This is a genomic window from Neorhizobium sp. AL 9.2.2 (genome assembly GCF_013317225.1).
Classification (GTDB): domain Bacteria; phylum Pseudomonadota; class Alphaproteobacteria; order Rhizobiales; family Rhizobiaceae; genus Neorhizobium; species Neorhizobium soli.
In genome coordinates, this window is sequence record NZ_JAALXU010000003.1 from 1,236,450 (window position 1) to 1,293,555 (window position 57,106).

Consider the following 57,106-nt stretch of genomic DNA (forward strand, 5'->3'; position numbering starts at 1 on the left):
ACTGGACGGCTTCGAGAAAGACAGGATCAGGACGCTCGCGCATGGCCGTCAGGAAACGGTCGTAGGCGTCGCCTTCCTGCATCGATGGCGGTGCACGGTCTGCAAGCGCGAAACGGTCGGACCATTCCGGCTCGACTGGCGGAGCGGCCAGAAACAGCGGTCCGTCGAAATCACCGGACAAGCCGGCTTGGGCCAACGCTTCCGCCGTTGTCTCGCGGGCAAAGGCAAACGAGCGCTCGACCGAGTTTTCGGCTGGAACCTTGATGAAGTCCACCGTGCCGCTGATGCGGGTCGAAAGGCCTTCGGTCGGAAAACGGGTGATCTTGTGAATGCCCGACGTGCCAGAGGTCAGCGCTGACCAGTTGTCCTCAAGGCCCTGTCCGAGCGAGGTGATGACGCCCATGCCGGTGACCGCGACGATGGGCCGGCCGAGATGATCCGTGAAGCGGTTGTCACTCATGACTGTCTCCTTCACGCTTCAGCAGAGAGGACAGCAATCCCCTCGCCGCGCGTATATCCAACTGTAGTGACAATCGCCTGCTTTGCCGGGGACGCCATCGGCGTCTCGTTTGCGGCGTCGAAGGCCGGGACCTTGGCAGTCGATTCGAGCGTCAGCGCTGCAAGGGCGATGCCGAGCGGGAACTGCGCTTCCATCGCGTGGCCCGTAACGCCGCCAAAGCCGCGGATCGCGGAACCCGGGAAAGCCTGCTCGAGCGCTGTCTTTTCGCGCTTCGCGAGATCGACCATGCCGCTCGCGCCGGAGAACACGACAGTTTCCGCCCCTGGCGTGCCGTGGGCGGTGAGCCGCGACATGCGCTTCTCGAGCCCGCCATCGTCGCGGTTGCCGCGATCGCCTTCGACGGCATCGATCGTTGCATAGATCCGTGCACCACGCGCCTGCGCGTAGCCGCGGGATTCGAGAACGAGAAAGGCGCCGACCGAACCGGTGATCATTCCGCCGCCATTGTCCGGCGAGCGAGACCACAGCGGCTGCCAGCCGCCTGTCGCGTGGGCACGGATGCCCTCGACCAGCAGAAGAATATCAGCCCGTTCCGCCACGAAGGCGCCACCGACGAGACTGTGGCTCGACTGGCCCGCCTTGATGCGGTGGAAGGCGGTTTCGATGGCCGAGATACCGGCCGATTCTTCGCCCATGAAGGTGCGGGACGAGCCGGTGACCTTGTGGACGATCGAGATATTGCCCGCCATCAGGTTCGAAAGCTGGGCAAGGAACAATGTCGGACGGAGCTCCGTCGTCAGCTTCTCGTTCAAGACCATGTCGCGATCGTTGCGCTTCAGGGCTTCGTCGACAATCAGCGAGTCGACCTTGATGTCGCGCTCACCGCCGCCGGCTGCAACGATCATGTCCATCGAGGCGCAGGCATCCGCATCCGTCTTCAGGCCGGCGTCGTCGAGAGCGAGCCCTGCGGCGAAAACGCCGAGACGCTGCCAGTTCTCCATCTGGCGCTGATCGCCGCGCTTGGCGATCTGGGCCGACCAGTCGATCTCAGGCATGGGATGGACAGGATAGGGTTTGAAACGCTCCGTTTCGACCTTGGGCTCGTCGATGGACGATCCCGTCAGAAACGCGACATGCGGCTCAATGCCGACGCCGAGCGAGGTCACGATGCCGACCCCGGTAATCACCACATCATTGTCAGACTTCATAACTGTCCTCTTTGCGCGGCCATTGACCAGCGACGACATCAGGCACGACGGGACACTTTAGAACCGGTCCGTCCGGGCCGCATTATTCCCGAAGGCTTTGCGTCAGGTGCCGGCTTGCATCGCCGCAATGAGGCCGATCTCTTCGGCGCGCTTGCGCACGATCGGCGCCAGCGGAACTTCACTGAAAGGCATGGTCCGCAGCTTGAGCTGCGCATCGCACACCTTCTTGCCGCCCGACGTAATCTTTGCCTTTGTCACCATGTAGCCGGAACCCTCATGCTCCAGAAACGCCTCGATGTCGAGCACGGCGTTCGGCTCGACAAACGCACGCATCTTGGCACTGTCCACCGACATCAGAAATGGCATCGCGGCGAAATCGGTCGCCGCAAGTACCAGCATTCCGGATGCCTGCGCCATGGTTTCGATCAAAAGCACGCCCGGCACGAGCGGCATTCCCGGAAAGTGCCCTTCGAAAACAGGGCTCTTTTCAGGAACGACCGAGCGTGCAGTCAGCGTCTTTCCCGCGAGATCAAGCGTTTCCACCCGATCAATCATCTGGAAATATTCAAGCAGCATGAACTTGCGTCGGCTTTGGGCTTTAGCCCTTTGCCGCCTTCAGTTCGTCGATCTTGGCGCAGAGGTTCTTCAGAACGAAGTATTCCTCCGTCGAGACCTTGCCCTCGTTCACTTCCTGGGTCCACTGCTCGAGCGGGATCTTGATCCCGAATTCCTTGTCGATCGCGAAAACGATGTCGAGGAAGTCCAGGCTGTCGATGCCAAGATCGTCGATCGTGTGGCTCTCCGGCGTGATCGTCTCGCGGTCGATCTCGCTGGTTTCAGCGATGATGTCGGCAACTTTGTCGAATGTAGCAGTCACGCCCATGTCCTTTTAAAAAGTCTGTATTCGGTGTTCCACATAAGGAAACCAATCGAAAATGCCAATGGGTTCCAACAAGACGGCGCCAATTTGCCGCTACATTGTTGCCTAAACATCGATTGCCGATCGGTCAGAATGCCAAACCGCCCTCAAATTCGAAGAGGGCTAGGCCGGCCGACCTGCCGTCAGCGCGACACGGATAACGTCCAGGACCTTTTCGGGTTGGACACCGACCGCGACCTTCTGGCTTGGCTGACCATCCCAAGGACTATCGACGAACCGTCGGCCTGTGTCAGGCGCCTGGATCGTCTCGCCATCGGCAATGCCGCCGCAGACCACGCGGACAGGGCCGCTGCGGAGTTTGAACAGATCGGGCGCCACCAGATAGACGCAGGCACAGCTGTCGTGGATTGCCATTCCATCGAGACCCGCGCCCTGGCGGTAGAAATCGATATAGAACTGCGAAAGGTCGGACAGGAGTGTTAGCGCCTTATCGCCACCCTTGGCCAACTCAGCCATATCATCTGACGACATCATCGTCTTCATGGTAACGTCGAGGCCGAAAGCAATGACGTTCCACGGCGCGGTAAAGACGATATCGGCGGCATCCGGATCGCCGTGAATATTTGCTTCGGCTGCTGGCGTCACATTGCCATTGACGTCGAAAGCGCCGCCCATGATCACCACCTGCTTGGTCAGGCCTGCGATCTCCGGATCAGCCTGCAGCGCCAAAGCCAGGTTGGTCATGCGACCGACCGCGACAATGGTGATTTCGCCGGGATTGGCCCTGATCGTATCGATGATGAATTGCGATGCCTCGCGCGGATCGAGCGGCCAATCGATTTCGAGAGGCACGCCGATATTGCCGAGGCCGTCCTCGCCATGCACGATCGTCGGCGAGTGCTGCTCGACCCGCGACGGATCAAGCGTCTTGCCCGCCCCTTTGGCGATGGGCGCGTCGATGCCCCACTCCTTGTGCAGGAACTGAGCATTGCGCGTGGTCAGTTCGATCGAGGCATTTCCGAACACCGTTGTCACGCCGAGAAGATCGATATCCGGATGGCGATGCAGAAACAGCAGCGCCATGGCGTCGTCTACGCCGGGGTCAGTATCGAATATGACTTTTTGCATGCGAATACCTTGAAATGCTCGCCGCCAGCCAGCGGCCGTTCATCGCGCAACATAGCGCCGCAACGGTTTACTGCAATGCAGCCGCAATCTGCAACCGCTGCCAGCGCCCCTCCTATTGCCGGATCACCGATTCGGTGCCACAAGCCGGCGCGCATCCCTTCGCCATTTCCCCTCCTCTCCTTCACGCAGAGCGCCAGCCTTGAGCGACATTGCATTTCAGCTGCTTTTTCTTCTTTTCCTCGCAGCCATCTTCGCGGGGTTCGTTGATTCGATTGCGGGTGGCGGCGGGCTGATCACCATCCCCGTCTTGCTCATTGCCGGCATTCCGCCGCTGGAATCGATCGCGACGAACAAGCTGCAATCCCAGTTCGGCTCGGCATCGGCAACAATTGCCTATGCGCGCAAGGGCCATGTGAAGCTGAAAGAGCAGCTGCCAATGGCAGCCATGGCGGCGCTCGGGGGCGCCATCGGTGCGCTGCTTGCCTCCATCGTTCCAGCCGAATTCCTGACGACCGCGATCCCCTTTCTGCTCGTGGCAATCGCAATCTTCTTTGCGATCAAACCCAATCTCGGCGATCTGGAAAGTCACCGACGGGTGACGCCGTTCGTTTTCGGGCTGACCGCCGTGCCGATCGTCGGGCTCTACGATGGCGTCTTCGGGCCAGGCGCCGGATCATTCTACATGCTGGGCTTCGTTCTGCTCGCCGGCTACGGACTGCTCAAGGCGACCGCCCACACGAAGCTCATCAATCTCGGCTCCAACTTCGGGTCGTTTCTGGTGTTTGCAGCGTCGGGATCGGTGCTCTGGAAGATCGGCCTGATGATGGGCGTTGGCCAATTCATCGGTGCGCAGATCGGGTCGCGACTGGCGATGCGGAACGGTGCGAAGATCATCAAGCCGCTGCTGGTGATCTCCTGCATCGCGCTTGCGACGAAATTGATCGCCAATCCGGCTCATCCGGTTCGTATCTGGCTGGGGTTCTAGATTTTCTCTCGACCGGAACCAGTATCGCCCGTCACCCCTTCATCTTCAGCGGTAAGCCGGCGGCCACGAAAAATACGTCGTCTGCCACGGCTGCGATTGCCTGATGCAGGCGGCCGGCATGATCACGGAAGTCTCGCGCCATGCGATTGTCCGGCACGATACCAAGACCGACTTCATTCGACACGAGGATGACGGTCGAAGCAGTATCCCTCAGATAAGACAGAAGTCCTTCCGAGGCTGAGGCAATGTCTGCCTCCGCCATCATCAGGTTCGTCACCCACAGCGTGAGGCAGTCGACGAGGATGACGACATCATCAGAGTCTATGCTGCGAAGGTTGGCTGCGAGGTTCAACGGTGTTTCGTGGGTGATCCAGCCCGTGCCACGGTCGGCTTGATGGCGCAGAATGCGTTCTTCCATCTCGGCGTCATAGGCGCGGCCTGTGGCAATGTAGTGCCTGTTGAGACCGGTTTCGCCGCTAAGTTTTTCAGCGAAGGATGACTTGCCGGATCTGGCGCCGCCAAGGACAAGGACGACGCGCCCGGAGCGGGTCATGGCAGCAGGCCGATCGCAGAGAAAGGGACCGGACGATTCGTAGATGAGGAAGGCGTCCGGCCCTGCTGGTGTTTGCTCTGGATTTGCATTGCAGCGCCATGTTGACTCGTTGAAGGTCGCCCGTCAATCCCATGCGGGTTAGACATTTCGGGGCGCGATCTCACAACTTTCTCAATGGGCATTCTGTTTGCGACATGCGCTGCCGACTTGTTGCGTTGAAACGCGCTGGTTCGCCGCGTATCTGAGCGCATATGAAAACGACATGGCTTCGGTCTACGAAGCCTCTGAGGAAACACCGATGCTTTACATCTTCAAGAACAATGACGGCGTTCAGATTGCCAGGAATTCGAGCCTTCCGCGTCGTGATCGTCAGACCCGCGCCATGGAACTCGACACGCGCTTTTCGCTGCTCGGTTTCATCCGTACGTTCAGCGCTGGCTGATGTGAAATCAGAACCCAAAAGTCGACATGAACGCAACCATAGCGCGATCTTTCATTTCGAGATCGCTTGCGTCACTGCAAAATGGTTATGGCGGCCGGTATGCACTACCTGATCCGGCGCCAAGTCGTTCGAGGACGACCATGGCGGCAACATCTACGCGTACATTCTTACCGTATGGTTATTAGCGCGTTACCAATGCCTGCAGTTTCAATTTTTTCCCCACACTGCGTGAATTTTTCTTTGCGACAGCGAGGGCGCTAATCAGCCACTAAACGTCAAATATCGGTCGTGACAAAGTGCCGACTGCATGAACGGGCTGCTGCTGGTTGCAGAGTTTGCTTAGTTATTGCCGGCGATGGCGCTTTTGTCGTCACAAAAGACGCGAACACGATATCTTACAAGGGCTTGGTGATATGCCCGTTATTGTGCGGTTACTCGCGGACAGTTGATTTCTGCTTCGGAAAACGTAGGCTGATACTGCTGACACATTATTGCGCAACGCCTGTGACATCATTCGCTGGCGTATAAAAGACGCATGAGGCCAGCTGGCCGGTGCAATCACATCTACCGGTTGATCGCACAAAGCCGCAGTCATCGGGTGCCGGCTATCGGCGCCTCCAGAGTTGAACACTGTCACGAATAAGACTGGGAGGTCTTACACATGAAGAAACTCCTCACTTCCGCAGCCTTCGCCGCCGGTCTTTACGCTTTTGCCGGCACTGCCCATGCCGACTGCGGTTCGGTATCCATCGCAGAGATGAACTGGGCATCCGCAGGGGTTGCCGCTCATATCGACAAGATCATTCTCGAAAACGGGTATGGCTGCTCGGTGGAAATGGTGACCGGCGACACGATGCCGACCTTCACATCGATGAACGAAAAAGGTCAGCCTGACCTTGCACCCGAATTCTGGGTCAACGCCGTGCGTACCCCGCTCGACGCAGCTGTCAAGGAAGGACGCCTCGTCATCGCTGCGGAAATCCTTGCCGACGGCGCTGTCGAAGGATGGTGGATCCCGAAATTCCTTGCGGACGCGCACCCGGATATCAAGACCGTTCAGCAGGCGCTTGCTCATCCCGAACTCTTCCCGGCCCCGGAAGACAAATCCAAGGGCGCGGTCACCAACTGCCCGTCCGGCTGGAACTGCCAGACATCGACCGCCAACCTCTACAAGGCTCTCGGTGCAAGCGAAAAAGGCTTTGAACTGGTCGATACCGGCTCTGCTGCCGGGCTCGACGGCTCGATTGCCGGCGCATTCGAGAAGAAGACCGGCTGGCTCGGCTATTACTGGGCTCCGACCGCGATTCTCGGCAAGTACGAGATGGTGAAGCTGTCCTTCGATACGCCGCATGACAAGGCCAACTGGGATGCCTGCACGGCGGTTCCGGATTGCCCGAACCCAAAGGTCAACTCCTATCCGAGTTCGGAAGCCTTCACGGTCGTAACGAAGAAGTTCGCCGACAAGGCCGGCGTCGCGATGGATTACATCAAGGCCCGCAAATGGGGCAACGCCACGATCAACAGCGTTCTCGCCTGGCAGACCGACAACCAGGGCACCAATGAAGACGCAGCCAAGCACTTCCTTACAACCAGCCCGGAAATCTGGAGCAAGTGGGTCAGTGCCGACGTCGCTGAAAAGGTAAAGGCCGCTCTCTGAGCGTAACCTTGCCAATGAGGGAAGCCGATCTGCGGCTTCCCGCTCAAGGCGCGTGAGAAGTCGCGACAAGCCGTCCACCGCTGACGGTCGCGCGAACACGACGCCTTATCCATTGCAGACGTGCATGACGCTGATTTGGTCAGGAAGGCGCTCGGGCAGCCATGCCGGGTTACGCCAAAAATCCAACCTATAAAGGGGAACATCATGGCAACCTGCAACTTTCTGCCGAACGCTCTCTGTAGCTTTCCGGCGATCAGCGACGCTTCCATCCGTGAAGCGCGCAAGGTCATCGATGAGGGGTTCAAGAGCCTTGTTCGCGAATATACCGGCTTTATCGATACGATTGTCCAGCCCCTGCAATGGTTCCTGAACTTCCTGGAAAGGCTGTTCACCAACTCGCCGTGGATCATCGTTCTCGCCGTCATCCTCACCATCGTCTATCTCGGCAGCCGCAGCATCCGCATCACCATCGGTACCGCGCTCGGAATGTCGTTCATCGGCTTTATCGGCCTTTGGAACGATGCGATGATCACGCTCGCGATCACCACGGTCGCAACTCTCATCTCCATCATCGTCGGCATCCCTATCGGCATCCTGATGGCGCGGTCCGACCGGGCGCAGGCAAGCGTCAACCCGGTTCTCGACGTGATGCAGACCCTGCCGAGCTTCGTCTACCTCATTCCCGTGGTGATGATTTTCGGTATAGGCAAAGTTCCGGGACTGATTGCGGTGGTCATCTATGCGGTCCCGCCAATGATCCGCCTGACCAATCTCGGCATCCGGCTTGTCGACAAGGAAGTGCTCGAAGCCGCGGATGCGTTCGGTTCGTCGCCAAGCCAGAAGCTGAAGAACGTGCAGATGCCGCTGGCCCTGCCGACAATCATGGCCGGGATCAACCAGACGATCATGATGTCGCTGGCGATGGTCGTAGTCGCATCGATGGTCGGCGTCGGCGGGCTTGGCCGCAACACGCTGCAGGCGATCAACAACCAGTTCTTTACGTTCGGCATCATGAACGGTTTCGCGCTTGTTGCGATCGCCATCATTTTCGACCGAACAAGCCAGGCATTCGGCAAGCGCCTGCAAAAACATTCGGAGGTGGTCCATGGCTAGTCACGGCATCGAGATCAAAGGTCTCTACAAAATCTTCGGCGCGAACGGTCGCCAGTATATCGACGCCATCAAGGCGGGCATGACGAAGACCGAGCTCAACAAGAACCACGGTCATGTGCTCGGCCTCAAAGACATCAACATATCCATGCCGGCGGGAGGCATCACGGTCGTCATGGGTCTGTCTGGTTCCGGCAAATCGACCCTGATCCGCCATATCAACCGGCTGATCGACCCGACCTACGGCGAAGTCGTCTATGACGGCGTCGACGTGTGCACGATGAGCGAAAACGATCTTCGGGAATTCCGTCGGCACAAGACGGCGATGGTGTTTCAGAAATTCGCGCTTCTGCCGCATCGGACCGTGATCGAGAACACGGTCTATGGACTGGATATCCAGGGCGTGCCTCGCGCGGAAAGCTTCAAGAAAGGTCAGTACTGGATCGAGCGGGTCGGCCTCTCCGGCTTCGAGAACCACTACCCGAACCAGCTTTCCGGCGGCATGCAGCAACGCGTCGGCCTCGCACGGGCGCTGACCAACGATGCCGACATCCTTTTGATGGACGAGGCCTATTCCGCGCTCGATCCGCTGATCCGCGTCGACATGCAGACCGTGCTTCTCGATCTCCAGGCGGAGCTCAAGAAGACCGTCGTATTCATCACCCATGATCTCGACGAGGCCCTGAGGCTGGGCGACAAGATCGCCATTCTGCGCGATGGTGAGGTAGTGCAGCAGGGAACCGGCCAAGATATCGTCCTGTCACCGGCTGATGACTACATCACCGCCTTCGTCAAGGAGGTGAACCGAGGGCGTGTGTTGCAGGCAAAAACCGTGATGAAACCGTTCGACGGTCTGACTGACGGCATCAGGCTTGCGGGCAACACGACGATCGAAGCCGCTGCGAGAGCGATCTGCGAGGCGAGCCTGACACGGGCAACGGTGACAGATCCTACTGGAGCGCCTGTCGGGACGCTCGACCTGCACACCATCATTTCTGCCATGGTCAGCCCTGCATCATCCGAGGAGGCACGGATCGCTGCGGAATGACAGGGCTCGGCGTCGGACCGTTCTGACGCCAACCGGCCATATGCCGACGTCCTTATCGACAAGGTCGACATGTTGGGCGATAAGATCGACAAAGGTCAGGACGGCGCTCCCCACGGTGTGGAGGCGTGGATCTGGCGTGAAACGATCACGGTAAAGGATGAAGACGTGAGCAACATTTCGCCAATTGGCAGCCGCGAGACCGTTGCCGAGAGTTTCGAGAACCGGTCGGCCGAACAGCAGTCCTGGCTTGTTCTGTTGATGGAGAACCCGTCGAGCGATGACCTTCTCCTGTCGGGTCTGCATCTCTACCTGGATCAGGCGAGTGAAGGACGGTTTCTCAACTCTTTGAAACTGGAAAAATCTGGTGGATGGCTCGGCAATGCAGCGCCGGCGCGGCTTCAAATCCGCATTGCGGAAGCGGCGAAATCCAGCCAGCACCCAGCCTATCAGGCGTTCAAGAAGGGTCTTGATCAGTCAGGCGGCTTCGAGCGCGCCTATCCAAAGGCTCGAGTCTGATCAAGTCGAGCAAAGCGCATCGAAACTGGCCGTAGCTTGTACGCCAAGACCGCCCTGCCCCTCGCTGCGGGGCACCTCAGCAGCCTCGCTGCCGGCACGTGATGGCCGACAGCGGAGCTGGGGAGTAACTAATTACTGTGCAGCCTTGCCAACGCGGTGGCCGGCGTCCTGGGTGGCGTTCACGGTGTTCGCCGTGTCCTGGCCTACGCCGCGGATCGTGTTGCCACACGAGCTGAGCGAAGCTGCCGTTACGAAAAGTGCGGCGATAACCGTGACTGTCTTTGCCGTCATGTTAGAAAACTCCCTGGATGAAGATCAAATCGTTCGGAAAATCAATTTCCGGCACAGGAACGTTCCAGCTCGGAAAAAGTTCACGTGATCAAATGTGATGTGTCTCTTAGCTACCGCTGTGATGCTTTTTGGCAACAGCCCAATCGCGCCCGATGACTTCACCGCCGGTTCCAGCACAATGATACAGGACAAATCGGTTGTCGCAGCGCGCGAACCGAGAGGTCGGTGTGAATTTGCCAATCTTTCCCCGTTACTATGAGCGCGCACGCTACGCGATCAATTACGGGGCAGGCCCATGACGGAACATTCATCTTCTCGGGTTTTGATCATGACTGCTGGCGGCATAAACCCGCAGGTGATGATCAATGCCATCCATCGGGAGTTTTCTGATCTCCACGTTATCCAGGAGGAAGCGGAACCGAAATCGGTGCTTCTGAAGCGGCGCGCGAAGCGGTTTGGATGGATGCATGCACTTGGTCAGCTCGCCACGATGATTGCGTCGCGGCTTGGCAAAGGTATAGCAGCGCGACGGTCTGAAGAGATCATTCACGAGCACGGGTTGATAGCGGATCCCAACCCGGCAGTGCCTGTGACATCCGTATCGTCCCTGAATGACGCTTCGTGTCACGCTGCGGTAAGTGCAATCCGACCGGCAGTGGTCTTCACGATATCCTGCCGTATCCTGTCATCCCGAACGCTTGCCGCGATCCCCTGCCCCGTGATCAACTTCCACGCCGGCATCAACCCGATGTATCGTGGCCAGATGGGCGGGTACTGGGCTCTCGTGGAAGGCGATGCGCAGAATTTCGGGGCAACCGTCCATCTCGTTGACAACGGGGTCGATACCGGCGGAACGCTTTACGAAAAACGGATATCTCCGGCCCGTTCCGACACGATGGCAACCTATCCGCTCCTGATGACGGCATCCGCGACGGATATCGCAATCAAAGCAATCCAGGATGCGATCACGGGCAATCTGAAGCCGTATGAACCAGCCGGGCCATCAGCCCTGCGCTTTCCGCCGCCGATCTGGACGTGGCTTTATCACGGCATCACCAAGAAGATCTGGTGATGCTCACGGAAATGACCGAGTTCAGGCCGCCGTTGCCAGCGCGCCGAACGCTTCCCTCATGCTTTCCGCGACAGCCTTGGCCGGGGCCGAGAGATGGGGCGCGGTTAGGAGCCGAATGTCGAAGCTGATGAGTTCTGGCAGCCCTTCCTTGGCGCCCAGAACCTGCATGTCGCTCGTGACATAGGAAAGCGGGAATGGTGCGATCGCAAGGTCGGACACGACTGCTGCGCGCTGCGCCATCGTATGGGAGCTCGCATAGGCGATACGATAGGAGCGTTTGTGGCGATCGAGCTGAGAGATCGCATCCTGCCGCCACACGCACCCATCCTCCCAGACGGAGATCGGTAGCGGATCACGCAAGTAGGCATTGCCGCATTTAGCACCGGCCCAGACGAGCCGTTCGGAATGGATCACTTCACCGGTGGTCGGGAACGGCCTTGTCGCGCAGTTGATCAGGGTGAGATCCAGCCGCTGCTCATCCATCCGCCGGCGTAATTGCAGGCTCTGGTCGACGGTGACATCGACCATGATCCCCGGAAAGCTCTCTCCGAAATCCTTCAGGAGCTTTGGGAGTAACCGCTCGGCGATATCATCGGGAGCGCCCAGCCTCACGACGCCCGCTAGATCGGGCATGACGAATCGCGAGACCGCTTCGTTCGATAGAGCGAGCATCCGGCGCGCATAGGACAAAAGCATTTCGCCATTCTGCGTCAACGACACCGAGCGCGCGTCCCGCAGGAACAGCGTCGTCTTCAACTGTTCTTCGAGCTTCTTGATCTGCATGGACACGGCCGACGGTGTTCGCAGAACCGCTTCTGCGGCAGTCGAAAAGTTGCCCGTCTCGGCAATGGCAACAAAGGTTCTGAGGATGTCGATATCGAGCAATGGAAGAGGCGGTCGAAACGGAACGGTCATCGTCATCACCATCAATTAAATTGAACCTAAGCACCATATCATTTCGTTTGATTGAAAGTCAAACAGGTCGCACCCTTGGAAACACGACACGCCATCTCAAAACAAAACGAATCTTGATGGGATGGATCATTTTAATTCTCTTTTTTGATGACTGACCGCAGTTCACTTTGAATCGGCGTCCAGTGCTCGAACGAGAGCCCCAAGGAGAAAATCGATGAGCATCATGACCTATCGTGAGAGCGTACAGCCACGAACATCGCAGTCGTCGTTTGCGACATACTTCGGGCTTGCCCTGAGCACCGTTTCAAACCTGCGGGACGCATGGCGCCGCCGTCAAAATGAACAGGTCCTTGAGGGCCTGCCACCAGAAATCCGCAAGGATATCGGTTGGCCATCCACCGACAACGACCTCAAGCGCCATTGATGCCCAATACTCATGGCCTGCCTGCGACACGCAGGCAGGTCTTGAGGCTGCGTCTTTTTTGATCGCTTGTTAACGAGATTATAGTGTGTGCGACCTTTGGACGTCGCAAATTTGACATTTCGCCGTCGTCAAATGTCCTTCTCCGTCACCGCCTTCCGTGTCAATGTCGCTTTTAAAGAAACGACCGGATCAACGGCGGCCAGCGAAGGGAACAGCGACATGGATATAACAAACCGTGGGCACGCGAAGAAACGCGCGCTCGTTTTCTTTCTTGTGCCGCATTTTACGATGCTGCCCTTTGCAGCCGCCGTCGAAACCCTGCGGATCGCAAACCGCATGCTTGGCTACGCCGCCTATACCTGGCGCCTCTGTTCCGTCGATGGCGAGAAGGTTTACTCGTCCAGTGGTATCGGTCTCGAAGTCAATTCCTCTCTTGCAGACGAACGCCGTCACCTGAGCGGTGAGCATCGCCCCAGCATGGTGCTGATGTGTTCCGGCATCTATGTGGAGGAGTTCAACAACAAATCTGTCAACGCCTGGCTGCGCGAGACCTATAACCGCGGCACGGCTGTCGGAAGCCTTTGCACCGGCGCGCATATTCTGGCGCAGGCGGGGCTCCTGAACGGCAAGCGCTGCGCGATCCACTGGGAGAACCTCCCGGGTTTTGCAGAAGCGTTTCCACAGGCGGAAGTCTATGCGGATCTCTACGAGGTCGACTCCAACCTCTATACCTGCGCTGGCGGCACCGCGTCACTCGACATGATGCTGAACCTGATCGGCCAGGATTTCGGCGACAATCTCGTCAACCGTGTCTGCGAACAGCAGCTGACAGATCGCGTCCGCAACCCGCATGACCGCCAGCGTCTTCCCTTGCGCGCGAGGCTCGGGGTCCAGAACTCCAAGGTTCTGCAGATCATTGAGCTGATGGAAAACAATCTGGCCGAGCCGCTGTCACTGGTCGAAATCGCCGACGATGTCGGCCTGTCCCGCCGCCAGATTGAGCGGCTGTTCCGGCAGGAGATGGGGCGATCCCCTGCCCGCTACTATCTCGAGATCCGCCTTGACCGCGCCCGGCATCTGCTGGTGCAGTCCTCGATGCCGGTCGTCGAGGTTGCGGTCGCCTGCGGGTTCGTGTCGGCGTCTCATTTTTCCAAGTGTTACCGCGAGGTCTACAACCGCTCACCCCAGCAGGAACGCGCAGAGCGCAAGCTTTCGCTCAACACCGCACGCACCGGGGTCGTGGTGTAAGTTTTTTAAAGAGCGGCACCCCATCGATATGAGGTGCTGCTCGCTTTGCACACTCAGCAGCTCTCAAGAAATCAGGCAACGTTCCTGACGTCGGCTGCTGGAGCCTTCGAGCGCATCGTGCGGATCTGGATCAGCGTATCCAGGTTCTGGTTGACGCGGCAGTAGAACTCCTCGTCGATGAAGGGCCGCAACATGAAGTCATTGCCGCCGGCCTTCAAGAACCGGGCGGAAAGCAGCCGGTCCGACGACGAAGACACGCCGATCACGCGCAGTTCGTGGGAACCGCGAACCGAGCGGATGCGGCGCGTCAGTTCGAAACCATCGATATCGGGCATGTTGTAGTCGGTGACGACGAGACCGATATCGGGGCTCTTCTTCAGGATCTCGAGGGCCTTGGCGCCGTTCTCGGCGACACTGACCCTAAAGTTATAGCGCTTCAGACGACTCGACAGCAATGCGCGGGCGGTCATGCTATCATCGACGATCAGGACGTGATGGCGGTGGTTGGTCAGGAACCGGCAAACCGATTCCGCCAGCATGTCGACCGCAAAGACGTTGTCCTTCAGGATATAATCCACGATATCCTTGGCCAGTAGCCTATCGCGTGTTTCCTGCTGGAAGGTGCCGGTAAAGACGATGGTCGGGATCGACAGATCGATCAGGTATTCCAGCGCCTCTCCGTTTTCAGCACCCGGGAGGTTGATGTTGGAGATCGCAAGCGTGACAGGCTCGGTGGAGCGATCGTAAGCAAGCTGCAGATCTTCGAAGTTACGGCAGATCTCAATCTCGATGCCGAACAGTTCTTTCAGTCGGGTCCCGACCATCGACGTAAATACGTTAGAATCTTCCGCAAGCAATATGCGCGCATTCGCCAAAGATTCGCCGGAATATTGCATGCCGGAAATGCCGAGAAATGTCATGGTACCCTTTTAACCCCGATCCTTGCCCCATTTGTTTAACTCTATGCGAAGCAATTTTCAGAAGCGTTAATTAGGCAGTACTTTCACATCTTGAGCGCAGCGGTCATCGAGTTACCGCTGCCTAAAGTGAATGATGTATTATTCCGGTACCTTACCATTCTCGGCGTGTGGCTTTACGCGCCACCCGCCGTATCTCCCTCATCCGGCAGGACCGGCTTTCCGCGGTGGAAGACGATCTCCTGCTGCGGGAACGGAATCTCGATGCCCTCCGCGCGGAAGCGCTGCAGAATGGCGATCCTGAGGTTGTTCCGGATGCGAAGACCATCGCCCATGTCAGCGAGATGGAAACGAAGCTCGAAATTCAGCGACGACGGCCCAAATGTCAGGAACTCGACGTGAGGCTCCGGATTCCGCAGCACTTCGGGGATCTGGTCAACGAGTTCCAGCAGAATGTCCATCACCCGTTGCGGGTCAGCGTTGTAGCTGACAGCGATCGGAATTTCCGAACGGCCGATCTTGTTGCGATGCGTCCAGTTGCCGACCGCGGCGTTGATCAGGTCGGAGTTCGGCACGATGATAGATTGTTTGCGGAAGGTCTCGATCTCGGTCGCACGTACAGAAATCCGCTTGACGATGCCTTCGTTTGCACCCGTCACCACGTGGTCACCCACCTTGAACGGACGTTCCACCAGCAGAATCAGTCCCGAAACAAAGTTCGATACGATGTTCTGCAGGCCGAAACCGATACCGACCGACAGTGCAGACGCGACAAGAGCAAAGCTTGAAAGGTCAATGCCCGCAGCCGACACGCCGACAATGACGGCAAGCCCGACGCCGAGATAGCCGATGCCCGTCTTCACCGAGTTTCGGACACCGAGATCCACCTGGCTTCGGGCAAGAACGTTGTTGTCGATCCACTTCTGAACCCAGTGGGTGACGACAAAGCCCAATCCGAACAGAAGTATGCCGCCGAAAATGCCGACGATCGAGATTGAGACGTTACCGATCCGGATTTCGGTGAAGAAATTGTAGATCCATGCCTCGATATCCGTGGTCTGGAAGCCCCAGGTCAGAAGGATGAGCGGGATGCCGAGAAACAGGGCGAACGCATAGATGCCGAGGCCGGCAACAAGCCCTGTCTGGTCGAGCGCGACCTCGCCAAAATTGCGGCGCTCCGCCAGCTGCCGACCGGCGCCGGTGTTCTTGAACGCACCCTGCTTGGAGATCGCCTTGCCCGACAGGAAGCCCAGATAGACCAGGACGACAACCGCGCCGGTCAGCACGATCTGCGTCGCGACAAAACGGGCAAGACCAATGTAGCCCGTCAGGACAGCAAGCAGAAGCAGCCCGCCCATGATCTTCAACAGACCGGAGAAAAACCGCGGCCAGGGATGGCCGGTACTGCCGCCACGATCCTCGCCCTCGGCAACGCGCGGCCGAACAAAGGAAATGGCGATCAGGATGAGACCAACGATGACAGCGGCGAACAGGCTCTTGACGATCGTCAGAACCAGCGGCGAGTTCAATGCTTCGCTGATCGCGCCGAGAAGGTAATCCAGTCCGTTGACCACCGCCATAACGAGCACGGCCAATGTCAGCAGCCGCGCGCCCTTGTCGGTGATGCGCACCAGTCGCCATGCCGGCTCTCCCGGCGCCATTACGCCATAGGTGAGCTTCCAGACAAACGAGACGAACCAGATGAAGCCGAACAGCGAAGCAATGATCGGCGCCACATCGGGTCTGAGAACATTGAACCCATCGAGGAAGAGATAGGAGGTCACCAGAAAGGCCGCGATCGAGACCGTCTGGATCACGGTCGACCAGAAGGCGACCGAAAGACGCTTGATGTAGGATGGATCTTCCTGACCGTTGCGACGAATGAAGCGGCCGAAAATGCGGTAGCCGCCCCAGAGGAATAGGGCCGCAGCACCGATGGACAGCGCGATGGCGCTCAGAAGCTGAAGCAGCTTGAAGCGGATGACAAAGCCGATCCAACTGCCAAGCGTCGCGTTGAAGTTGTGCACTTCAGTTACGAAGGCATTGCCCGCCTCGATGAATAGATCGGCGTTCAATTCCGTATGACGAAACAGCGTCTGCGCGAACAGGGCACGGCGCAGGTTGGTGATCGTGTTGGCGAGATTTGTCGCGCTGTTGGCCAGGTTGTTGGCATCATCGACGATGAGGTTCAGCTCGGAACGCTCATTGACCAGCTTGCCGCGCTCCTCGGCGACGGCCGGCGCTTCCTGCGGCTGCCCTTCGGCCGGTGGTTCTCCGAGGCTCGTCAACCTGGACTGGATCTGCGTGACACGTGCCTTCAGCGTGTCAGACGCGCTGCGCATCTGTTCGACGATCTCTTCCGCCTGCAGGCGAAGCTCGGCCAGTCGGCCGTCGTCGGTCGTATCCTGCCTGACCTGATCGTTGAACGTGGTCAGCCGGCCGCGAAGGCTGTCCAATGTCTCCTTCATTTCATGATTGATCGAGTCGACCGTCACCATCGACTGTGGGTTTTGCTGAGCAGATGCCTGCGGTTGCCCGGCCTGCCCGGGGGCTGCCTGGCCCGGCGCGGTCTGGGCTGGTGCCGCTTGGGTCGGTGCAGCCGGGGTTGGCGCAGCCTGCGCCGGCGCAGCCGGGGTCGGTGCAGCCTGGGTTGACGTCGTACCGTTTTGCGGAGCCTGCGCATTGGCCGTAAACGCTGCTGCGGTCACAAGCAGGACGATCATGGATGCGCGGATCGTTCGCGTCATCAGCGACAAGGGATCGAAGGAGTTCACGCGCACCGGTCTCTACTCTTCTCAGGACAATCGGAATCGCAGGCACGAATAGAGGCACTTCAAGGCGAAGAAAAGGACGTCCTGCACAGCTTGAAAATTCCTTGGGAACTTTGGAACATTCTGCTGCGTTACCAATCGCAAATTCAAAACGTGAGGGTAAGACATGGAAGAAGCAGGCATCGGCTGGATCGCAGCCATCATCATCGGCGGCATTGCAGGCTGGCTGGCAGAACAGTTCATGAAGAGCAATATGGGCGTCTTCATGAACATCCTTCTCGGCATCGTCGGCGCGATCATCGCCAACGCCATTCTCGGCTTCTTCGGCGTTGTGCTGGGCGGCTGGATTGGCTACCTCATCGCCGGCTTTATCGGCGCCTGCATACTTATTGCAGTTGCGCGCGCCTTTAGACGCTAAGCGCTGATTAGATCAGGTCTGATCAAAAACCCGACCCCGGCAGAGCAAGATACTCGAGCTCTTCCGGGGTCGAATTGCGTCCGAGCAAAGCATTTCGATGCGGGAAGCGGCCGAACTGACGGATCACCTCCCGGTGCTTGACCGCGTAGTCGTGATATCGTTCGTCGCCGAGGAGAGCAAAAAGCTCGACTGCGCGATCCTGGTCTTCAAGCGCTTCCGAATGCTCGAAGGGCAGATACAGGAAGCACCGCTCATGCAGACCGGCGCCCGTATCGACACCTTCGTCGACTGCCAGCCTCGCCTCCCGCAACGCGATCCAATCTGTTGCGAACGCCAGCGGTGTGCCCCGATAGATATTGCGAGAAAACTGGTCAAGCACGATGATGGCCGCGAGATGCCCCTCGCGTAAACCTCGCCACGTATCCAGATCTCCATGCGCCAGAAACAAGTGAGTCGCCGCGAAATGCTTCGAGATTGCGACGTCCAGCGCAGGGTTCTTTTCGAACCATTTCTCCGGTCCCAGTTCGACGAACCAGAAATTCAGCACGTCTTCAGGGGTACGAACCGCTTCAGAACTCATGAAGCTTGCTCCAGTTGAACACCGTCGGACGACTTGCCCATTATTACCAGCAGAGCCTCCACGACGAGCCTGTGATCGTCTCGCTGCGGGAGACCCGATACGGTGACTGCGCCGATACAGCCTGCCCCGTCCACCTTTATCGGAAAACTGCCGCCATGCGGTGCATAGTCGGCAATAGGAAGCGAGAACTTTGCCTCGAGTGTTGTCTCCTGCCTGGTCATTTTCAGACCCATCCCATAGCTCGACTGAAAGAAGCGCAGGACGACATTGCTCTTGCGCCGAACCCAGTCTTCGTTGTCAGGCATCGACCCCGGCAACGCCGTGTAAAAGAGTGGCATCGAGTGAAGCCGGATACCGATCGCGACTGGCAGCCCCTTCTCGATCGCCATGTCGCGCAGCAAAGAACCGAGCTGCCAGGCTTCGTCCGGACCAAAGCGGTCGAAAATCAGGGCCGCTTCCTGCTCGGCGATCCTGTCGATATCCTGTTCAAGCGTCATGGTATTTCCCCGTTTGTAGCCTCATTGATGACGGTGGAATTGGAGAATGTAAATATCCTGCCCGCCAGCGCCGTTGCTGATCTTCCGGCAGACCATCCGTTCCACGGTTTGCGGAAAGACAATTGTAAATTGCTTGTGCGCAACCGCGAAGAAGCGGATAGAGGAAATTACCTCCAATCCTTCCCATTCAGGCCTCCCTATCATGGATCTATTTACCGCTGCTGGCTTGGCTGCCCTCGTCGAGGTCATTGCCATCAATCTCGTGCTGTCCGGCGACAACGCGATCGTTATCGGTCTTGCCGCTGCCGGCCTTCCGGCGGACATGCGCAAGAAGGCAATCCTGTTCGGCATCGCGGCCGCAACCGTGCTTCGTCTGATCTTTGCAGCGGTCACCTCATACCTTCTCGGCATCGTCGGGCTGCAGCTTGTCGGCGGCCTGTTGCTCGCCTGGGTGTGCTGGAAAATGTGGAGCGAACTGCGTGCCCACGATACGGCAGACGCCGACGCGCTCAACGCTGCGGCCGCCAACCAGCCGCAAAAGACGTTTTTTCAAGCGGCAATGCAGATCGTCGTCGCTGATGTGTCCATGTCACTGGACAACGTCCTTGCCGTTGCCGGAGCTGCTCAGGAGCATTCCGCAGTCCTGATCATCGGTCTCGTCGTGTCGATTGCGATGATGGGTATCGCTGCCAATTTCGTGGCGAACCTGCTCAACCGCTACCGCTGGATCGCCTATCTCGGCCTCGCCGTGATCGTCTATGTCGCTATCACCATGATCTATCACGGCACGATCGAAGTCTTGCCGCTGATCCAGTCTGCCTAGTCGTTTTGGTTCGTTTTGAAACAGCGGTTTAAACGCTTATTACCTTACGATCGAGATTGACCGTTGAATCAGAGCGTTGCCATTGAAGCAGCCCGGCTAGCAACGTTAGGTGGTCGCAGCCGGCAATAACCGGTCAGGGGCTCGCGGACCCCCAGCTCGAAAGTGCTGGTGAGCCCCGTCCAATCGCTGACCGAGGTCAATGGCGGTTCCCGCCTGACGCGAGGCGGGTCAAACTTCGGTTATCCCCTGCCCCGATGCGATTGACCGTACCAGCACTCTCCTTTAGAAGCGGCATTCTTCCGAAGCAGGCTCTTCGGTGTGACGAATATTCCGGAGTTGGAACGGATGGCGGTGTTTCCGGCAGGAACACGAGAGACGGCCCGGTGCGCGCAGGACAAGCTCCCGTCGCAATGGGCAGTCTTTGTCGCGGCACTGCTGATCGCCTTCGTCGCTCTTCTGTCTGGTGGCCTTCGTGACAGCCAGGCAATTTTGCGCATTGCGCATTCCAGCGAGAAGAGCTCGGAGACACCACAAGCCAGCAAACGCGATCCTATTCGCACGCTGGCGACTGCCGACCGCAGGGAGGCTGGTCCCAGCCAGTGGAGCGGCGCAGACGGCGCTTTGGCTTTCACCGCCTCGACACTGACGATTCCGGAATTTGCTCAGGCGATTGCATCCGCGCTCACCGATGCCAATCCTATCGGCACGCATTGGCCGGTTCCGCTGCCGCGCGCACCGCCCGTCGTCTCCTAAGCGCGATAGTCGAACCTCACACGCATACGGCCCCTTGCTGCGAAACGCGCAACCGGGGCGAAGCAGGATCTTAAAACATGAGAAATTCACCCTGGCTGGTGGCGAGCTATATCCTTGTCATCGTGTTCGGCTTCCTGGTGGCGATGCCGAACATTCTGCCGCAATCGGTCCTCGACCGCGTGCCTTCCTTCCTGCCTCACAGCCGTGTGTCGCTCGGTCTCGACCTTCGCGGCGGTTCGCATCTGGTGCTGGAAGTGGACCGCGCTGATCTCATCAACGAGCGTGTCCAGGGCCTGATCCAGGATGCACGCCGCGTTCTGCGCGAAAAGAACCTCGCAACATCGGCTATCCGTCGCTCGGGCGAGGCTGTGCTAGTTACGCTTCGCGATCCAGCGCAGCGCGATCAGGCCGTCACCGAGTTGCAGACGCTCGCGAACCCGATCGGGCTTGGCACGACGGTTGGTGGCAGCGACCTTTCCATCACCAGCCAGGGCGACAACACGATTTCCATCGCTCAGACGGATGCGGGGATCACCTCCCATATCAACGCTGCCGTTGAGCAAAGCCTTGAGATCATCCGCCAGCGCGTTGACCAGGTCGGCGTCGCCGAGCCGACGATCCAGCGTGTGGGTTCGGACCGCGTTCTCGTCCAGCTTCCAGGCGAACAGGACCCTTCGCGCCTGCGCCAGCTTCTCGGCTCGACCGCCAAGATGAGCTTCCACCTTCTCGGTGACCAGGGCCAGCCGGGCGTAACCATGATCGCAGACGAAAGCGGTCAGCAGTATCCGGTGCTCGACCGCGTCGAGCTCTCCGGTGACCGCCTGACCGATGCCCGCGCTGCCTTCGACCAGCAGAGCCGCCAGCCGATCGTCACCTTCCGGTTCGACAGTGCCGGTGCAGCCCGCTTTGCCCAGATCACACAGGCCAATGTGGGCCGTCCGTTTGCGATCGTGCTCGACAACAAGGTGCTCAGTGCACCCGTTATCCAGACGCCGATCACCGGCGGTTCCGGTCAGATTTCGGGCAGCTTCACGCCTGAGGACGCGACCACCCTTTCCGCGCTGCTGCGCGCCGGCTCCCTGCCCGCCAAGCTCACTGTCATCGAAGAACGCACCGTCGGCGCCGACCTTGGCTCCGATGCGATCGAAATGGGCATCTTCACCGGCCTCATCGGCTTCGTCCTCGTCGTCTGCTTTATCTTCTTCCTTTACGGAAGCTGGGGCATTCTGGCCAACGCTGCGCTTCTCATCAACGTCGTCCTGACCTTTGCCGGCCTCACCTTGATCGGGTCGACGCTCACCCTGCCCGGCATCGCCGGCGTGGTGCTCGGCATTGGTCTTGCAGTCGATGCGAACGTTCTGATCAACGAGCGCATCAAGGAAGAAACCCGCAAGGGCAAGAGCGCGTTTGCGGCAATCGACTCGGGCTTTGCCCGCGCCTACTCGACCATCGTCGACAGTAACGTCACGGCGCTGATCGCGACCGTCCTTCTGTTCTGGTTCGGCTCTGGGCCTGTCCGCGGCTTCGCGGTCACCATGGGCCTCGGCATCATGATCTCGATGTTCACCGCCGTGTCGGTCGTTCGCGTCGCGATGATCTACATTGCCGCACAGCGCAAGCTGAAGAAGATCGAGATCAAGCCGCTTCTACCGATCAATCTCGTTCCGGATGGTACGCGTATCCCGTTCATGAAGGGTCGCTTCATCGGTATCGGCGTGTCGGTTCTCCTGTCGATCGCCTCGCTCGTGCTGTTCGTGACGCCTGGCCTCAACTACGGCGTCGACTTCCGCGGCGGTATCCAGATGGAAGTGGTGACCGCCAACGAAGCCGATCTTGCATCCTTCCGTTCGGGCCTCAACGAACTCGGTCTCGGTGAAGTGGCACTGCAGGAATTCGGTGCCCATAACAGGCTCCTGGTCCGTGTCGAGCGCCAGCCAGGCGGCGAGATCGCCCAGACAGAGGCCGTCGAGAAGCTCAAGACGGAAGTACTGAAGATCGACCAGACTGCCAAGGTTGAGCGTACCGAAGTCGTCGGTCCGAAGGTATCGGGCGAACTTGCGACTGCCGGCTTCCTGTCGGTCCTGCTCGCCTCGATTGCCATGATGATCTACATCTGGGTGCGGTTCGAATGGCCCTTCGCCGTCGGTGCCATCGCGACACTCGTGCTCGATGTGACAAAGACGATCGGCTTCTTCGCAATCACCGGTCTCGACTTCAACCTGACAGCGATTGCCGCGCTGCTGACGCTGGTCGGTTACTCTGTCAACGACAAGGTCGTGGTCTATGACCGCATGCGCGAGAATATGCGCCTCTACAAGAAGATGCCGCTGCGCGACGTGATCGATCTGTCGATCAACGAAACGCTGGCTCGAAGCCTCTATACCTCGGCAACGGCGTTCCTCTCGCTTCTGCCAATGGCTATCTGGGGCGGCAGCGCCGTCTCCAGCTTCGCGATCCCGATGGTGTTCGGCATTCTCGTCGCTGCCCTCTCGTCGGTGTTCATCGCAGCGCCGATCCTGCTGTTCCTTGGCGACTGGCGTACCCGCCATCAGGCACAAAAGCCTGTTGCAGACGACACAGCCGTCGATTCCAAGCAGATCGGCAACGTCTGAGACGTTCTACCATCCAGACAAAAGGGCGGGTCGTTTCCCGCCCTTTTTCATTTCCACGTTTTAAACCCGGTTTTCCATGGTCGATCTTGCCGCCTATGCGGGCCTGTTCTTTGCTGCATTCATCGCTGCCACGATCTTTCCGATGCAGTCGGAAGCGGTCCTTGTCGGCCTCATCCTGTCGGATCGCTATGCGCTTGCGGCCCTTGTGCTCACGGCCTCCGTCGGCAATACGCTCGGCTCGGTGGTCAACTGGCTGATGGGAATGGGCGTGGAGCGGTTCCGGGACCGACGCTGGTTCCCCGTCAAGCCTGACAAGCTTGAGAAGGCAAAGACCTGGTATCGGAAATACGGAAAGTGGTCGTTGCTCCTGAGCTGGCTACCGATCGGCGGCGATGCCATCACCGTGGTCGCGGGTGTTCTGAAAGAACCGCTGCCAACGTTTCTTGTTTTGGTCTTCATCGGCAAGACGCTTCGCTATGGCGTCGTCGCGGCTGTGACGCTCGGCGTGATTGGTTAAACCATACGAAACATGGAACAATCGTGTGATGTTCCCATTAGTGTTGCCATGTAGGACCATGTTGGGAGGCAGTCATGGCAGAGGCGTTCGGCGCGAAAGAAGAAACACCTGAACTCAAGCGCGTGATGGGCCCCGGGCTGCTGCTGCTGTTCATCGTTGGCGATATTCTCGGAACGGGGATCTACGCGCTGACCGGACAAGTGGCCGCTGAAGTTGGAGGCGTTGTCTGGCTTCCATTCCTCATCGCTTTTCTTGTCGCCCTTCTCACCGCCTGCTCCTATCTCGAACTCGTCACCAAATATCCGCAGGCAGCTGGTGCTGCGCTCTACACCCATAAAGCCTTCGGCGTCCATTTCGTCACGTTCCTTGTCGCCTTCGCCGTGATGTCCTCAGGCATCACGTCTGCGGCGACCGCATCGCGGGCGTTTGCCGCCAACTTCTCGACGTCGCTCGGCCTGGATCTCGGGGTCTGGGGCGTACCGCTGATCGCCGTCGGCTTCATTGCGCTGGTGGCAGCGGTCAATTTCCGCGGTGTCGGTGAAAGCGTAAAGCTCAACGTCGTGCTGACCGTTGTGGAACTGACCGGCCTTCTCATCATCATCGGCATCGGCCTCTGGGCGATTGCTGGTGGCGAGGGCGATGTGTCGCGTGCCTGGACGTTCGCCACACCGGAAGGCAGCGGAACGTTCTGGCCAGTCGTCGCCGCAACCGGTCTCGCCTTCTTCGCGATGGTCGGGTTCGAGGACTCGGTCAACATGGCCGAAGAGTGCAAGGAGCCAAGCCGTCTCTTCCCGAAAGTGCTGCTGACCGGTCTCGCGATCACCGGCGTGATCTACATTCTCGTGGCAATCTCTGCGATTACTCTGGTGCCGGCGAACGAACTGGGCGAAGGGGAAACACCGCTTCTGAAAGTCATCCAGGCCGGAGCGCCCGCGTTCCCGATCAGCATCTTTGCGATCATCACGATGTTTGCTGTCGCCAATTCGGCGCTGATCAACATGATGATGGCAAGCCGGCTGATTTACGGCATGGCCCGCGAAAATGTGCTGCCCGCCATGCTCGGCAAGGTGCACGCAACGCGCCGCACGCCGTATATCGCAATCGTTTTCACATCGCTTCTCGCCGTCTGTCTGATTCTCTTTGCCGGCGGCGTGCCCGCTCTTGGCGGGACGACTGCACTACTGTTGCTTTGCGTCTTTGCGATCGTCAATGTCGCCGTGCTGGTGCTGCGCAAGGACAAGGTAGATCACAAGCACTTCCGGACACCAACGATCTTGCCGGTTCTTGGTGTGATCTCCTGCGTTTTTCTGGCGGGTCCCTGGGCCGGTCGCGATCCGGTCCAGTATGCCATTGCCGCCGCCCTGCTTGGCCTCGGCGTCATACTGTGGATCGCCACCGTCCAGTTCATGAAAACATCCAGCAGGGCTGCCTGACCGGTACTAGAAGACCGGCGTCAGCCTCTTAGGCTCTGGACTGAAAGGTGATGACGCCGTCGTTGGCGACGCTTACCGAAACACCGGTATAATCCGGGATCCGGAAGTGCCCGCCTTCGACGTCGTGGGTATGGGTGGCGGTGATCACCATGACATCGGCACCCGCCGCCTCGCCTGCCTTGATGCCGGCAGGGACGTCCTCGAACACCATCACGTTGGACGGGTCTGCGCCAAGCCGTTTCGCGCCGAGCCTGTAGCCCTGCGGGTCCGGTTTGCCGATCGTGACGTCCTCGGCAGTGACCAGCATGGACGGTATCGCAAGGCCAGCTGCGGCAAGTCTTGCCTTTGCGAGTTCCAGCGGCGACGACGTCACGACACCCCATTGCCCCGCGGGCAGGCTTGCCAAGAATTCAGCAGCGCCCGGAATCTGAACGATACCCTCGACATCGTCGATCTCGCCGCGCAGAACCTTCTCCGCTTCCACTGCCGGATCAAGACCCGGCAGGTTGAGGCTGGTGATCGTATCGATGCCGCGCTTGCCGTGCATGAAGGGCAGGAATTTCTCCACGTCGAGCCCCTGCTCTGCCGCCCAGCGTCCCCAGACACGTTCGGCAGAAGCAATCGAATTGAGGATCGTTCCGTCCATGTCGAAGAGAAAGCCGCGATAACCTCTGGTCGGCAGGACGATGACGTTTTGGGAGACTGACAATGCGGAATTCCTTTTGGAGAGACTGACGGGATTTGCAGGACCGGATACGCATCCGGACTACAGATAGGAGGGAGCCGGCGCAATTGACGGCGAGGTTCGAAGCGTTAGAACTGAGAATGGGAATGGAGAAAACCCTATGAATGAGGATTTGATGGGGCACGCGGATCTGCGCGACCGCGGCGTGCTGATTACGGGCGGCGGATCCGGCATTGGCGCGGCGCTTGTCGAGGGATTTGCAGCCCATGGCGCGAAGGTCGCGTTTATCGACATTGCCGACGAACCCAGCACAGCACTGGCGGACCGGCTTTCCGCGATCAACGATCATCCAGTCCGATATATAAGGGCGGATTTGCGCGATACCGACGCCATCAAACATGCGGTCGATCATGCGGCAGCGAGCCTTGGGTCACTCTCGGTGCTCGTGAACAATGCCGCCTGGGACGATCGCCGGGATCTCGACGATATCACCGAAGATTACTGGGACCTCAGCCAGGCGATCAATTTGAAGCAGGTGTTCTTCACATCGCAAGCCGCCGTGCCGCATATGCGGTTGGCGGGCGGTGGTGCGATCGTCAATTTCTCATCGATCGCCTGGATGCTCAACATGGGTGGCATGCCATCCTACACAACCGCCAAGGCCGGTATCGTCGGTCTGACCAAAAGCCTCGCCGGCAGGCTTGGGCCGGAAAATATCCGGGTCAATGCCATCCTGCCCGGCATGATCGTCACCGAGCGGCAAAAGGACCTGTGGCTGAAGGATGAGGACATCGCCGCGATGATTGGGCGCCAGTGCCTCAAACGCAGCTTGGTGGCGCAGGATGTCGTGGGCCCTTGTTTGTTTCTCGCATCGAGCGCCGCGGCTGCCATGACTGCGCAGACACTGGTGATCGATGGTGGCGCGATCTAGCGATAAAGAGAGTTGGTGCCCCTGCCGAGGAATTGAACCTGGATCGGCTGCAAACGAAGCAGCTGCTCTGGCTTTGAGCTACGAGGGGCGTGCGAACTGATTGCCACCGATTGGTAAGCAGCGCAATCACAGCCTTTACCAATGGTTACGGGGTAAGGTTAACCCTGGCCCATTATGGCTTGGCACAATTGAAAATGCCCTGCGGATCCTTCCAGAGGAAAAACCCGCAGGGCCTGGAGGCCAGCTACTCCGCTGGAGAGAGAGCGGGCGGCGCCTCCAAACCGTGCTGCCGCAGCGGCCGCATTCCGGTCATCAGGCGCGCCAGCATATAGAACACCGGCGTCATGAAGATGCCGAAGAAGGTCACCCCGATCATGCCGGAGAATACCGCGATGCCCATGGCGACGCGCATTTCCGCACCGGCGCCGGTGGACACGACCAGCGGCACGACGCCCATGATAAAGGCCATCGACGTCATAAGGATCGGGCGAAGGCGAAGCCGGCTGGATTCGACCGCGGCCTCGAACGGCGTTCGACCTTCGAACTCCAGCTCGCGGGCGAATTCCACGATCAGGATCGCGTTCTTCGCTGACAGTCCGACCAGCACCACCAACCCAATCTGGGTGAAGATGTTGTTGTCGCCTCCCGTCAGCCAGACACCCGTCAGTGCCGCCAGCACGCCCATCGGCACGATCATGATTATCGCAATCGGCAGCGTCAGGCTTTCGTACTGGGCCGCCAGCACGAGATAGACCAGCAGCAGGGCGAGCGGAAACACGATGATGCTCGAATTGCCGGCAAGGATCTGCTGGTAGGTGAGATCGGTCCACTCGAAGGCAACGCCTGACGGCAGTGTTTCGTCGAGGATCTTGGTGATCGCCGCTTCCGCCTGACCGGAGGAGAAGCCAGGTGCCGGCGCTCCGTTGATATCCGCGGCGAGGAAGCCGTTGTAGCGCGTCGTGCGTTCCGGACCCGTCTGGGCGTCCACCTTGAGGAGCGCCGAAAGCGGGATCATCTGGCCCGATTGCGAACGAACTTTCAATGCACCGATATCCTCGGGCTTGGCGCGGAACTGCGCATCCGCCTGCACCCTCACGCTGTAGGTACGGCCAAACGCGTTGAAGTCGTTGACGTAGAGTGAGCCGAGATAGATCTGCAGCGTCTCGAACACGTCGGTGACGGATACGCCCAGCTGTTCGGCCTTGGCGCGGTCGAGATCGGCGAACAGCTGCGGGACGTTGATCTGGAAGCTGGAGAAGATGCCTGCCAGTTCCGGCGCCTGCATGGCCTTGGCAATCACGGCCTTGGTTGCATCGTCCAGTGCCTGGTAACCGTAACCGGCGCGGTCTTCGAGTTGCAGCTTGAAGCCGCCCGTGGTGCCGAGACCGTTGACCGGCGGCGGCGGGAACATCGCGATGAACGCATCCTGGATACCGGCGAATTTCTGGTTCAGTGCCATGGCGATGGCGCCGCCCGAAAGCTCCGGCGTCGTGCGGTTCTCGAAGTCGTCAAGCACCGCGAAGACGATGCCGGAATTCGATCCGATCGTGAAACCATTGATCGACAGGCCCGGGAATGCAATCGCATGCTCGACGCCCGGCTGCTTCAGGGCGATGTCGCTCATGCGCTTCACCACATCTTCGGTACGGTCGAGCGTTGCCCCATCCGGCAGCTGTGCAAAGCCGATCAGATACTGCTTGTCCTGCGCCGGTACGAAGCCGCCCGGCACCGCGTTGAACACGCTGTAGGTTGCACCGATTAGGGCGAGATAGATCACCATGACGATACTCTTGCGCGACAAAAGCCCCCCCACCGTGCGGCCATAACCGTTCGAGGCGGAGCCGAAGACCCGGTTGAAGCCGCGGAAGAACCAGCCGAACAGCCAGTCCATGCCACGCGTCAGCCGGTCCTTCGGGGCATGATGCCCCTTGAGCAGAAGAGCTGCCAGTGCCGGCGACAGGGTCAGCGAGTTGATCGCCGAGATCACCGTCGAGATGGCGATGGTGAGCGCGAACTGGCGGTAGAACTGGCCGGACAAGCCCGAGATGAAGGCGAGCGGCACGAACACGGCGACGAGAACGAGCGCGATCGCGATGATCGGTCCGGAGACTTCGCGCATTGCCTTGTAGGTGGCGTCGCGCGGATTGAGACCGTTTTCGATATTGCGCTCGACATTCTCGACGACGACGATCGCGTCATCCACGACAATACCGATCGCCAGCACCAGGCCGAACAGCGTCAGCGCGTTGATCGAGAAGCCGAGTGCATACATCACGGCGAACGTGCCGATGATCGAGACCGGAACCGCGATCAGCGGAATGATCGATGCACGCCAGGTCTGCAGGAAGACGATGACGACGATGACGACCAGCGCAATGGCTTCGAGCAGCGTATCGACGACCTTTTCGATCGACGAGCGGACGAACTGCGTGGTGTCGTAGACGATCTCGTATTTGACACCTTCCGGCATCGCCAGCTGGAGCTGATCCATGGTCGCGCGGACCGTATCGGCGATCTCGATCGCATTCGAGCCAGGAGCCTGCAGGACGGGAATGGCAACGGCCGGGCGTCCGTCGAGAAGCGACCGCAGCGTATAGTCGGCGGCCCCCATCTCGACCCTTGCGACGTCGCGAAGCCTGGTGATCTCGCCGTTGGAGCCGCTCTTGACGATGATGTTGGCGAACTCTTCGGGCGACTGCAAACGTCCCTGGGCATTGACGTTGAGCTGGAGGTCGGTGCCCGGCAGGTTCGGCGAGGCGCCGATAATGCCGGCTGCGGCTTGGACGTTCTGCGCGCGGATCGCGTCCGTCACATCGCTTGCCGCGAGATTGTGCTCGGCAGCCTTTTGCGGATCGATCCAGACGCGCATGGAATAGTCGCCGGCACCGAAAACCTGCACCTGGCCGACGCCTTCGATCCGTGCCAGCCGATCCTTGACGTTCAGCGTCGCGTAGTTGCGAAGGTAGGTGAGGTCATAACGGTCACTATCCGAGACAAGGTTGACGACCATGATGAAGTCGGGCGAACTTTTGATCGTGGTGATGCCGAGCGCCCTCACCTCGGATGGCAAGCGCGGTTCAGCCTGGCTGACGCGGTTTTGCACCAGCTGCTGCGCCTTGTCCGGATCTGTGCCGAGCTTAAAGGTCACCGTCAGCGTCATGACGCCGTCCGATGTGGCCTGGCTCGACATGTAGAGCATGTCTTCGACGCCGTTGATCTGCTCTTCTAGCGGCGTCGCAACCGTCTCGGCAATCACGACCGGATTGGCGCCGGGATAGGTCGCTTTCACCACGACCGAAGGCGGAACCACGTTCGGATATTCGGAAATCGGAAGTGCGCGCATGCCAAGCAGGCCGGCGACCACGATCAGGATCGACAGGACGCCAGCAAAAACCGGTCTGTCGATGAAAAATCTTGAAATATTCATTGTCTAAGCCCTCTCTCCAGGGTCGAACAGAAACAACAGGCTCCCCTCTCGCGGCCTGTGCAGGCCGCGAGTGCTTACCGTGTCTCGCAATTGTAGTTGTGGTTGCGGCCCGCCCCTCCAGTTAGGGAGAAGCAGACCGCATCAAGTCACTTGGTGGCGACTTCGTCCTGCGGCGCCACGATCGCGCCCGGGCGGATGCGCTGTAGCCCGCTGACGACGACACGATCGCCGGCAGAAAGGCCCTTTTCGACGATCCGCTGACCATCGATCACCGATCCGAGCTGAACCTGCCGGTAGCCGACCTTGTCGCCCGCCTCGACAACCAGCACGAACTTCTTGTCCTGATCGGTGCCGATCGCCTTTTCGCTGACGAGAAGGCGATCTTCGGCCTTGGGTTCACCCATGCGGACCCGCACGAACTGACCGGGGATCAAGCGCCCGCCCGGATTGTCGAAGACCGCGCGGACGCGGATCGTGCCGCTTGCCGCGTTGACCTCGTTGTCGATCAGCTGCAGCTTGCCACGGACAGGCGTCGTTGACGCGAGCGTGCTGGCCTCAACCGGAACGTCTCCAATCGCCGGCACGCCGTCCTTGACGTCGACCTGGGCCAGTGTGCGGGCCACCAGTTCTTCGGCTGCATCAAAGCTTGCGTAGATCGGGCTGCTCGACACGAGCGTCGTCAGCACCGCCGAGGCAGAGCCTGCCGCCACGAGATTGCCGACGGTGACTTCAATGCGACCTGCACGCCCGGAGATCGGGGCACGGATCTGGGTATAATCCAGATTGATCTGCGCCGATTTCAGCGTTGCCCTCGCTGCCTGTACATTGGCGATCGCTTCGGCGCGGGCGCTCTGACGCTGCGAAAGATCGCTCTGCGATATGGTGTTGCGCGAGGCGAGCGTCTTGCCCCGTTCGAGCTCGGTCTCGGCATAATCAAGCCTTGCCTGGGCGGATGCCATCTGTCCCTCCGCCTGAGCGACGGCTGCCTTGTAGGGCTCGGGATCGATCGAGACCAGAAGATCGCCTTCCTTTACGAGACCGCCTTCACGGAAATGCACGGACAGGATTGCGCCGGCCACCCTTGGGCGAACCTCGACGCGATCAACAGCTTCCAGACGGCCGGAAAACTCCTGCCAGGTGGTGACGTTCTTCGGCTGCACGGCGGCAACCGTGACCGGCACCGCCGGCTGAGCCGCCGCTTCCGCGGGGGCCGCATGGGCGCCTGTCGGCGTATCGATAGAGAGCGAAGCGCCTGCAATGAGCGCAGCAACACTTATTCCGGCGCCCCACGGGGCCCAGTTTTTGATCTTCAACATAATCATAATCTCCTGACGGTCCTGCCCCAGGGAGGAGGAGAAAACCGTTGTCAAACGCTATAAATCGACGTCTGCTTATTCACTCAACGTTTCGACGAAGCCTTTGAACTCGGCGGATAGACCCGCCATCCAGTTCCCCTGCCCGCCCTTGTAAACACCCGTCCAGCCTGCGCCTTTCGGGAATATTTTCTGCCTGACCGAGACGCCCGAGGCTTCGAGCCGGTCCGCATAGTTGACAACCTCGTCATGCAGCGGATCGTCTTCTGACGTGACGACCAGAGCCGGCGCAAGACCGGATAGCCGCGAACAGAGACAGGGCGCAGCATAGGGATGCTGAAACCCGCAGGCTGCACGCAGGTAATGGCTCCAACCGTCGGACCATTTTTCGCGCATGCCGATATCATCGGCTCGACGAAACGATTTCGAGGCCATCATCGGATCGATCATCGGCGACAGAAGGATCTGTCCCCGAAGCTCGCCCGGCAATTGATCTCGCGCCTTCAAAGCCACGCCCGCCGCGACGTTGCCGCCGGCCTCATCGCCCGCAACGAAAAGCGGGGAACGGGCGGACCCGAAGCGCTTGCGGTTGCTGCTGAGATAGGTCAGCGCCGCGAAGGCGCATTCCATTGCCTGCGGAAACAGGTTGCCCGAGGCGGCACCATAATCCGCCTCGACAACGATCGAACCCGCCTCCGAGAAGACTTTTCCGATCGGCACTTCACGGTCCCGCAGGCCACCTTGCTGGAATGCGGATCCGCGCAGATAGAGTAGAATCGGCGCGACTTTGGCTGCCGGCTGGCCTTCGTAACGGTGTATGGAAACGGGCAGGCCTGCCCATTCGATATCCGCGTTCTTTTTCCAGTCCGTCATCCAGTCCTCCTCGCTATGGAGCCAAAAAGCCACATTGGCGAAAGGCATCTTGCCGAATAACTTGACCCTGATATTATTGTTCCTGACAGAACTCACAAGTCGCTGATATCGGCAACACTGTTCCGGATAGGCGAATAATACAACTTTTCGAACGGGATCAACGATGGACCAGCTTTCCTCTATGCGCGTCTTCGTGCGCGTCGTCGAAACGGGCAATTTCACGCGTGCTGCCGCGACCCTCAATATTCCCAAGACCACGGCCACCAACATGGTCCAGGGTCTAGAGGCGCATCTGCGCACGAAGCTCCTCAACCGCACGACACGTCGGGTCATGGTCACGACCGATGGAGCACTCTACTACGAGCGCGCCGTACAGATCCTGTCGGAACTTGAAGAACTCGACGGCACGATGTCGAAATCGCAGAACCAGCCCACGGGCCGACTGCGTGTCGAGATGGCAGGGGCGTTCGCCGACCTCGTCGTAATCCCCAATTTGTGCGAATTCTACCAGCGCTACCCGCAGATCCAGCTGGATATCGGGGTCGGCGACCGGCTGGTCGATTACATTGCTGAAAATGTCGACTGTGCTCTTCGAGGCGGCACGCCCAAGGACCAGTCGCTGATTGCGCGCAAAGTCGGCGAGCTTCGCATGCGCAATTACCTATCCCCGAACTATCTTGAGCGATTCGGTATGCCGACCCATCCGCGAGATCTGGAGACCGACCATTTCTCTGTCGGTTACCTCAACGCGACGGCCGGCCGGATCATGACCTTCGACTTTTGCAAAGAGGATGAGACGCTGGAGATCATGCCGCGTTACGTCGTCTCGGTGAATGATGCGCGCTCCTACGTCAACGCGGCGGTCGCGGGGCTCGGGATCGCGCAGGCGGCGCGGTTCATGGTCCAGGAGCATGTGCAGAGGGGCGAACTCATCGAGGTCTTCGCCGAATGGGAGTGCGAACCGCTGCCGCTCTACATCGTCTACCCGCAAACCCGGCACCTCTCCAACAAGGTCCGGGTCTTCGTGGATTGGCTCGCCAAACTGGTTCAAGGCTTGAAGGAAGACGAACAGCCGACGGTCACATTGCTGAAAACGGGCTGAACTAGGTCTCAGCCGTAGGGGGACTGACACGTGCGGCGCATGCCGCCGTAGGATGTGTAGCTGTTGTCGTTGGCGCGGTATGAACGGTACCGCGACAGGCACCACTCCTCGTGCGCCGGGTTCCCCATGGATGTTGCGTCGTATGAGGCGTTTTGCGGCGAAGACGAGCGGTCAGTTTCACGGATAAGACGGCCGTCCTGACCACGCCCGATCATCGTGCTCGTGGCGCTGACCTGCTGAACCAGCCCCTGGCCTTCGATGCCGGTGTCTTCGTTGCCAGAAACAATGTTGTCCTGACCATGCGACATTGCGACCGGTGACTGGCAAGCCCGACGCTGGCCACCCCTGTAAGGCTGGTAGGTGTTGTCCTCGAGCCTGTAGGAACGGTAGCGCGCGAAGCACCAGTCGGCATGCGCCTGGTTAACCGATGCATCGGACACAGGATCTACCGACGCCTGGTCTGCCTCATCCAAGGAAGCCGTCTGGACGCCGTCCACCGCATCCGTCGCCTGGTCCTGGGCAGCTACGGGCTGCCCCTGCGCATCCGACGCCGGCAGATCAATCTTTGCGGTCACGGCAGCAATCCGCTCGTAACGCTGATCGCCGCTGCTCACGACCACGGGTGTCGAGGTCCAGAGATCAGGATGGTCAACGTTGGAAAAGCGATGAGGCGCCGGCTCGGCAATGAGATAGGCCGTAGCCGCAACGCCACTCAAGAAGACCGTGACGGCCAAGACAAGCCCGCTCAGAAGTAGAAGGATCGCTTTCACGACGAGGATGCTCCGCAGATTTTCAACATGCGGACAAAATGCATGCGCGCGCAGAGGGTTCCGAACGAATTGCAACCTCGCCCGAGACAAAATGCAAGGTGGTACAAAAAAGCCGACATTTGCTCGGCAGGAAACCCCAGAGTGCACTATTCAGATTGTGATAGACTATCATACGGAAGGAGATTCCGATGAGAACCCTGATCGATGCCTTGGCGCTCACGCTCGCCGCCTTGCCGGCTGAAGCACAGCAGTTTCGCAATACCGAAATCCAGCCAGATGGGACGGGTGGATATTACGGCACCTATGGAAACGAGAATTTCGAGGTAAGGCCACAAGGCGATGGCGTCTCGGGACATATGGGTGGACGCAGACCCGGTGTCATCGAGGAACGGCCCTCACCACGACCCGGAAGCGTCGGCGCGACGCAGCGAAACTGCGTCGTCGACGGCAACGGAAACGCCATTTGCCGGTGAAACCGGCATTTGAACATTTCAATGTAAAGGATTGATTTGGTGGGTGATGTAGGGCTCGAACCTACGACCCGCTGATTAAGAGTCAGCTGCTCTACCAACTGAGCTAATCACCCGTAACCGGTTTGGCGAAGCGTCGTTTCCGCCGGTGTGAGGGCCGTATAAAGAGGAAGTTTAGGCTTGTCCAGCACCTCCCGCGAAATTTGTTGGATCAGCAGCTTCTTTTTTGCGCGAGCGAACAGCCTTTGCGAGGATATCCGGACTTATGGTAACAAAATCAACGGGTTGAAAAATATCGCCTAGATTTCGATAACGCCTTCGGCAAGTCGGATCGCTTGTCCGCCGATCCGGGCTTTTGCAATGGCCCCTTCCTGCACATCGATATAGAGATGGATAAAGGACGGCCGTCCCATCTCGACGCCTTGCTCGATCAGAAGGGGGTGATGGCCATCCGGCAGGCCGTCAAAATGATGGATCGCGCCGGACAATGCCGCTACCGCCCCACCCGTGGCTGGGTCTTCAGCGATGCCCATATCCGGCGAGAACATTCGGGCATGAAATTTCGCCTGATGATGGACGCCGCCGCGGCAGTAGACATAGGCCGAGGCAAGCGCACCCTCCACAAAGGGAGCGACCTTTTCCCAGAGCGGCGCATCGAATTCCATGTCCTGGACAGTTGCGAGATTGTGCAGCGGGATCATCAGGAAGGGCACACCGGCGCTCCAGATCGACGCGACGTGGTTTTCGAACCCGATATCCGTCAGCTCGACGCCGAGCGCGTCCGCGATGCCCTGACGGTTCAAGGCGAGGTCGATCCGCTGCGACTTCTTCGGCAGATCGAACTCGGCGAACCCCACCTCCCCCTGGCGCAGACGCACGGCGCACCGAACCGGACCGACCGCCTCTTCGAGGACACAGACCAGATCGAGATCGCTGTCGCGCCCGTGCGTGCGCTCGGCAAGGGCGATGGCCGTCCCGACCGTCGGATGTCCCGCGAACGGAAGCTCCCGGCCCGGTGTGAAGATTCGCAGCTTCGCCGAATGGGTGGTGTTTGTCGACGTCTGGACGAACACCGTCTCCGAGAGGTTCATTTCCTTGGCAACGGCCTGCATCGCGCCATCGTCGAGACCATCTGCATCGAAGATGACCGCAAGCGGGTTGCCGGAAAGCTTAGCGTCGGTGAAAACGTCATAGATGCTGTAGGGACGCGCCAATGCAAACTCCTCCTCATATACCGGGCGCAAAACTGCCCGACGGCGTCCCGTGGCGCAACCCCTGATCAACGTCACCGGCTAGTGATTTAATTAGCGGCGGTTACGGTCGGGCGCGCTGGGCGCCTCGGGGAAGGCCGCGTTTCCACGAGAGGCGGCGCCCGAGGCCGAGCGTCACCGACAGGTGAACTGGTCGCCAGCAGCCCGTGAGAAAGGCAAGCCATCGCTGGGTCGCCTTTCTCAGTACGCGATATTCAGATGATCGGGAGCGCTTCGTGCTCGCGGGTTTCGGCATTGCCGATCAGTCTTCCGAGCCGCTTGATGCCTTCGTCGATCATCTCGTCGTTGGCGCAGGAGAAGCTGATGCGCAGCGTGTTGGCATTGCTGCCGTCGGCGTAGAACGCCTTGCCGGGCACGAAGGCGACCTTTTCGGTTGCCAGCGATTTCGCCAGAAGCTCCGCACCATCCGTGCCCTCAGGCAGCGTCAGCCATACGAACATGCCGCCTTCGGGCTTTGTCCATGTCGTTCCCTTCGGCATGTATTTCGCAAGTGCCGCCAGCATGGAATCGCGGCGGCCGCTATAGACCCGCTTGATCTTGGCAACCTGTTCATCGAAACCGCGCGAAGCGACATGCTCGACGGCGATCTGGTTGATCGTCGACGAATGCAGGTCGGCCGCCTGTTTCAACAACACCAGTTTGCGGATGACCGGCATCGCTCCGATGACGAAGCCGACGCGCAGGCCTGGTGCCAGCGTCTTGGAAAAGCTGCCGCTGTAGATCGTGCGGGTCTTTTCGATACCGCCGCTGCGGGCAATATCGAGCGCGAGGATCGGCGAAACCGGTTCGCCATCGAAGCGCAGGTTCTGGTATGCGGCATCTTCGAGAATCGCGATATCGAGTTCGTCTGCCAGTGCCAGAAGCTTTTCGCGGCCTGCGAGATCGATCGTCTCGCCGGTCGGATTGGAGAAGTCGGCGGACAGATAGGCAAACTTCACCGAGCCACCGGCTTTCGACGCCGTCTCGCGATAGGCTTCCGGCGTGCGGTTGCCGTTGACCGAGAGCTGATCGTAGGTCGGCTCATAGGCATTGAACGCGGAGAGCGCACCGAGATAGGTCGGCCACGTGACGAGCGCCGTATCGTTCGGCGACAGAAACAGTTTGCCGAGGTAATCGAGCGCCTGCTGGGAGCCTGACGTGATGAAGACGTTGTCGGCGGTACAGTCGATACCGATCTTGGCGACATCGGCCACGATCCAGTCGCGCAACGGCTTGTAGCCTTCGCTGACGGAATACTGCAGCGCGGAGTTCACCTGAGCGCCTGAGAAGATATCCGCATAGGCCTTCTGGAATTCCTCGGCCGGAAACAATGCCGGATCCGGAATGCCGCCGGCGAACGAAATGATATCCGGCTGCTCCAGAAGCTTCAGCAGTTCGCGAATTTCGGAGGCTTTCATGCGGCTGGAGCGTGTCGCGAAAATATGGTCCCAATCAAGCACGGGCGTTTCCTTTTATTTCAATATTCTTGGCTTTGGTTTACATAAGTTTCGACAGGTCAACAATGCTGACCTATCGGTTTTTGGTACGGTGCGATCACGAATTGTAAAACGCAAAAGCCCGCGCAGATGGCGCGGGCTCTCGGATAGTCTGCCTCAGTCGACCGGAATGATCAGGCCTTGAGGATCGAGCGGCCCGCGTAGGCGGCCTGCGGCCCAAGCATTTCCTCGATACGGATCAGCTGGTTGTACTTGGCCAGACGATCAGAGCGCGACAGCGAACCGGTCTTGATCTGTCCGCAGTTGGTGGCGACGGCGAGATCCGCAATCGTCGAGTCTTCCGTCTCACCCGAACGGTGGGACATGACGGCCGTGTAGCTCGCCTTGTGCGCTGTTTCGACAGCATCGAGCGTCTCGGTGAGCGATCCGATCTGGTTGACCTTGACGAGGATCGAGTTGGCTGTGCCCTGGCGGATACCATCGCGCAGACGGGCCGAGTTGGTCACGAACAGGTCGTCGCCGACCAGTTGCACCTTGGAGCCAATCTTGTCAGTCAGATACTTCCAGCCGGTCCAGTCGTCTTCCGACATGCCGTCTTCGATCGAGATGATCGGGTACTTGCCGGCAAGTTCTGCCAGGTAATCGGCCATTGCTTCAGGCTCGAGCGAACGGCCTTCGCCTTCCAGCTCATACTTGCCGTTCTTGAAGAACTCGGTGGCTGCGCAATCAAGCGCCAGGTGAACGTCGTCGCCCGGCCGGTAGCCAGCCTTTTCGACCGACTTCATGATGAAATCGAGCGCTTCCGGAGCGCTCTTCAGGCCCGGTGCGAAACCGCCTTCGTCGCCGACATTGGTGTTGTGACCCTGCGCTGCCAGTTCCTTCTTGAGGACGTGGAAGATTTCCGCGCCCATGCGCACGGCATCCTTCAGCGTCTCGGCGCCGACGGGCATGATCATGAATTCCTGGAAATCGATCGGGTTGTCGGCGTGAGCGCCGCCATTGATGATGTTCATCATCGGGACCGGCAGGAGATGCGCGGAGGCGCCGCCGATATAGCGATAGAGCGGCAGGCCGGACGATTCGGCGGCGGCCTTGGCAACGGCAAGCGAAACGCCGAGAATGGCGTTTGCACCCAGGCGCGATTTGTTCGGGGTGCCGTCGAGCGCGATCAGGGTCTTGTCGATGTGGATCTGGCTTTCGGCATCGAAGCCGCCGATCGCGTCGAAGATCTCGGTGTTGACGGCTTCGACAGCCTTTTCGACGCCCTTGCCACCATAGCGCTTGCCACCATCGCGAAGTTCGACGGCTTCATGCGCGCCCGTGGAGGCGCCCGACGGAACGGCGGCGCGGCCCATCGAGCCGTCTTCCAGATAAACATCCACCTCGACGGTCGGATTGCCACGGCTGTCCAGAATTTCGCGAGCGATGATGTCGGTAATGGCGGTCAAGGGTCTCTCCTCGGTTGATGTGCGAGCCTGAATTCGCAGGCTCAGCGAACAGGCGTGTCATCGACATTGTGCGATCGTCGATGACACGCGGATTACAATCCAGTCAATTCGGCGGTTTTTCGACGCCGTCAGCCTTTTGCGATGGCGTCGAAGGCCAGCAGCTTTTCCAGAAGGCGCGGCATGTCCTTCAGGTGGACCATGTTCGGACCGTCGGACGGTGCGTTGTCAGGATCTTCGTGGGTTTCGATGAAGACGCCGGCAACACCGACTGCGACGGCTGCACGGGCAAGCGTTTCGACAAACTCGCGCTGGCCGCCGGAAGAGCCGCCCTGGCCGCCTGGCTGCTGGACGGAATGGGTTGCGTCAAAAATAACAGGGCTTCCGAGCGACGCCATGATCGGCAGCGAGCGCATGTCGGAGACAAGCGTGTTGTAGCCGAACGAGGCACCGCGCTCGCACAGCATCACATTGGGATTGCCGCTTTCGAGGAACTTCGCCTGAACGTTCTTCATGTCCCAGGGCGCCAGGAACTGGCCCTTCTTCACGTTGATGGCGCAACCCGTCTTTGCGGCCGCGACGAGCAAGTCGGTCTGGCGCGACAGGAAGGCGGGGATCTGCAGGATATCGATCGTATCCGCCACGAGAGCGCATTGCTCTTCAGTGTGAATGTCGGTCAGAACGGGAAAGCCGAATTCCGTCTTCAGATCGGCAAAGATCGCCATCGCGTTGTCCAAGCCGATGCCGCGCTTGCCGGAGATCGACGTGCGGTTGGCCTTGTCGAAGGAGGATTTGTAGACGAGGCCGATGCCGAGTTTCTTGCAGAGTTCGACAAGCGTGCCGGCGATCATGAACGCATGATCACGGCTTTCCATCTGGCAGGGACCGGCAATCAGCGAGAGCTTTGCCGTGTTTGAGAAAACGACTTTCGAACTCCCCTCGCCCACGGACACTTCAGAATTGGCGGAGACTGTCATTTCACTATTCCTCGAAACCGAAAACCACACCTTGCCCCGGGGCTGCCGACACGATCACGCGGCCATCCCTGCGGATGAATGCGACGTCATTAGCAGCAAGGGTGATCTCTGTCACGGCGAGATCGGTGGTCTTGAAGATGATCCCGCGCGCAGCGAGGCGCGACGATAACAAGGGCTTCATCGAAGACCGGAACTCGTCGCTGAACGTGTCGTTGGATTGAATGCGGATGCTGGCATTGGCAGCTTCGATCCGCAGACCGTCTTTCCCTTGCTCGGGTTGCGTCTCGAACACGGTTTCGAAAAGCGGCAGAAACTCCAGCGGGTCATCTGCAGAAAAGACGATCTCTCGAAGGCCTGTAACGGCGTTTGCGTGCTCATCAAGACCACCGCGATCTGCCGGTAATGCGGCCATGCGCTGGCAGGAAAACAGCAAGATGTCATCGACCTCGGGAACTGCCGCGAACGCCAGACGGAATGAGACTTCGCTCTCCCCACCATCGGGCAACTGCATCGGGCGGGAGAATTGAAGCATCTCGCCCGCAGACATGTGCCCGTCCACAAAACGGATATGATCGGCCGCTGCATCCTGCGTCCCGACGACCACCGCCGATAGACCTTCCCTTTTCCGCTGGCCGCGGAAGCGGATGTCGCGATCGGTGAACACGTTGCCTCGTTTTGCCGCAAGCGAGGCTTGCCGACGGTTCACAATGGCCAGCGGCTCGAGATACGAGCCATCCGCGAAGAATATGCAGGCATTGGCTGTGCCGAAAGGGTGAACACCTTCAGGTGCCACAGTAAAGCCGAGAGCGGTCAACCTCCCCCGCGCTGACGCCAGATCTGCAACGGGCAGAACCAAATGATCGACTGACTTGTTACCCACTTACACCCCCAAAGTCTTATTCCGCAGAACATTGGCTATCGCGGGAAACTCGGCAAGTGCTGCGCACGAACTGAATACGTGATCGAACGCTGAAATGAGACTATTCTTGAGCAAAAATTTGGGGCTTGCGGAACACAGATAGAACATATAGCGTCCGTTCTGCATTTGTTTCCAATTCTGAGGGTCCCGTCCATGCTGACACGCAAGCAACAGGAGTTACTTCTGTTCATCCACGAGCGGATGAAAGAATCAGGCGTGCCGCCGTCGTTTGACGAAATGAAGGACGCTCTCGACCTTGCATCGAAGTCCGGCATCCATAGGCTGATCACCGCGCTCGAGGAGCGTGGCTTTATTCGCCGTCTGCCGAACAGAGCACGCGCGCTCGAAGTGATCAAGCTGCCTGACGCCTATGTGGCGAACCTTCATCCGCGACGGGGTTTTTCTCCCAGTGTCATCGAGGGAAGCCTCGGCAAAACGCAACCGGTCGTCGCTCAGAAGCCGGCGCCGGTCATGGCGGACAATCCGTTCTCGACAAACATTCCGGTCATGGGTCGAATCGCTGCCGGCGTGCCGATCTCCGCGATCCAGAACAACACCCATGACATCGCCGTTCCGATCGAGATGCTGGGTTCCGGCGATCATTACGCGCTCGAAGTGAAGGGCGATTCGATGATCGATGCCGGCATCCTCGATGGCGATACCGTCATCATCAAGAATACCAGCACCGCAAGTCCAGGCGATATCATCGTTGCCCTGGTCGATGAGGAAGAAGCGACCCTGAAGCGGTTCCGCCGCAAGGGTGCCTCGATCGCACTGGAAGCGGCAAACCCGGCTTACGAGACCCGCATCTTCCCGCCCGACCGGGTGAAGGTCCAGGGCAAGCTTGTCGGCCTTATTCGCCGCTACCATTGAGAACGCTGTCATCCCGGAGATGCGCAGCAACAGCCTCCGGGATGCCAAAGTCGAATTGTCGCGTTCGCCAGTCATAGAACCGGTGGACGGTCCACGGACGGCTTGAGGTCTGTGCGCTGTCTCGCATCGCCGCCGTAATCTTGATGTCTGGCGCTGTCGCGTTCGGAATAATGGTGATTTCCAGTGCGCCAGTCCGGCGCAACGTCCGCCCGCTGAGAAGCAAGGCGCCGGAGCGGCAAGTATCGAAGCGTGCGCCGGGCGAGACGATGATCCGACCGACATCGCAGGCAAGACCGGTGTATCGGTTGTCTTCGACGGTGACGATCCGGATGTCCTGAGCAGTCTGCGCCGCGCACAGGATTTTCGGCAGACAGGCGAATCGTCCGGGCTTCAATGCTTGAAGAAAACCCCTGACATATTCGATTTCCCGGCGCGTCAAATCCGGTCGCGAATGTGGTCCAGGTGGTCTGTCATCGCTTTTCGCAAGGCTGGCACCTCGCGCTGGTTCCGAAGAGGCAAGAACCGGCAAGGCGAGCGGTTGTTCTCCGGTCTCAAGCACCAGCGCTCGCCGCCATTGATCGTAGATAAATCCCGGCGGTCGGGTTCGATTGAGGGTGATCTTGTCATCCTGGATCACGCCGACCGATGCGCCGTCTTCGGATATGACGATATCAGGCCTCGGCGCCGAGCCTGAGCGGACCGCAAAGAGCAAAGCCACCGCCATGAACAGCGCGCCTGTCAACCTCAGCGGCGTGCGCAGCAGCGTCAGAAGCAGAAAGCCTGCCGTCGCCAGAGGCAGGAAAAGCGGGTTCTGCCGGCCGATGGCAATATCGCCGCCCCATGCGGCGACGATCTCGGCAATGCGAATGACGATCCGCAGCCCCTCGCCCATGATGAACAGAACGGGAGCATCCAGCCCGAACGGCATCAGCAGCATGGCCACGAGACCTGCCGGCATCACCACGAAGGAAATGATCGGCATGGCCGCGAGATTGGCCGCGAGGCCGTAGGTGGTCAGATGGTGGAAATGCTCGATCGAATAGATCGACGTCGACGTACTGCCGATCAGCGACGTCACCACGATCCCGGCAATGAAATGCAACGTCGCCGCAATACCCGTTATCCAACGGTTGCTACCTTTTGTCTCCTCCTTTCCTTTCGCGAAATATCGCGTCCAGAGGGCGAACCCTGCCACCAGTGCCGCGGTTGCCGCAAACGACATCTGGAAACTCGGACCCAGAATCTCCGACGGCGAGATGGCGAGGATGATGATTGCCGAAAGGGCGACGTTGCGAAGGCTGATGGAGGGTCGATCGACGAGCACGGCGACCAGCATCACCGCCATCATGATATAGGCCCGCTCGGCGGAAACCCCGAACCCGGAAATTAGGTAATAGGCGGTCGCCATGACAAGCGCACCGAACGCGGCAAACTTCTTGATCGGATAGGCCTGCGCAAAGCCTGGAAACAGCGACAGGACGGAGCGAACGCCGACGAAGAAGATACCGGCTGCCAGCGCCATGTTGAGGCCTGAGATCGCGACGATATGGGCCAGTCCGGACAGACGAAGCGCCTCGGTCGTCTCACGGGAAATTGCACGGCGCTCGTCGGTCACGATTGCGGCAGCAAAAGCGCCCGCATCCCCCTTGACCGTATCGCGGATGCGATTGCCGATTGCGCTGCGAAGCGCAAAAAGCCCCCGCTGCATGTCCGACCATAACCCGGGTTGGTCATCGATCGCCGGTTGTACGCTAGGCGCGCCGTAAAAGAAGCCAACGGCCCCGATTTGATCGAAGTAGGAGGAGAAGGCGAAATCGTTCAATCCGGGAAGCGCCGGGCCAGAGGGTGGCGACAGACGGGCACGGCCGGAAACGCGCTCTCCGATGTCTGCAGGGTCGTGTTGGCTTCTGGCAAGAACCGAGACGCGCTGTGGCGGTCGTGAAAGCGAGGGCTCAGATGTCTGCTCGATCCTGAGGATATAGCGCCAGCGGCGCTGTGCATCGGCTTCGCGTCGTTCGACAATCCCGCTGATGGTCGTCGTGACGGGCGAATCGAGCACGACCGTCGAACACCGCCAGGTTTCGAGCGCTGCCAGCGCAGAACCGGAGAGAAGCAGGCAGAGTACAAGGTTGGCACGAGACAGTGGATGCGCGCGATACCGTGTCAGCCCTGCGGTCACCATCGAGATCGCAAGCATGGTTGCGAGAATGAATGGCGATGGCGTCCAAGGAAGTGCGAACCAGGTCGCAGCGCCGGCGCCTAGCAAGACAGGCAGGAAGAGGAACACATGACCGTGGGAAAGCTCCTCGCTCAACGACGTGCACAGCCATTTGGAAACGGGCCGGTCTCTGACCACATATCCCAGGAAAACATCCTCGGAATGATGGTCGTTTCGACCATCATTCCGGACTTCCGCGGGCATTGTCTGCGATGCCGATTCGGGCGTCCAGAGTGCGATTGCGTGGGGTGTCGAAGCAAGCATCATCGGCTTGCTGCTGGCTGCCTCAAAAATCGCTCCGCCATTCGCCATGATGGTTTATCCCGCCGGCTCCGCTGCAGAGACGGTGATTGATAAACGCAACCTGCGCGTTTATATTCTCCTCGTCAACACATTCGCCAAGCTGCGGTTTTCCTTCACGTTACGGCCTCTTACACCATGAGGTTGGGCATCTTTTAAACGTGTCCTGCCTAAATTATTTTCGCGCTGCACAAAATGTCGCAGGAGCGCTTGGCATCACCTTTAGGATCATATAGCTAACTTGCGACGCTTAACTCTTATGGCGCTTTCTGGGCGCCATGCCGCCAACAGGTTGGAGGATCAGAATGACGGAACAAAGCGCAAATCTCGTACTTGGTGATAAGACAGTCGACCTCTCGGTGCGATCGGGCACGATTGGGCCGGATGTTATCGATATCGCAGCCCTGTACAAGCAAACCGGTGCCTTCACCTACGACCCCGGCTTCACGTCGACTGCATCCTGTGAATCCAAGATCACCTATATCGACGGCGACAAGGGTGTTCTCCTGCATCGCGGCTACCCGATCGAGCAGCTTGCTGAACAGGGTGACTTTCTGGAAACCTGCTATCTGCTTCTCTATGGAGAACTGCCGACGGCTGCCCAGAAGAAGGACTTCGATCATCGCGTAACCATGCACACCATGGTTCACGAGCAGATGAGCCGCTTCTTCACCGGCTTCCGCCGCGATGCGCATCCTATGGCCGTCATGTGCGGTTGCGTGGGCGCTCTCTCGGCCTTCTATCACGATTCCACCGACATCACCGATCCGCACCAGCGGATGGTTGCGTCGCTGCGCATGATCGCCAAGATGCCGACGCTCGCCGCCATGGCCTACAAGTACCATATCGGCCAGCCCTTCGTGTATCCGCAGAACGACCTGGATTACGCCTCCAACTTCCTGCGCATGTGCTTTGCCGTGCCGTGTGAAGAATACCAGGTGAACCCGGTCCTGTCGCGCGCCATGGATCGCATCTTCATCCTGCATGCGGATCACGAACAGAACGCGTCGACCTCGACGGTTCGCCTTGCAGGTTCCTCGGGTGCAAACCCGTTCGCCTGTATCGCTGCCGGCATTGCCTGCCTCTGGGGCCCCGCTCACGGCGGCGCCAACGAAGCAGCGCTCAACATGCTGACCGAGATCGGGACCGTCGACAAGATCCCGGAATACATCGCCCGTGCCAAGGACAAAAACGATCCGTTCCGTCTGATGGGCTTTGGTCACCGCGTCTACAAGAACTACGATCCGCGCGCCAAGATCATGCAGAAGACCACGCATGAAGTGCTGGCGGAACTCGGTCACAAGGACGATCCGCTTCTGCAGGTCGCCATGGAACTCGAGAAGATTGCTCTGACGGACCCCTACTTCATCGAAAAGAAGCTGTACCCGAACATCGACTTCTATTCGGGCATCACCTTGAAGGCGATGGGCTTCCCCACGACGATGTTCACCGTTCTGTTCGCGCTTGCGCGTACCGTCGGCTGGATCGCCCAGTGGGCCGAAATGATCGAAGATCCGCAGCAGCGTATCGGTCGTCCGCGCCAGCTCTATACCGGCGAAGCGCAGCGTGACTACACGCCCGTTTCGAAGCGCTAAGCGCTGTAATAGGCTTTGCGAATAGAAAAACCCGTTCAGCGATGAACGGGTTTTTTGTTGTCTAACAGTTCGAGTACCGCACCTGCTGCGGCCTCTCCAGGCGGAACAGGGACGTCCAGTCTCTGCCAGGCAAGTGCGAACCCGTCGAGCATCGCACGGCGCTCCGGCGTGTCGGCGGACAGACGTTCCGCCCAGCGGCTGAGGCTTCCGGGTCGCACGACCTCGTTGACATATTCGGGAACGACCGGGTAGTCGGCGATCAGGTTCGGAAGCGCGCCGGTCCAGATCTTGATGCGGCCGGCCAGAAGCTTGATCAGCCAGTCCGTTTTGTAGGCTGAGACAACAGGAACCGTCGCAAGCCCCAGTTCCAGGATAACCGTCCCTGAAGCCGCCAGCGCCACGTCCGCCTCTGCGAAGGCAGCCCATTTTCCGGCTGTATCCGTGGTAATCTCGACATGAACCGGCAGATCTGCGGCCATCTTCCGCACCAGTTCTTCCCGGCGCGGTACCGTCGGAAGCAGGAACCGGGTCTCACCATTGCGATCTGCAAACTCGCGCGCAGCCTCGCCGAACACGGGTAGGAGTGCCTTGATTTCGGCTGAACGGGAGCCCGGAAGCAAGAGGATCGTCTTCTTGTCGGCGGAGGTCTTGACCGGCCTCTCGGCGCGCGCAGCACGGACCCTCAGGAGATCCGCATCATTGGTCAGCCGGTGACCGACGAACACTGTCTGCGGACCCTCCAGCCTCCGCATCGCTTCCGGCTCGAACGGAAGGACGGCAAGAACGAGGTCGACATAGGAGAGCATCGCCTTGGCACGATATTCCTTCCAGGCCCAGACACTGGGGCAGACATAATCAACGATCGGCAGATCCGGCAGGGCCGCCCTCACCTTTCTTGCCACTCGGTGGGTAAAGTCAGGGCTGTCGACGATGACAAGCACATCGGGCTTTGCGGCGACGATCGCAGCCGCCGTCTGGTTGATGCGACGGATCAGGTTGGGAAGACGCGCGAGCACCTGGGTGATGCCCATGATCGACAATTCGGAGAAATCGAACAGCGACTGAAGGCCTTGGGCCGACAGTGCATCACCGCCCACCCCGATCAGTTCGACGGGACCGGCGTAGGACGCCTTCAGTGCTGCGATGAGGTCTGCCCCTAAGAGATCGCCCGACACTTCGCCGGCGATGATCGCAACCTTCAAACCTTGGTTCATCACAATCCTCTCGACGGAAGGGCCTGATCGATGCCGCAGACGAAAATGCCGTGGGCGTCAGCAGCTTTGATCAGCTTTGCTTCTTCCAGCACCAGCGCCCTGCCCGCTTCCACGGCGATCCCCGCCAGCCCGGCCGCGACGGCATGTTCGACGGTGGATGGCCCGATGGTGGGCAGGTCCGCGCGCATATCCTGGTGGAGCTTGCAGAGCTTGACGAGCACGCCCTTGCGACGCGTGGAGATACGTCCCTCGGCGCGCAGTTCGGCAACGCGCTGCATCATCCGGTCAGTTCCCTCGACACCTTCGAGTGCCACAACGCGGCCGCCGACGCTGACAGCGCCCTGGCCAATATCGAGATTGCCGAGCGCACTCGCAGCCTCGACACCGCGTTCGATATCGCGCAGATCGTCACCGCTTGGAGACACTTGGCCAAGCGGACCGACCTTCGCCAGCAGGCCCGGCGCGATGTCGTGGGCACCCAGAACTTCGCAACCCATGGCCTCGATCAACTTGATCACCATCTGCAGCACTGCGTCATCGCCGGCTGATAGCAGTGTGCGCACGACGGAGGGCAATTTGATCAGGGTCTTGAAGGTTGGATGAATGTCGCGCCATTCAGGGCGCCTTGCGACGCCGCCCGACATCACGACGCGACGGATGCCTCTTTCTCGAAAACTCTTCTCGATCCCTGAAAGATCGCCGACGCCGAGCGACACATGGTCGAACCCGTCAAAGCGATGATCCGCCTCATCCTTCAGCTGGATGATGAACGGATCTTCGCCTGCAACACGTGCGGCATCCGCCAGGTAGGCTGGCAAAAAGCCTTTACCGGCGATAATCGCCAGCCGGCCCTCTCGCGCTTGGCCAGGGGCGCCGGCCGCGACCATCAGCCCTTCCTGCGGAAAGGCGATGAGATCGCGCGGTCACTATCGGCTGTGATGAAATCGATGATTTCCATGGCCTCCGGGCAATCGGCAAACTCGTCGCGGATCGCTGCGGCATTGGCGCGAACATTTGCCTCGCCTTCGAAGATCTTCTTGAATGCGCGACGAACGATATGGATCGTTGCGCGATCAATGCCGGCGCGGGTCATGCCGACGACGTTCAGGCCACCCAGAAGACCGGGATTGCCGTTCAGCATGCCGAACGGAATGACGTCGTAGTTGACGGCGGAAAGTCCACCGATGAAGGCTTGCCGACCGATGCGGGTAAACTGGTGAACGGCGCAGCCACCGCCCAGGATCGCACGATCGGCGACCTGCACGTGACCAGCCAGCATCACGTTGTTGGACATGATGATATGGCTGCCGAGCTGGCAATCATGCGCGACGTGCGAATTTGCAAGGAAGAGGCAATTGTCACCAACGACCGTCTTGCCACCACCGCCCGTCGTACCGGTGTTCATCGTCACGCCTTCGCGCATCGTGCAGTTGTCGCCAATGGTCAGGCTCGAATCCTCACCAGCTTCGTGAAGGCTCTGCGACACACCACCGATGACCGCCATCGGGAAGATCCGACATCCCTTGCCGATCTCGGTTTTGCCACCGACTACCGCATGCGAGATGAGCTCGACATTGTCCTTCAGCACCGCGCGCGGGCCGACATGGGAGAACGGTCCAACGACGACGTTCTCGCCAATCACGGCGCCATCCTCGACCACGGCCGAAGGGTGGATGCGCGCGCTGGCCGAGATCATGCTCATTCGCTTTCCTTGCGCATCATGGCGCCGATATCGGCTTCCGCAACCAGCTGACCATCGACCTTGGCGTCACAATGAAACTTCCAGATATTGCCGCGCTGCTTCTGCTTGACGACATGAAATTCCACGCGGTCACCCGGCACGACCGGCTTGCGGAAACGCGCGTTGTCGATCGTCATGAAGTAGACGAGATTGCCAGCCCCACCCTGCTTGCGCGCACAGATCGCGCCGGCAGTCTGTGCCATGCCCTCGACGAGAAGAACGCCCGGCATAATCGGCTGCTCGGGAAAATGACCGGTGAAATGGGGCTCGTTTGCCGTCACGTTCTTGATGCCAACAGCCGAGCTGTCGCCATCGATCTCGATGATCTTGTCGACCAGGAGAAACGGGTAGCGATGCGGCAGAAGGCGCATGATTTCCTGAATGTCGGCCGCGCCGAGCTCCGGCTTGGTCTCATCCGTCATTTTTCTTATCTCCTCGGCGTTTCGCCCGGTCATCGGAACGCGACATGATCTCCGCCATGTCTCTCAAAAAGTCTTTTATCGGCCGCGCCGGAATTCCGCCATAGGTCTGCCCGGCCGGGATATCGGCGACCACGCCGCTCATCGCTGCGATCTGCACGCCATCACCGATCGAGATGTGACCGTTAACGCCGCTCGCACCACCGATCATTACGCCATTGCCGATACGGGTCGATCCGGCAATGCCGACGCCCGACACAATACCGCAATGGCGACCGATGCGGACGTTATGGCCGACCTGAACCTGATTGTCGATCTTGGTGCCCTCGCCGATCACAGTGTCATCCATCGTGCCGCGGTCGATCGTCGTATTGGCGCCAATCTCGACGTGATCCTGGATGATGACACGACCGACCTGCACGATCTTGAGCATGCCTTTCGGGCCGGGCGCATAGCCGAAGCCGTCCTGACCGATCCGGGCGCCATTGTGGATGATGACGTTGTTGCCGATCAATGCCGACAGCACGCTGGCGCCCGAGGCGATCGTGCAGTCGCGGCCGATCTTCACGTCAGCACCGATCACGGCGCCGGCAGCAATCCGTGTGCCGCTGCCGATTTCGACACGTGCACCGATCACCGCCATGGGCTCGATCTCGACACCAGGCTCGAGCCTCGCCGTCGGATCGACAAAGGCCGCCGGAGAAATGCCGGACTGCGATGTTACCGGAGATGGACGAAGCGCGATGGGATGCAGAAGCGCGCCGGCCTCTGCGAAAGCCGTATGCGGCTTCTTCGTCGCAAGCACCGGAATGTGATCTGGAATGATGGATTTCAGGCCCGGATCGCAAAGGATTGCCGACGCTTCGCAGGTCTCGAGATCGGCGCGGCTTTTCCTGGAGAGGATGTAGCAGATATCGCCTTTGCGCGCACGCGCAACGGGCGAGACAGACCGCACCAGTTCGTCACCGGCACGCTCGTCAAGCAGTTCAACCCCAAGATGGGCGGCCAGCTCACGCAGGCTCACGCCATCATGAGGCGGGAAAAATTCGTTATGGTCCATGAACCCTGAGCTCCAGAACAGGTTTCCGGCCGCTTTCGCGGCCGGAGACGATCAGAACTGGTTCGCCATGCTGAAGCGGAACTGCTGCTTCTCGTCGAAGTCTTCCTTGACGACCGGCTCGGCGTAATCGACGCGCAGGTTGCCGAACGGCGAAGCCCACATGACACCGACGCCAACCGAGGCGCGGATCGACATGTCGGTGCCGTTGACCTTGTCACCGAAAGTCTTGGCGTCATTGCCGAACAGCGAACCGGCGTCAGCAAAGACAGCGGCACGGAAACCGACATCTTCCGGGACAAGCGGCATCGGCATCGTCATTTCAGCCGACGCATTGAAGTAGCTCGTGCCACCAAGAGCATCGCCATGGGCGTCCGTGCGCGGACCGATACCGTCGTTCTTGAAGCCACGGATCTGACGACCGCCGATCGTGAACTGATCGAAGACGTTCAGATCGTCGCCGGTCTTGAACACATGACCACCACCGACGGCAATCGAACCAACCAGATCGGCTTCGGTCGAAAGAAGGTGGAAGTAACGGGCGCGGGCTGTGACCTTGTAGAAGTCGGAGTCGCCACCGAGGCCGGCATATTCATGCGTGAAGGATGCAAACAGACCTTCACGTGGAAGCGTCTGGCTGTCCAGCGAGTTGTAGACCAGCGACTGCGAGACCGAGGACTGGGTGTATTCACCCTTATCAATCAGGTGGGCGTAAGTCTTCGAGACTTCGTCGTCAGCATTGTAAGGTATGCCGTCGTCACCAAAGGCGCCGTCTTCTTCGTAGTCGATCGTCTTGTAGGTGTAGCGGAACGTCGTCGCCAGCTCTTCGGTGATCGGCGCCGTCACACGCAGGGTGATGCCCTGTTCGCTATAGTCGTAGTAATCGTTCGAAGAGGTCGTGCTCTTGAAGATGTCGAAGCCGGCAGCAAGACGGTAACCGAGGAAATAAGGCTCGGTGAACGAGATGTTGTAGCTACGAGCGTCGTCCGTACCGGCACCTGCCGCAACGCGGATGTACTGGCCACGACCGAGGAAGTTCTTTTCTTCGATGGATGCTTCGAGAAGGAAGCCGTCACCGCCAGCAGCGTAACCTGCACCGATACCGAACGAACCGGTTGGCTGATCTTCGACGTCCACGATCACGACGACACGGTCGGCAGAGCTGCCCTGCTGCGTCGTCACGTTGACGGTGGTGAAGTAGCCAAGCGCCTCAAGACGCTTCTTAGCGCGGGCAATCATTCCCTGATTGAACGCATCGCCTTCGGAGAAGTCGAACTCGCGGCGAATAACATAGTCGCGGGTGCGGGTGTTGCCGCGAACCTCGATACGCTCGACATAGGCGCGCTCGCCCTGGTCGACCATGTAGGAGACGCCGATCGTGTGGTTTTCAAAGTTGCGATCGCCGCGTGGCGTGACACGCGCGAACGGATAGCCGGCAGACGAGACGCGCTTCGAAATCGCATCCATCGTCTTCTGGATTTCACGGGCATCGTAGGTGCTGCCGGAATTGGTCTCGACGAGACCCTCCAGGTCCTGACCGGAGATGCCTTCTACCGTCGATTCAACGGCAATGTTGCCGTACTGGTAGCGAGCACCTTCCTCAACCGTGAAGGTGATGTTGTACTGGTTAGTCGACTCATCAAGAACCGCCTGCGACGACACGACCCGAAAATCCGGATAGCCGTGATTGTAGTAGAACTGGCGGAGCGTGTCTTCGTCGGCGCGCAGTTTGTCTTCGCTGTAGACATCCTTGCGGGTCAGGAAAGACAGAGGACCGGATTCTTTGGTGATGATCGTCGACTTCAGACGACCGTCGCCATAGGCCTGGTTTCCAACAAAGGTAATGTTGGCAATCTTGGTGCGGTCACCTTCGTTGATGACGAAGGCAAGGTTGACGCGGCCCTGGCCGACATCGGCGGTCTGCGTCGTGACTTCAACGTCGCTACGACCAATCGCGCGGTACGATTCGCGGATGCGCTCGATGTCGGCGTTGATCATGGACTGGTTGTAAGGGCCAAGTGGCTGCGTCTGAACGGCGCCAGCGAGCTTGTCGTCCTTGATCTTGCGGTTGCCGTTGAAGACGACCTGGTTGATCAGCTTGTTTTCGCTGACGGTAACGACAAGCGCGCTACCGGAAACGCTGATGCGGACATCGGAGAAAAATCCGGTCGCATAGAGACGCTTCACAGACTCGTCGATGTCGCTCGCGGCGAATGCAACGCCGGGACGGATTGTAAGGTTCGAACGGACAGCTTCTTCGCCGGCGCGCTGAGCGCCGCGGACCTGTACGCTACGAATGGTAGCTGCCTCGGCAGCGGGAGCAGAGGCAAGCACCAGCACACCGGCGCCCGACGCAACAACACTAGCAGACAGCGCAACCGCCGACACTGCGTTCAAGAACTTTGAACCAGCCTTCATTTTCACTTCTTACCTTTTCCCGTTGTCCCTTGGCGGGTGAACCCGACTCCGGCCACGTGTGTCGTTTTACCTGCTTTTGCCCTACAAGCAAGATATCGCGTTAATTTCTATTTACTTCCTTTCGATGCGTGGCCATATCGCCACGCACCACATGCAAACATGGTAAATAAAGGGTTATTTCAACGATCTCACGGGGTTAACCGATGAGATTACTGATGTCGTTGAATGTCGCAAACACCATCAGGCTGAGCACCATGGCCAGTCCGATCCGGAATGCGATCTCCTGAGCACCAGACCCCAGCGGCTTGCCTCTGATGGCCTCGATTGCACAAAATACCAGATGCCCTCCGTCCAGAACAGGAACCGGCATCAGGTTCAACAATCCAATGGAAACTGACAGTACGGCTGCCAGCTGAACAACGGCGGCAAAGCCGAGGCTCGCCATCTGGCCAGATGCCTGCGCGACCCTGACAGGACCGCCCAGCTGATCAGCCTTCATGCGACCCGTCACGAGGTTGCCGATGTAGCGGAATGTGCCGGTGACGATATTTCCGGTTTCCTTGACCCCTTCCGCCACTGCCTCGAGGGGCGAGAAGGTTTCGGTCCTGAAATTACCCAGCTGTTCGTTGGTGACGATGCCGATCAGGCCAAGCTCGACCTTGTTGCCGAACTGGTCGGTGATCTCACTGCGCTTTGGCACCATAGGCAGGTCGATGTCCTGCCCGTTGCGTTCAACGGTGACGGTGATCGGGGTTTCCGGACGCACGCTGACATAGCGGCGGACGTCGTCGAACGTCTTGATGCGACTGCCATCGAGCGCGACCAGACGGTCCCCCGTCTGCACACCAGCTTCTGCCGCGGCGCTGTCAGGCCTCACTTCGGCGACGACGGGATCGGCGATGACCTTTCCGTAAACGCTGAACAGGACGGCGAAGATTGCGATCGCCAGAATGAAATTGGCAATGGGTCCGGCAGCCACGGTCGCCGCGCGTTTCCACAGCTTGGCCCCGGCCAGCGTGTGCGCCTTGTCCGCCTCGGTCATATGCGAGACGCTTTTGGCATCGGGCATACTGGCGACATCGTCGTCGCCGAAGAACTTCACATACCCACCAAGCGGAATCGCAGAGATCTTCCAGCGCGTGCCGCGTTTGTCCGTAAACCCGATCAGTTCCGGTCCGAAGCCGACGGAAAACGCAGTCGAGCGGATGCCGCACCAGCGGCCGACAAGGTAGTGGCCCATTTCGTGCACGAAGACGAGCAGCGACAGGACGAGGATGAAGGGGATGATGTAACCCGTAACGAAGGTCAGGATGGCCATTTCAGTTTCCGGTTTCCAGCGGTCGCAAGGACCGACATTTATCAGAGGCCGAAAAGATAGGCCGCGACGCTTGCGTCAACATGGCTTGTCCAGGCGGCGTGCGCAAGTGTGAGAAGAAACGCCGCGAAACAGGCAAAAACGAGACCGTCGACGCGATCCATCACACCACCGTGGCCGGGGATGAGATGACTGGAATCCTTCACGCCGAATCGGCGCTTGATGAAGGATTCGAAAAGGTCACCGATCTGGCTCGCGACCGACAGGATGAGCGCCATGAAGGCGGTCCACAGCGAGAAGTCCGAGAACACCACGCCACTCAGCGCAGATCCGGCGATGACGGCGGAAACAGTACCGCCGATCGCTCCGGACCATGTCTTGCCGGGCGAGATCCGTGGCGCGAGTTTCGGCCCCTTCAGTTTGCGGCCGATGAAATAGGCGAGAATGTCCGTGGACCAGACGACGGCGAACAGAAACAGCATCGCCATCAGGCCGATCTGGTTTTCACCCCGGATCGCGGCAATGGCGATCGTACTCAAGCCTGCGTAGAGGATGCCTGATGGCAGCCACCAGCTACGCTTTCGCAGAACGACAAACAGGATGGCTGTTATCACGCCGCCGCCAAGGAGCGGCATCGACATCTGGTCGTCACCGCCGAGAACATTCAACGCCACAAGGACGACGATCAGCCAACCGAAGGCGTTGCCCTGGAAATCGACTTCCTTCAATCGAGTGATCGTGGACCATTCGTAATAGACGAGTACGCCGATCACGGCTGCGACGGCCCGGAACGGGAGACCACCTGCCCAGGTCGCGGCCAGGACCACGATGGCAAGCACGATTGCCGACAGAAGACGCTTCTTCAGTTCACCCGACATCAGCCGACGACCGCGGTGGGAGTGGCCGACACGGCGCCGAACCGGCGGTCGCGAGAGGCGTAGACCTTGAGGGCCTGGAAGAAGAGCTGCTTGTCGAAATCCGGCCAGTATTCGGGAATGAACAGGAACTCGGAATAGGCTGCCTGCCAAAGCAGAAAGTTCGAAAGCCTTTCTTCGCCGCTGGTGCGGATGATCAGGTCCGGGTCTGGAATATCGGCGGTGTCCAGACGCCCGCAAATCATCGCCGCATCGATCGCCTCTGGATCAAGAAGGCCTGCGCGCACGTCCTTTGCGAGGCTCACCGTCGCACGGACGATCTCGTCACGCGAGCCATAATTGAACGCGATCACAAGTGTCAGCGCGGTGTTGTTGCGCGTCGTCTCCTCGGCCTCCAGAAGCAGAGGAAGAAGATCGCCGCGCAGCTTGACGCGGTCGCCGATGATGCGGATGCGAACATTCGAATGATGCAGTTCGGCGAGGTCGCGACGGATGAAGCGGCGCAGAAGCCCCATCAGATCGTTCACCTCGGCTTCCGGACGGCTCCAGTTCTCCGACGAAAAGGCGAACAGGGTGAGATACTCCACACCCGCCTCGCCTGCCGCCTTCACCGTTTCGCGAACGGCTTCCATCCCTTTGCTGTGGCCAACGGTACGGGGAAGCCCACGCTTGTTGGCCCACCGTCCGTTGCCATCCATGATGATGGCGACATGCCGAGGGATGATCGCAAGTTCGGGGGTCGCCATAATCGATGCCGTTCCTTTCGCAGCCGCAACGTTGCGGCGTCGCGGAGCAGGTTATACCTGCATGATTTCCTTTTCCTTGTCGGCAAGCAAGCGGTCGACTTCGGAAATCGTGTCATCCGTCATCTTCTGCACTTTTTCCGACTGGGCGCGACTTTCGTCCTGGCCGATGGAACCGTCCTTCTCAGCCTTCTTGAGCCCGTCCATGCCGTCACGACGGACATGGCGAGCCGCAACCTTGGCTTTTTCGCCGTATTCGTGGGCAAGCTTCACCAGCGACTTGCGGCGCTCTTCGTTGAGCTCCGGCAGAGGAATACGCAGGTTCTGGCCATCGACGATCGGGTTGAGGCCGAGATTCGATTCGCGGATTGCACGATCGACGGCACCCACCATTGACTTGTCCCAGATCGAGACGCCCAGCATGCGCGGCTCGGGAACCGTCACGTTTGCAACCTGGTTGAGCGGCACGCGCGAACCATAGGCTTCGACCGTGACAGGGTCGAGGATGTTTGCGGAAGCACGGCCCGTGCGCAGCGATGAGATGTCGCTCTTGAAGGCCGTGATCGCGCCGTCCATACGGCGCTTGATGTCGTTGAGATCTACTCCACTCATCAGCAGGAACTCCCTATTGTTCTTGGCGGTCGGTTTCTTGGCAACGAACCGCGTGTCAGTTGTCGGATACGATGGTCTTGCGACCGCCGCCGGTCAAGATTTGTGCGAAACCGCCCTTCTCGTGGATCGAGAAGACGACGATCGGAATGGAATTTTCACGCGCCAGCGCAACGGCTGCGACGTCCATGACGGCAAGACCCTTGTCGAGCACTTCACTGTGGGTGAGCGTTTCGAAACGGGTCGCGGTCGGGTCCTTCTTCGGGTCTGCGGAATAGATGCCGTCGACCTGCGTGCCCTTGAATATCGCTTCTGCGCCGATCTCGGCAGCACGCAGCGCCGCGGCAGAATCGGTGGTGAAGAACGGGTTGCCGGTACCGCCGGCAAAGATCACCACACGGCCCTGCGCCATATGATGCAGCGTGCGACGCTGCGAGAAGCTTTCGCAGATCTCCGGCATGGCGACAGCCGACAGGACGACCGTCTCGATGTCGAGCTTGCGCAGCGAGGTTGCGAGCGCCAGTGCGTTGATGACGGTGCCGAGCATGCCCATGTGGTCGCCGGTCACCCGGTCGCCACCCTTGGAAGCTACGGCCACGCCACGAAAAATGTTGCCGCCGCCGACGACGACACCGACTTCGACGCCCATGGCGCAGGCATCCGCAATATCCGATGCGATCCGGTCTGCAACTTCAACGTCGATACCGAAGCCCTGACTTCCCATCAGTGCTTCACCGGAGGCCTTGAGCAGAACACGCTTGTAGATCGGTTGCGACATGGTGGCTCCTTGAAAGCGAAACGGACGGAGTGATCAAACGGGATGCGGATACACGAAGGGCACCGGCTTGTCAC

General features: G+C 59.4%; 54 protein-coding genes and 2 tRNA genes (1 of these 56 running past the window's edge). 20 read left to right on the top strand and 36 right to left on the bottom strand.

All coding sequences use genetic code 11. From position 1 onward, the window contains the following. The 5 genes from G6K99_RS12580 to G6K99_RS12600 form a co-directional block, all read right to left on the bottom strand. Nucleotides 1–460, bottom strand: partial view of a beta-ketoacyl-ACP synthase gene (locus G6K99_RS12580; RefSeq protein ID WP_174196701.1) — the 5' end (the start) only. Its footprint begins 827 nt before the window's first position; only the first 460 of its 1,287 coding nucleotides appear in the window; the start codon lies at nt 458–460; the stop codon falls past the left edge of the window. Between the two features lie 11 nt (nt 461–471). Beyond that, nucleotides 472–1,668 carry a beta-ketoacyl-ACP synthase gene (locus G6K99_RS12585; RefSeq protein WP_174196702.1) on the bottom strand — a complete coding sequence of 399 codons (1,197 nt, stop codon included), beginning with the start codon at nt 1,666–1,668 and terminating at the stop codon, nt 472–474. Between the two features lie 102 nt (nt 1,669–1,770). Next, nucleotides 1,771–2,244 carry a 3-hydroxyacyl-ACP dehydratase FabZ family protein gene (locus G6K99_RS12590; RefSeq protein WP_062457169.1) on the bottom strand — a complete coding sequence of 158 codons (474 nt, stop codon included), beginning with the start codon at nt 2,242–2,244 and terminating at the stop codon, nt 1,771–1,773. A 22-nt stretch (nt 2,245–2,266) separates the two neighbouring features. Next, nucleotides 2,267–2,551, bottom strand: coding sequence for an acyl carrier protein (locus tag G6K99_RS12595; RefSeq protein ID WP_092662234.1), 285 nt, complete (start codon nt 2,549–2,551; stop codon nt 2,267–2,269). 159 nt (nt 2,552–2,710) lie between these two features. After that, the gene (locus G6K99_RS12600) at nt 2,711–3,676 is read right to left on the bottom strand and encodes a nucleoside hydrolase (protein ID WP_062457172.1); all 966 of its coding nucleotides are present in this window, start codon (nt 3,674–3,676) and stop codon (nt 2,711–2,713) included. 199 nt (nt 3,677–3,875) lie between these two features. Here G6K99_RS12600 and G6K99_RS12605 point away from each other — a divergent pair, with 199 nt between their 5' ends. Further along, entirely contained in the window at nt 3,876–4,661 is a 786-nt protein-coding gene (locus G6K99_RS12605; protein WP_174196703.1) for a TSUP family transporter, read from the top strand. 31 nt (nt 4,662–4,692) lie between these two features. Here the strand turns inward: G6K99_RS12605 and cobU are convergent, their stop codons facing one another. Continuing rightward, nucleotides 4,693–5,214: a bifunctional adenosylcobinamide kinase/adenosylcobinamide-phosphate guanylyltransferase gene (gene cobU / locus G6K99_RS12610; RefSeq protein WP_174196704.1), complete on the bottom strand. Its 522-nt coding sequence runs from the start codon at nt 5,212–5,214 to the stop codon at nt 4,693–4,695. Between the two features lie 262 nt (nt 5,215–5,476). Between cobU and G6K99_RS12615 the strand changes: the two genes are divergently transcribed. The 5 genes from G6K99_RS12615 (at nt 5,477) to G6K99_RS12635 (ending at nt 9,987) form a co-directional block, all read left to right on the top strand. Continuing rightward, on the top strand, nt 5,477–5,656 hold the full coding sequence (locus tag G6K99_RS12615; protein WP_174196070.1) for a hypothetical protein: 180 nt from the start codon (nt 5,477–5,479) through the stop codon (nt 5,654–5,656). A gap of 661 nt (nt 5,657–6,317) precedes the next feature. Then, nucleotides 6,318–7,313, top strand: a complete 996-nt coding sequence (locus G6K99_RS12620; protein WP_092662231.1) for an ABC transporter substrate-binding protein — start codon at nt 6,318–6,320, stop codon at nt 7,311–7,313. 204 nt (nt 7,314–7,517) lie between these two features. Next, on the top strand, nt 7,518–8,426 hold the full coding sequence (locus G6K99_RS12625) for a proline/glycine betaine ABC transporter permease (protein WP_062457186.1): 909 nt from the start codon (nt 7,518–7,520) through the stop codon (nt 8,424–8,426). Beyond that, nucleotides 8,419–9,471 (top strand): glycine betaine/L-proline ABC transporter ATP-binding protein, encoded by a 1,053-nt coding sequence (locus tag G6K99_RS12630; protein ID WP_113166482.1) that lies wholly within the window; start codon nt 8,419–8,421, stop codon nt 9,469–9,471. The genes G6K99_RS12625 and G6K99_RS12630 overlap by 8 nt, the downstream gene beginning before the upstream one ends. Nucleotides 9,472–9,636: 165 nt before the next feature. Beyond that, nucleotides 9,637–9,987: a hypothetical protein gene (locus tag G6K99_RS12635; RefSeq protein ID WP_062458086.1), complete on the top strand. Its 351-nt coding sequence runs from the start codon at nt 9,637–9,639 to the stop codon at nt 9,985–9,987. A gap of 132 nt (nt 9,988–10,119) precedes the next feature. Here G6K99_RS12635 and G6K99_RS12640 read toward each other — a convergent pair whose 3' ends face one another. Further along, nucleotides 10,120–10,278, bottom strand: coding sequence for an entericidin (locus G6K99_RS12640; RefSeq protein ID WP_062457192.1), 159 nt, complete (start codon nt 10,276–10,278; stop codon nt 10,120–10,122). 295 nt (nt 10,279–10,573) lie between these two features. On the opposite strand from G6K99_RS12640, the gene G6K99_RS12645 reads away from it, so the two are divergent. Beyond that, the gene (locus tag G6K99_RS12645) at nt 10,574–11,350 is read left to right on the top strand and encodes a formyl transferase (RefSeq protein WP_174196705.1); all 777 of its coding nucleotides are present in this window, start codon (nt 10,574–10,576) and stop codon (nt 11,348–11,350) included. Between the two features lie 21 nt (nt 11,351–11,371). On the opposite strand, the gene G6K99_RS12650 is transcribed toward G6K99_RS12645, so the two are convergent. Beyond that, a complete protein-coding gene (locus G6K99_RS12650) occupies nt 11,372–12,265 on the bottom strand; it encodes a LysR family transcriptional regulator (RefSeq protein WP_062458089.1) in 894 nt (297 codons plus the stop codon). 214 nt (nt 12,266–12,479) lie between these two features. Here G6K99_RS12650 and G6K99_RS12655 point away from each other — a divergent pair, with 214 nt between their 5' ends. Both G6K99_RS12655 and G6K99_RS12660 read left to right on the top strand, forming a co-directional pair. Continuing rightward, entirely contained in the window at nt 12,480–12,689 is a 210-nt protein-coding gene (locus tag G6K99_RS12655; protein WP_082476298.1) for a hypothetical protein, read from the top strand. Between the two features lie 219 nt (nt 12,690–12,908). After that, entirely contained in the window at nt 12,909–13,937 is a 1,029-nt protein-coding gene (locus G6K99_RS12660) for a GlxA family transcriptional regulator (RefSeq protein ID WP_062458093.1), read from the top strand. Nucleotides 13,938–14,008: 71 nt separating this feature from the next. On the opposite strand, the gene G6K99_RS12665 is transcribed toward G6K99_RS12660, so the two are convergent. Next, nucleotides 14,009–14,857: a response regulator gene (locus G6K99_RS12665; RefSeq protein WP_174196706.1), complete on the bottom strand. Its 849-nt coding sequence runs from the start codon at nt 14,855–14,857 to the stop codon at nt 14,009–14,011. 173 nt (nt 14,858–15,030) lie between these two features. Next, a complete protein-coding gene (locus G6K99_RS12670; protein ID WP_244631474.1) occupies nt 15,031–17,601 on the bottom strand; it encodes a mechanosensitive ion channel family protein in 2,571 nt (856 codons plus the stop codon). A gap of 190 nt (nt 17,602–17,791) precedes the next feature. Here G6K99_RS12670 and G6K99_RS12675 point away from each other — a divergent pair, with 190 nt between their 5' ends. Continuing rightward, nucleotides 17,792–18,043, top strand: a complete 252-nt coding sequence (locus G6K99_RS12675) for a GlsB/YeaQ/YmgE family stress response membrane protein (protein ID WP_062457205.1) — start codon at nt 17,792–17,794, stop codon at nt 18,041–18,043. 22 nt (nt 18,044–18,065) lie between these two features. Here G6K99_RS12675 and G6K99_RS12680 read toward each other — a convergent pair whose 3' ends face one another. Both G6K99_RS12680 and G6K99_RS12685 read right to left on the bottom strand, forming a co-directional pair. Continuing rightward, nucleotides 18,066–18,623: a DUF924 family protein gene (locus G6K99_RS12680; protein ID WP_174196707.1), complete on the bottom strand. Its 558-nt coding sequence runs from the start codon at nt 18,621–18,623 to the stop codon at nt 18,066–18,068. After that, a complete protein-coding gene (locus G6K99_RS12685) occupies nt 18,620–19,120 on the bottom strand; it encodes a heme-degrading domain-containing protein (RefSeq protein ID WP_174196708.1) in 501 nt (166 codons plus the stop codon). Before G6K99_RS12685 ends, G6K99_RS12680 begins: the two co-directional genes overlap by 4 nt. Nucleotides 19,121–19,322: 202 nt before the next feature. On the opposite strand from G6K99_RS12685, the gene G6K99_RS12690 reads away from it, so the two are divergent. The 5 genes from G6K99_RS12690 to G6K99_RS12710 all read left to right on the top strand — a co-directional run bounded on the left by G6K99_RS12690 (nt 19,323) and on the right by G6K99_RS12710 (nt 25,258). Then, the gene (locus tag G6K99_RS12690; protein WP_092662219.1) at nt 19,323–19,943 is read left to right on the top strand and encodes a TerC family protein; all 621 of its coding nucleotides are present in this window, start codon (nt 19,323–19,325) and stop codon (nt 19,941–19,943) included. Between the two features lie 318 nt (nt 19,944–20,261). Then, nucleotides 20,262–20,696 (top strand): hypothetical protein, encoded by a 435-nt coding sequence (locus tag G6K99_RS12695; protein ID WP_162759421.1) that lies wholly within the window; start codon nt 20,262–20,264, stop codon nt 20,694–20,696. Nucleotides 20,697–20,773: 77 nt separating this feature from the next. After that, complete coding sequence (gene secD, locus G6K99_RS12700) at nt 20,774–23,308, top strand: protein translocase subunit SecD (protein WP_174196709.1); 2,535 nt, start codon at nt 20,774–20,776, stop codon at nt 23,306–23,308. Nucleotides 23,309–23,384: 76 nt separating this feature from the next. Next, complete coding sequence (locus tag G6K99_RS12705) at nt 23,385–23,825, top strand: YqaA family protein (RefSeq protein ID WP_174196710.1); 441 nt, start codon at nt 23,385–23,387, stop codon at nt 23,823–23,825. A 74-nt stretch (nt 23,826–23,899) separates the two neighbouring features. Next, nucleotides 23,900–25,258, top strand: a complete 1,359-nt coding sequence (locus tag G6K99_RS12710; protein WP_092662213.1) for an APC family permease — start codon at nt 23,900–23,902, stop codon at nt 25,256–25,258. Between the two features lie 28 nt (nt 25,259–25,286). Here G6K99_RS12710 and G6K99_RS12715 read toward each other — a convergent pair whose 3' ends face one another. Then, nucleotides 25,287–25,967: an HAD-IA family hydrolase gene (locus G6K99_RS12715; protein WP_174196711.1), complete on the bottom strand. Its 681-nt coding sequence runs from the start codon at nt 25,965–25,967 to the stop codon at nt 25,287–25,289. A gap of 136 nt (nt 25,968–26,103) precedes the next feature. Between G6K99_RS12715 and G6K99_RS12720 the strand changes: the two genes are divergently transcribed. After that, nucleotides 26,104–26,874, top strand: coding sequence for an SDR family NAD(P)-dependent oxidoreductase (locus G6K99_RS12720; RefSeq protein ID WP_174196712.1), 771 nt, complete (start codon nt 26,104–26,106; stop codon nt 26,872–26,874). A gap of 13 nt (nt 26,875–26,887) precedes the next feature. Here the strand turns inward: G6K99_RS12720 and G6K99_RS12725 are convergent. The 4 genes from G6K99_RS12725 to G6K99_RS12740 form a co-directional block, all read right to left on the bottom strand. Beyond that, nucleotides 26,888–26,963, bottom strand: a tRNA-Thr gene (locus tag G6K99_RS12725). A gap of 155 nt (nt 26,964–27,118) precedes the next feature. Then, complete coding sequence (locus G6K99_RS12730) at nt 27,119–30,301, bottom strand: efflux RND transporter permease subunit (RefSeq protein ID WP_174196713.1); 3,183 nt, start codon at nt 30,299–30,301, stop codon at nt 27,119–27,121. A gap of 146 nt (nt 30,302–30,447) precedes the next feature. Next, complete coding sequence (locus G6K99_RS12735) at nt 30,448–31,620, bottom strand: efflux RND transporter periplasmic adaptor subunit (RefSeq protein ID WP_174196843.1); 1,173 nt, start codon at nt 31,618–31,620, stop codon at nt 30,448–30,450. 72 nt (nt 31,621–31,692) lie between these two features. After that, nucleotides 31,693–32,487 carry an alpha/beta hydrolase gene (locus G6K99_RS12740; protein WP_174196714.1) on the bottom strand — a complete coding sequence of 265 codons (795 nt, stop codon included), beginning with the start codon at nt 32,485–32,487 and terminating at the stop codon, nt 31,693–31,695. Between the two features lie 163 nt (nt 32,488–32,650). Here G6K99_RS12740 and G6K99_RS12745 point away from each other — a divergent pair, with 163 nt between their 5' ends. Beyond that, nucleotides 32,651–33,589, top strand: a complete 939-nt coding sequence (locus G6K99_RS12745; protein ID WP_174196715.1) for a LysR family transcriptional regulator — start codon at nt 32,651–32,653, stop codon at nt 33,587–33,589. An 8-nt stretch (nt 33,590–33,597) separates the two neighbouring features. Here G6K99_RS12745 and G6K99_RS12750 read toward each other — a convergent pair whose 3' ends face one another. Beyond that, nucleotides 33,598–34,359: a BA14K family protein gene (locus G6K99_RS12750; protein ID WP_174196716.1), complete on the bottom strand. Its 762-nt coding sequence runs from the start codon at nt 34,357–34,359 to the stop codon at nt 33,598–33,600. A 188-nt stretch (nt 34,360–34,547) separates the two neighbouring features. Here G6K99_RS12750 and G6K99_RS12755 point away from each other — a divergent pair, with 188 nt between their 5' ends. Beyond that, a complete protein-coding gene (locus G6K99_RS12755; protein ID WP_174196717.1) occupies nt 34,548–34,832 on the top strand; it encodes a hypothetical protein in 285 nt (94 codons plus the stop codon). Between the two features lie 37 nt (nt 34,833–34,869). On the opposite strand, the gene G6K99_RS12760 is transcribed toward G6K99_RS12755, so the two are convergent. From G6K99_RS12760 to G6K99_RS12785, 6 genes are all read right to left on the bottom strand, one after another. Further along, nucleotides 34,870–34,945, bottom strand: a tRNA-Lys gene (locus G6K99_RS12760). A 183-nt stretch (nt 34,946–35,128) separates the two neighbouring features. Beyond that, entirely contained in the window at nt 35,129–36,043 is a 915-nt protein-coding gene (locus G6K99_RS12765) for a PhzF family phenazine biosynthesis protein (RefSeq protein ID WP_174196718.1), read from the bottom strand. A 251-nt stretch (nt 36,044–36,294) separates the two neighbouring features. Next, the gene (locus G6K99_RS12770; protein WP_062580431.1) at nt 36,295–37,539 is read right to left on the bottom strand and encodes a PLP-dependent aminotransferase family protein; all 1,245 of its coding nucleotides are present in this window, start codon (nt 37,537–37,539) and stop codon (nt 36,295–36,297) included. A gap of 170 nt (nt 37,540–37,709) precedes the next feature. After that, nucleotides 37,710–38,984, bottom strand: coding sequence for a phosphopyruvate hydratase (eno, locus tag G6K99_RS12775; RefSeq protein ID WP_113110927.1), 1,275 nt, complete (start codon nt 38,982–38,984; stop codon nt 37,710–37,712). A 128-nt stretch (nt 38,985–39,112) separates the two neighbouring features. Further along, the gene (gene kdsA, locus G6K99_RS12780) at nt 39,113–39,958 is read right to left on the bottom strand and encodes a 3-deoxy-8-phosphooctulonate synthase (protein ID WP_174196719.1); all 846 of its coding nucleotides are present in this window, start codon (nt 39,956–39,958) and stop codon (nt 39,113–39,115) included. 4 nt (nt 39,959–39,962) lie between these two features. Beyond that, on the bottom strand, nt 39,963–40,838 hold the full coding sequence (locus G6K99_RS12785) for a VOC family protein (protein WP_113110929.1): 876 nt from the start codon (nt 40,836–40,838) through the stop codon (nt 39,963–39,965). A gap of 192 nt (nt 40,839–41,030) precedes the next feature. Between G6K99_RS12785 and lexA the strand changes: the two genes are divergently transcribed. After that, complete coding sequence (lexA, locus tag G6K99_RS12790; protein ID WP_062457274.1) at nt 41,031–41,750, top strand: transcriptional repressor LexA; 720 nt, start codon at nt 41,031–41,033, stop codon at nt 41,748–41,750. Here the strand turns inward: lexA and G6K99_RS12795 are convergent. Next, nucleotides 41,731–44,280, bottom strand: coding sequence for a ComEC/Rec2 family competence protein (locus tag G6K99_RS12795; RefSeq protein ID WP_174196720.1), 2,550 nt, complete (start codon nt 44,278–44,280; stop codon nt 41,731–41,733). The genes lexA and G6K99_RS12795 overlap by 20 nt on opposite strands. 293 nt (nt 44,281–44,573) lie before the next feature. Between G6K99_RS12795 and gltA the strand changes: the two genes are divergently transcribed. Then, nucleotides 44,574–45,863, top strand: a complete 1,290-nt coding sequence (gene gltA / locus G6K99_RS12800) for a citrate synthase (protein WP_174196721.1) — start codon at nt 44,574–44,576, stop codon at nt 45,861–45,863. Nucleotides 45,864–45,898: 35 nt separating this feature from the next. Here the strand turns inward: gltA and lpxB are convergent, their stop codons facing one another. The 11 genes from lpxB to pyrH form a co-directional block, all read right to left on the bottom strand. Further along, the gene (gene lpxB, locus G6K99_RS12805) at nt 45,899–47,077 is read right to left on the bottom strand and encodes a lipid-A-disaccharide synthase (RefSeq protein ID WP_062457281.1); all 1,179 of its coding nucleotides are present in this window, start codon (nt 47,075–47,077) and stop codon (nt 45,899–45,901) included. Next, nucleotides 47,077–47,964: an LpxI family protein gene (locus G6K99_RS12810; protein ID WP_062580426.1), complete on the bottom strand. Its 888-nt coding sequence runs from the start codon at nt 47,962–47,964 to the stop codon at nt 47,077–47,079. Before G6K99_RS12810 ends, lpxB begins: the two co-directional genes overlap by 1 nt. Further along, nucleotides 47,964–48,779 carry an acyl-ACP--UDP-N-acetylglucosamine O-acyltransferase gene (gene lpxA / locus G6K99_RS12815; protein WP_174196722.1) on the bottom strand — a complete coding sequence of 272 codons (816 nt, stop codon included), beginning with the start codon at nt 48,777–48,779 and terminating at the stop codon, nt 47,964–47,966. Before lpxA ends, G6K99_RS12810 begins: the two co-directional genes overlap by 1 nt. After that, nucleotides 48,776–49,240: a 3-hydroxyacyl-ACP dehydratase FabZ gene (fabZ, locus tag G6K99_RS12820; RefSeq protein ID WP_062457291.1), complete on the bottom strand. Its 465-nt coding sequence runs from the start codon at nt 49,238–49,240 to the stop codon at nt 48,776–48,778. The genes lpxA and fabZ overlap by 4 nt, the downstream gene beginning before the upstream one ends. Then, the gene (gene lpxD / locus G6K99_RS12825) at nt 49,230–50,297 is read right to left on the bottom strand and encodes a UDP-3-O-(3-hydroxymyristoyl)glucosamine N-acyltransferase (protein WP_092662185.1); all 1,068 of its coding nucleotides are present in this window, start codon (nt 50,295–50,297) and stop codon (nt 49,230–49,232) included. The genes fabZ and lpxD overlap by 11 nt, the downstream gene beginning before the upstream one ends. Before the next feature lie 51 nt (nt 50,298–50,348). Continuing rightward, the gene (gene bamA, locus G6K99_RS12830; RefSeq protein WP_062457297.1) at nt 50,349–52,712 is read right to left on the bottom strand and encodes an outer membrane protein assembly factor BamA; all 2,364 of its coding nucleotides are present in this window, start codon (nt 52,710–52,712) and stop codon (nt 50,349–50,351) included. 196 nt (nt 52,713–52,908) lie between these two features. After that, a complete protein-coding gene (rseP, locus tag G6K99_RS12835; RefSeq protein ID WP_174196723.1) occupies nt 52,909–54,030 on the bottom strand; it encodes an RIP metalloprotease RseP in 1,122 nt (373 codons plus the stop codon). 41 nt (nt 54,031–54,071) lie between these two features. Then, complete coding sequence (locus G6K99_RS12840) at nt 54,072–54,905, bottom strand: phosphatidate cytidylyltransferase (protein ID WP_174196724.1); 834 nt, start codon at nt 54,903–54,905, stop codon at nt 54,072–54,074. Then, nucleotides 54,905–55,648 (bottom strand): isoprenyl transferase, encoded by a 744-nt coding sequence (locus tag G6K99_RS12845; protein WP_062457306.1) that lies wholly within the window; start codon nt 55,646–55,648, stop codon nt 54,905–54,907. Before G6K99_RS12845 ends, G6K99_RS12840 begins: the two co-directional genes overlap by 1 nt. 51 nt (nt 55,649–55,699) lie before the next feature. Further along, nucleotides 55,700–56,257, bottom strand: a complete 558-nt coding sequence (gene frr, locus G6K99_RS12850; protein WP_062457309.1) for a ribosome recycling factor — start codon at nt 56,255–56,257, stop codon at nt 55,700–55,702. A 55-nt stretch (nt 56,258–56,312) separates the two neighbouring features. Next, nucleotides 56,313–57,032: a UMP kinase gene (gene pyrH, locus G6K99_RS12855; protein ID WP_062580417.1), complete on the bottom strand. Its 720-nt coding sequence runs from the start codon at nt 57,030–57,032 to the stop codon at nt 56,313–56,315. Nucleotides 57,033–57,106 lie beyond the last annotated feature (74 nt).

Excerpts from the sequence above, each read along its gene's own strand:
- G6K99_RS12710 (WP_092662213.1), top strand. The coding sequence starts at position 23,900 with ATGGCAGAGGCGTTCGGCGCGAAAGAAGAAACACCTGAACTCAAGCGC.
- G6K99_RS12660 (WP_062458093.1), top strand. The coding sequence starts at position 12,909 with ATGGATATAACAAACCGTGGGCACGCGAAGAAACGCGCGCTCGTTTTC.
- bamA (WP_062457297.1), bottom strand. The coding sequence starts at position 52,712 with ATGAAGGCTGGTTCAAAGTTCTTGAACGCAGTGTCGGCGGTTGCGCTG.
- G6K99_RS12755 (WP_174196717.1), top strand. The coding sequence starts at position 34,548 with ATGAGAACCCTGATCGATGCCTTGGCGCTCACGCTCGCCGCCTTGCCG.
- G6K99_RS12685 (WP_174196708.1), bottom strand. The coding sequence starts at position 19,120 with ATGACGCTTGAACAGGATATCGACAGGATCGCCGAGCAGGAAGCGGCC.
- G6K99_RS12675 (WP_062457205.1), top strand. The coding sequence starts at position 17,792 with ATGGAAGAAGCAGGCATCGGCTGGATCGCAGCCATCATCATCGGCGGC.
- G6K99_RS12670 (WP_244631474.1), bottom strand. The coding sequence starts at position 17,601 with ATGACGCGAACGATCCGCGCATCCATGATCGTCCTGCTTGTGACCGCA.
- G6K99_RS12600 (WP_062457172.1), bottom strand. The coding sequence starts at position 3,676 with ATGCAAAAAGTCATATTCGATACTGACCCCGGCGTAGACGACGCCATG.
- G6K99_RS12595 (WP_092662234.1), bottom strand. The coding sequence starts at position 2,551 with ATGGGCGTGACTGCTACATTCGACAAAGTTGCCGACATCATCGCTGAA.
- G6K99_RS12845 (WP_062457306.1), bottom strand. The coding sequence starts at position 55,648 with ATGGCGACCCCCGAACTTGCGATCATCCCTCGGCATGTCGCCATCATC.
- gltA (WP_174196721.1), top strand. The coding sequence starts at position 44,574 with ATGACGGAACAAAGCGCAAATCTCGTACTTGGTGATAAGACAGTCGAC.
- G6K99_RS12590 (WP_062457169.1), bottom strand. The coding sequence starts at position 2,244 with ATGCTGCTTGAATATTTCCAGATGATTGATCGGGTGGAAACGCTTGAT.
- G6K99_RS12630 (WP_113166482.1), top strand. The coding sequence starts at position 8,419 with ATGGCTAGTCACGGCATCGAGATCAAAGGTCTCTACAAAATCTTCGGC.
- G6K99_RS12650 (WP_062458089.1), bottom strand. The coding sequence starts at position 12,265 with ATGACCGTTCCGTTTCGACCGCCTCTTCCATTGCTCGATATCGACATC.
- cobU (WP_174196704.1), bottom strand. The coding sequence starts at position 5,214 with ATGACCCGCTCCGGGCGCGTCGTCCTTGTCCTTGGCGGCGCCAGATCC.
- lpxD (WP_092662185.1), bottom strand. The coding sequence starts at position 50,297 with ATGGACCATAACGAATTTTTCCCGCCTCATGATGGCGTGAGCCTGCGT.
- G6K99_RS12705 (WP_174196710.1), top strand. The coding sequence starts at position 23,385 with ATGGTCGATCTTGCCGCCTATGCGGGCCTGTTCTTTGCTGCATTCATC.
- G6K99_RS12640 (WP_062457192.1), bottom strand. The coding sequence starts at position 10,278 with ATGACGGCAAAGACAGTCACGGTTATCGCCGCACTTTTCGTAACGGCA.
- G6K99_RS12740 (WP_174196714.1), bottom strand. The coding sequence starts at position 32,487 with ATGACGGACTGGAAAAAGAACGCGGATATCGAATGGGCAGGCCTGCCC.
- G6K99_RS12615 (WP_174196070.1), top strand. The coding sequence starts at position 5,477 with ATGGCTTCGGTCTACGAAGCCTCTGAGGAAACACCGATGCTTTACATC.
- G6K99_RS12680 (WP_174196707.1), bottom strand. The coding sequence starts at position 18,623 with ATGAGTTCTGAAGCGGTTCGTACCCCTGAAGACGTGCTGAATTTCTGG.
- G6K99_RS12720 (WP_174196712.1), top strand. The coding sequence starts at position 26,104 with ATGAATGAGGATTTGATGGGGCACGCGGATCTGCGCGACCGCGGCGTG.
- G6K99_RS12585 (WP_174196702.1), bottom strand. The coding sequence starts at position 1,668 with ATGAAGTCTGACAATGATGTGGTGATTACCGGGGTCGGCATCGTGACC.
- secD (WP_174196709.1), top strand. The coding sequence starts at position 20,774 with ATGAGAAATTCACCCTGGCTGGTGGCGAGCTATATCCTTGTCATCGTG.
- G6K99_RS12840 (WP_174196724.1), bottom strand. The coding sequence starts at position 54,905 with ATGTCGGGTGAACTGAAGAAGCGTCTTCTGTCGGCAATCGTGCTTGCC.
- frr (WP_062457309.1), bottom strand. The coding sequence starts at position 56,257 with ATGAGTGGAGTAGATCTCAACGACATCAAGCGCCGTATGGACGGCGCG.
- G6K99_RS12665 (WP_174196706.1), bottom strand. The coding sequence starts at position 14,857 with ATGACATTTCTCGGCATTTCCGGCATGCAATATTCCGGCGAATCTTTG.
- G6K99_RS12620 (WP_092662231.1), top strand. The coding sequence starts at position 6,318 with ATGAAGAAACTCCTCACTTCCGCAGCCTTCGCCGCCGGTCTTTACGCT.
- lexA (WP_062457274.1), top strand. The coding sequence starts at position 41,031 with ATGCTGACACGCAAGCAACAGGAGTTACTTCTGTTCATCCACGAGCGG.
- G6K99_RS12810 (WP_062580426.1), bottom strand. The coding sequence starts at position 47,964 with ATGGTCGCGGCCGGCGCCCCTGGCCAAGCGCGAGAGGGCCGGCTGGCG.
- G6K99_RS12625 (WP_062457186.1), top strand. The coding sequence starts at position 7,518 with ATGGCAACCTGCAACTTTCTGCCGAACGCTCTCTGTAGCTTTCCGGCG.
- lpxB (WP_062457281.1), bottom strand. The coding sequence starts at position 47,077 with ATGAACCAAGGTTTGAAGGTTGCGATCATCGCCGGCGAAGTGTCGGGC.
- G6K99_RS12690 (WP_092662219.1), top strand. The coding sequence starts at position 19,323 with ATGGATCTATTTACCGCTGCTGGCTTGGCTGCCCTCGTCGAGGTCATT.
- G6K99_RS12655 (WP_082476298.1), top strand. The coding sequence starts at position 12,480 with ATGAGCATCATGACCTATCGTGAGAGCGTACAGCCACGAACATCGCAG.
- G6K99_RS12730 (WP_174196713.1), bottom strand. The coding sequence starts at position 30,301 with ATGAATATTTCAAGATTTTTCATCGACAGACCGGTTTTTGCTGGCGTC.
- G6K99_RS12745 (WP_174196715.1), top strand. The coding sequence starts at position 32,651 with ATGGACCAGCTTTCCTCTATGCGCGTCTTCGTGCGCGTCGTCGAAACG.
- lpxA (WP_174196722.1), bottom strand. The coding sequence starts at position 48,779 with ATGAGCATGATCTCGGCCAGCGCGCGCATCCACCCTTCGGCCGTGGTC.
- fabZ (WP_062457291.1), bottom strand. The coding sequence starts at position 49,240 with ATGACGGATGAGACCAAGCCGGAGCTCGGCGCGGCCGACATTCAGGAA.
- pyrH (WP_062580417.1), bottom strand. The coding sequence starts at position 57,032 with ATGTCGCAACCGATCTACAAGCGTGTTCTGCTCAAGGCCTCCGGTGAA.
- G6K99_RS12645 (WP_174196705.1), top strand. The coding sequence starts at position 10,574 with ATGACGGAACATTCATCTTCTCGGGTTTTGATCATGACTGCTGGCGGC.
- kdsA (WP_174196719.1), bottom strand. The coding sequence starts at position 39,958 with ATGACAGTCTCCGCCAATTCTGAAGTGTCCGTGGGCGAGGGGAGTTCG.
- G6K99_RS12795 (WP_174196720.1), bottom strand. The coding sequence starts at position 44,280 with ATGGCGAATGGCGGAGCGATTTTTGAGGCAGCCAGCAGCAAGCCGATG.
- rseP (WP_174196723.1), bottom strand. The coding sequence starts at position 54,030 with ATGGCCATCCTGACCTTCGTTACGGGTTACATCATCCCCTTCATCCTC.